The organism is Craurococcus roseus (genome assembly GCF_039523795.1).
GTDB classification, from domain to species: domain Bacteria; phylum Pseudomonadota; class Alphaproteobacteria; order Acetobacterales; family Acetobacteraceae; genus Craurococcus; species Craurococcus roseus.
This window is the reverse complement of record NZ_BAAAFZ010000007.1, coordinates 122,565-177,728: the sequence shown is the minus strand read 5'-3', so window position 1 is coordinate 177,728 and position 55,164 is coordinate 122,565. Positions and strand designations below refer to the sequence as shown.

Genomic DNA, 55,164 nt, shown 5'->3' with positions numbered 1-55,164 from the left:
TTGCGCTTCTTCAAACGCTGCACCTGCAACTGGTCCGTCCGTTCCGCGCTGAGGCGCGCGATGACCGTGTCGAGATCGCGGTGCTCGCTGCGCATCTCGTGCAGCCGCCGGAGCAGGGATTCGCGGTCATCGAGCATCGGAGCGGCATCCGTAGCAGGATCGGGGCTGCGGAGGAACGCCGCGGGCCATATCATGCCCGGCCGCCGGCGCAACAATCCAGCCGGCAACGCACCGAAGCCGGAATGAGGAGGCATCCGTATGGCGCCATCGCCGAGGCTGAAGACCCTGGAAGAACGCCATGCGGCGCTGGAGCGGCAGATCGTCGAAGAAGACACCCGACCGCGCCCGGACGCCGCCGAGTTGTCCCGCCTCAAGCTGGAAAAGCTGCGGTTGAAGGAAGAGATCGAACGCCTGCGCCGCGACGCCTGAACCAATCGGCGCGACGGAACCCGGGCGCGCCGGCCACGCGTCAGGCCGCGGTTTCTTCAGGTGCATCGGCGGCCGGGGGCGGCGCGCCGCCCCCGGCGCGATCCCCGGCTGCGGCGAGCGCGGCGTTCAGATCCGATTGGGTGACCAAACCGAGGATCACCGGGTCGCGCGGCTTGATGTTGGCGCTGTTCCAATGGCTGCGGTCCCGCACCTTGGCGATGGTGTCTTTGGTGGTGCCCAGGAGCTTGGAGATCTGCTGCTCGGTGAGCTGCGGATGGTTTCGGAGCAGCCAAGCAATGCCATCCGGCCTGTCGTTTCGCTTCGAAACCGGCGTGTAGCGGGCGCCCTTGCTGCGCGCTTTGGGGATCGGAAGCGCGCTGTGCGTGATGTTCAGGCGCGCGGAGGAATCCGCTTCGCAGCGCGCGATCTCCTCGCGCGTGAGCTGCCCGTTCAAGACGGGATCGTACCCGATGATGCCTTGCGCCACCTCTCCGTCGGCGATCGCCTGCACCTCCAGCGGGTGCATACCGACGAAATCGGCGACCTGCTCAAACGTGAGCGACGTCTTCTCGATGAGCCACACGGCGGTGGCCTTCGGCATGAGCGGCTGGGCCATAGAGAAACCTTCAAGTCGCCGCGGCGCGCGGATGGGCGCGTCCGGCCGGACAGGACGGGCATATAGAGAGCGCCCTCTGGCGGGTCAAAGGGCGCGGGTTCCCCCCCCCCTCGTGGCGGCGGAACGTCCCCGTGGTGCGCAGTGCGCCACCAAGCGCCGAATCGGCCCTGTCGACTTTGTCCGGCGGTTCATCCGCACATCCTGTGACGGCGGGCAGATCGCCACGCCCTCGACCCGCGTCGGTTCGGATCAGGCGGCGTGCAGCACGCGCTGCCGGAGCAGGTCGAACTTGGCGCGGCCGAACATCTGCCGCTTGATCAGCTTCAGGCGGTTGATCTGCCCTTCGACCGGACCGTTGCTCCAGGGCTCGGCGACGGCGGCGCGCACGGCTTGGCGGTCGGCGCGGAGACCTTCGGCGAAGGAACGCAGCGGCGTGGCCGAAGCGGCGTCGAGCCACGTGTCGAGCGCGTCGGCGTCGCCGCCGCGGATGACCCGGCCGAAGGCGCCGACGAGGTCGGCCGCGGCCCGGATCCCGGGCGCGATCGCCCGGAGGGTGGCGGCGAACAGGCGGCCGGCGTCGTCCAGCGAGGCCGGGTCGCCCGTCAGGAGGCGGGCCGCTCGGCGGCTCGACGGCACGCGCCAGGACGGGCTGGCCGCGCCCGGTTCTTCGGGGCCCCCGTCCGCGCGGCGTCGCTTGGCCCAGCGCCGGACGATGTCGTAGCCGCCCTCGAACCCCCGCTCCTGCAGGGCGCGCCAGAGCGCGGCGCTGCTGCGCTGGCCGGCGCGCCAACGCTCCTCGACGAAGGTGAGATGCCGATCCAGCAGGCTCGGTCCGGGCGCGCGCCGGTAGGGGACGTACTCGCCGGCCCGCAGCCAACGCCGGACCGCGTTCCGGGCCACCCCGGTCCGGCGCGCGATCCGCTTGATGGGCACGCCTTGCGCGTGCAAGCGGATGACGGCATCGAAGCGCGTCCGTCGTCGGGCGTCCGGCGCCTCCGCGCCCGGCCGGGGAGGCTTCGCCGGTGTTGGCCGGGCCGCGGGAGCCTTCCCCTTCGCGGCGCAGAGCCGGGCCGCCTCGCGCAGCTTCGCTTGGTGGCGCTCAATCACCCCGCGCAGCGCGTCCGACGCGTTGACCAGGAGGTGCCACCGGTCCGCCACCTGCAGGGCGCCGGGAGCCCCGGTGCGGGCGGCCTCCGCATAGGACCCGGCCTTGTCGCGGCTGACGACGGCGACGCCCAGGTGTCGCTCCAGCCAAGCCCGCAGGGGCGCGGCGGAGCGGTCCGGCAGGAGGTCGACCACGCGCCGCCGTTCCAGGTCGCACACGATGGTCCCGTAGCGCCGGCCGCGGCGCCACGCCCAGTCGTCGACCCCGACCACGCGCGGCGCGGGACGGGGCGGGGCCGGCAGCTTGCGGACCAAGCGCAGCACCGTGTCGCCGCTCACCGGCATGGCGAGCCCGGACGAGAGCCGCGCCCCCGGCTCGCCGCCGACCGCCAGGCCGATGCCGGCCTGCGCGCGGGCGAGGCGCCCCGTCCGCCGCGCCTTGGGCGCGGCGACGTCCGGCAGGCGCTCGGCGAAGGTGCGCCGTTCGCAGCGGTCGCAACGGAAGCGCCGGACCCGGAGGCGCCAAACGACGCGGCGGTCGTGCCAGGGCAGGTCGGCGAGCATCCGCCAGTAATGGCCGTGGACCTTGCCGGCCACGGCGCCGCAGGCCGGGCAAGAGGCGCCCGGCGCGTCGGCACAAGCCGTGATGACGACGCGGTCGGGCTCGACCGCGACCGCCTCGACCAGCAACCCGGCCGGCGCCGCCGGGATCTGGATGGGGGAGAACCGCATCGGGCGAGTCTCGGCCATCGCGGCGAGCGCCGCCAATACGCCGTCCAGAACCTGCCGCCGTCACAGGATGTGCGGATGAACCTGTCCGGCGACCCCTATCGGCGCCCGGGCCGACCCCGCGGGGCTCAGCCGTCCGACACCTCTCGAAGGGGCGCCCAGTCGCTCGCCCCTGGCCCGCGACCGCCTTGACAAGCTGGAAAGCGTTTAGCGTCCTGATTCCGTAATCCTTCCGGTCTGCTGGGTCCTGACGCAGAAGCGCTGGACGGCGGCGGGGATGTCGTCGGCGGACGCGGTCCAGCGGAAGGGCTTGGGGTCGGCGTCGCGGGCGCCGATGAGGGCGCGGATGTCGCTCTCGAGCGCTTGGGTGGACGCCGCGCCGGATCTGCTTGTCGGCGATCGGGGCGAAGAGGCGCTCGACTTGGTTGATCCGAGGGGCGCCGGCGGGCGTGAAATGGACGCGCCGCCGCGGCCGCTTGGCGGGCCGGTCGCGGAGCGGCTTGGTCTTGTGGGTGGCGCAGTTGCCCATCACGAGGTGGACGTCGGGGCCAGGGGGCACGCTGGCCCCGACCTGGTCCAGGGACTTCCGGAACCCGCTCGAGCGGTGCTCGGGACGGCGACGGCCGATCGCCGCGCCGGTGGCGATGCCGGGCGCGGCGAACAGCGAGGTCGCGCCGTGGCGGGCGTGGTCGCGGGGCCGCCGTTCGGCCCGGCCCGGGCGCATCGGCAGCAACGGCTGGCTGCGGTCGAGCGCCTGGATCTGCGGCTTCTCGCCCACGCGCAGCGCCAGCGCCCGCTCGGGCGGCGCCAGGTGGAGGCCGACGGTGTCGCGGACCTTCTCCGCGAAGAGCGGGCCGTTCGAGAGCTTGGGGGCCTCGGCCCGGTGCGGCTGCAGCCCGAAGGCGCGCCAGACGCGGTGGATGGTGGACGGCGCGTAGCCGACCGCCTCGGCCATCGAGCGCAGCGACCAGTGCGTCGTCCCCGGCGGCGCCGCCTCCAGCGTCAGCCGGATCGTGGCGGCGATCTCGCCGTCGCCGGTCTCGCGGGGCGTCCCCGGCCCCGGCTCGTCCAGCAAACCGCCAAGCCGACGCGCAGCGAAGCGGCGGCGCCACTCGCCGGCCGTGTTGGCGTCCGCCCCGACCTCGGCGCGGGTCGCCTTGTTCTCCAACCCCGCCGCGGCCGCCAGCACGATGCGCGCCCGACGCGCCATGGCTTGGCCGGTCTTGTGCGCCCGGGCCAGCGGCCGCGCTCCGCCGCGCTCAGCTCGATCCCGGCCGCGGCCCTGCCCATGGCGACCATCCCTCGGCCGGGGGGATAATCGCAGAAACTTCCCGGTCAGGACGCTAGCCGCATGTCGTGGTGGGTGGCGGGCATGATGCCGTCGTCGATCTCCTCGTGGATCATCTCCTTTCAAATCGTGCCATAGACCAGCACGAGCCCGTAGAAGCGGTAGACGAGAGGTTCGGCCGGAGGCATGGGCTGGGCGCCGCGATAGGGGATCTCGCAGAGCGTCGCTTCCTCCCCCTCGTCGAGGCCGAACACCTCGGCCAATCCCCGCGCGTGGTGCGACTCCGCCGCCATCCGCCCCACCTCCAACACTTCCTACGGGTGAGCATCCACGCCGCCATGGGATGCCGGGGGAGGGGGGCGAAGCCGCCGATGCGCTCCGGCACGCGCCGCACCTTGCCGGGGCCGTCGCCAAAGTTGCCGGTCGACGCCTGCTCCGCCGCCGTCCGCGGCCGGTTGAGGCAGTGCTGCGCATTGATCGCCGCGGCCACCTCCTTCCGGTTCCCCGCCTCGTCGGCGTGGGCGGGGGCCTCGACGACCGCGAGCAGAGGAGGGCGGCGCAGCTGTTCGGCGCTTCCTGCACCATCCGGCGCGGCACGGCGAAGGCGCAGCAGGGGAGCCAGTCCCGCCCGCTCCCGCGTCAGGACGTGGATGAAGCCCACGCTGTCGAACACGGCGCGCCGGTTGAACGGGCCCGGACCCAAGTGGCCGTCGATGCTGTCCGCGCGCGGGGCCGCCGCCCGCGTGCCAGTTCTTCGCCCGAAGCAACGACGGACCGGCCGCGAGGGCCCGCCCACTGCGCGGGCCTCATGGCCCTGTGGCGGGCAGGTGCACGCCCAACCGCTTCTTCTCCGCGTCGTAGCGTGCCCTATTCTCGGCGTTCGGCGGGTAAAGGCCCGGCAACGCGTCGCCCGCCTCGACGCGGCCGAGTATCCACGCTTCCAGCCGCTCCTGCTCCTCGCCCCCGTTCGCCACCTCGTCCACCAGCGCCGCCGGGATGCACACCGCGCCGTCGCCGTCGGCCACGACCACGTCGTCCGGGAACACCGCAACCCCGCCGCAGCCCACCGGCTCCTGCCAGCCGACGAAGGTGAGGCCGGCGACGGAGGGCGGCGCCGCTCCGCCGCGGCTCCAAACCGGCATCCCGGTGCCTTCCACCCCGGCCACGTCGCGCACCACGCCGTCCGTGACGAGGGCGGCCACGCCGCGCTTCATCAGCCGGGCGCATAGGATGTCGCCGAAGATGCCGGCGTCCGTCACGCCCATGGCGTCCGCCACGGCGACGCAGCCCGCCGGCATGGCCTCGATGGCGGCGCGGGTGGAGCGCGGCGACGACCAACTCTCGGGCGTCGCCAGATCCTCCCGCGCCGGCACGAAGCGCAGGGTGAAGGCGGGGCCGACCAGCCGCTTGCCGCGCGCGGCAGCGGTGAAGGGGAGCGGCCCGCGCATCCAGATGTTCCGCAGGCCCTTCTTGAGCAGCAAGGTGGTGACGGTGGCCGTGGAGATGCCCTCCAGCTTGGCCTTGGTGGCGGGATCGAGCGGCATGCCTGGCGTCATCCTCGTGGTGGGGTGGCGCATAGTGGCCGCTCCGCCGCACGCGGCAACATCCTGCGCACCAGCAACGCCGCGACCTTGCAACCATAGGTTTGCATCGCGCATATTGCGCCGGAAGAATGGAGTCCGTGCCGATGCTGCGCGTCGTCCTCGCATCCTTGGTGGCGCTCGCGGCGCCGGCCGCGGCGCAGCCCGCGGGCGAGGACGCCGCCCAGCGCCCTGCGCCGCGCGCCCCGGCGCGCGAGGCGACGGTGGCCAACGACACAGGCCGCGTGCTGCGCGAACTCTTCGTCCATCCGGCCGGGGCCGAGGACCGCGGGCCCGACCGGCTCGGCAACGGGGTGCTGCCGCCGCGGGCCAGCCTGCGCGTGCCGCTCGACCGGCGCCCGGCGACCTGCGCCTGGCAGGCTGTGGCCGTGTTCGAGGACGGCGAGGAGGAGCGGCGGCGCTTCGACGCCTGCCGCGGCGCCCCGCGCGCCGCCTTCGCCGACACCGGCCCGGCGCGGGAGGTGGAGGTGCAGAACGACACCGACGTCGCCCTCCGCGAGTTGTACCTGTCCCCGCCCGGCTCGCGCGAGCGTGGGCGCGACCGCCTAGGATCGGAAACGGTGGAGGCGGGCGGCAGCCATGTCCTCCGGCTGCGCGGCGCGGGCCAAGCGGCTTGCGTGTTCGACGTGCGCGCCGTGTTCGCCGACGACACGGAGCAGGCGCGGGAGCGCGTGGACCTCTGCCGCGCGCGCCGCATGGCCTTCGGCGACGCGACGGCGCCAGTGCGCGAAGTGCCGGTGGTCAATCGCGGCCGCGCCGGCATCCGCGAACTGTACGCCCGCCCGGCCGGCGGGGGCGGCGGCTGGGGCGCGGACCGGCTCGGCGCGGCGACGATCGCGCCGCGCGACGACTTCCGCCTGCGCGTCCGTTCCCGCGACTGCCGCTTCGACCTCCGGGCCGTGTCGGCGAGCAACCGCGAGGAGGTGAAGGACGGCGTGGACCTCTGCGCCGTGCAGGGCGTCGTGTTCGGGGAGCGCCCGGACGAGGCGCCGCGCCGGGTGGTGTTGCTGAACGACCACCGCCGCACCGTGCGGCAGGCCTTCCTGGCCCCGACCAAAGGGAGCGACTGGGGCGAGGACGTGCTCGGCGCCGCGGTGATAATCCCCGGCGCCCGCTATGAAGCCGCCTTCGAAGGCGGCTGCCACGCCGACCTCCGCGTCGTGTTCGACACGGAAGCGGCGGAAGAGCGCCGGGCCATCGACATCTGTGCCGAAACCCTGATCGCGCTGCGCCCGGGCTGGACGCTGGACGAGCGGCTCGCGCCGCCGCCCGCCCCGCAGCGCGACGAGGAGGACGCCGCCACTCCCGCGCCCAAAGCCCCGGCCGCCGCCCTGCCGAGCGGCGGCGTGCGGCTCCGCAACGCCGCCGCGGCGCCGCTGGTGGCGCTGCACGCCGACCCGATCGGCGCGCCGCGCGGCCCCGACCGCCTCGATCACGCAGAGCTGCCCGCGGGCGAGAGCATGGAGTTCGCCCCGCCGGAGGACCTGCCGCCCGGCCCGGCGCGCTGCCTCGCCGACCTGACGGCGGTGTTCGGCGACGGGCGCGAGTTGCGCCTGCCGGCACGCGACATCTGCGCCGGCGGCGAGGTTGTGCTGGAGTAGCCCGAATGCCGCCGTCCCGCGCCCGATGGCGGGAAGGCGGCCCCGGTGGTGGCGTGGCGGCAAGGACGCTCCGCTGGCCAAGCCGCCGCTCCGGATGCCCCGCGCGGGGTACCGCCGTTGGGCGGAAGCGCAGCCGCGCGGCCGCTTCGAGCCGGTGGCGGGCGAAGTTCTGACCGTGGCGCCCGAACGCGCCGCGCGCAACTTGGCAAGGATGCGAGCTTGGCGGGCGCCCGACGCGGCCGCGCGCGGCCGGGCTGCCGTGCCAAGCGTTTGGCGACGGCATTGCGGTCGAGATCGGGGACGATGGCCACGAGCCGGACGCGGTGGTGAACTGCGGCTGTCCGTTGGCCCCGGACGTCGCGGCGGTGCCGCATCCGGCGGTCGTGGTGGAGGTCCTGTCGCCGTCCACGCGATCGGTGGGCACCGGCGCGAAGCTGGCCGATTGCCTCGGGATGCTGTCGGTGCGGCACCACCTCATCCTGCGCGCGGATCGCCCGCAGGTCATCCATCACCGGCGAAGCGACGACGGCGCGGGCATCGAGAGCCGGGTGCTGGTGGACGGATCGGTCCGGTTCGACCCGCTGGGCTCCGAGTTCGCCATCGCCGACTTCTACCCCGAGGATCGAAGCCGCGGCGCCGTCAGCGGTAGTAGAGCATGACGGTGTGCGTCGCCTCGGCGAACATCAGCCACCGCTCCACCAGCACGCCGAGCAGCGCGAGCAGCGCGCCGAGCGCCAGCAGCGGCGCCGCGGGCGCCCCGGCCAAGGCAAGCAGCGCCAGGGCTGCCGGCGCCGCGAAGCCCGCCGCAAGCGCGACGGCCCTGAGCCGCGCCGCGTGCTTGCGGGCGACGCGGAAGCCCATCTCCCGCAAGAGGTAGTTCTGCTGCGTGTGCGGCGGGTCGAGCGGGCGGACGCGGCCGATGGCGCCGAGCGAGGTGGCGCTCTCCGCCGTCGGCCCGGGCAGGCCGGCGTCCACCGCGCGCCAGTAGGCGAGCTTCAGCGCCAGGGCGGCGACTCCCCCCAGCACGGCCAGCGCCGCCGGCACAAGGACGGCGCCCCGCAAGCCCCACGCCGCCGCCAAGGCGGCCAGCAGTGCGGCGCCGCTCAACGCCGCCATGGCGAAGTAGCCGGGCACGACCAGCGGGTGCCGCCACTGCCGCACCGTCTTGAGCGAGGCGTAGATCATCGCCGTGCAGTACACCGTGGCGACGGCGCCCGCCGCCGACAGCAGCCCGCCGACGACCGCCAACCCCGGCCACCCGAACCACAGCGCCGAGAGGAACAGCAGCGCCGGCGGGTAGGTCAGCACCGCCGCCACGCCCTCGCGCGAGAGCCAGGAGGATCGCCATTGCGACAGCGCCCGCCACGCCCGCTGCGGGTTGCCGAGATGCGCGAGCGACGACAGCAGCCCGGCGGTGATGAGCGCCAGCGCCAGCAGGACGGCTGCCGCGCCGAAGGAAGGCGGCGCCCCGGCGCCCCAGCCGAGCGCCCGCAACAAGCCCAGCCAGAACAGCAGCCCGTAGCCGGCGCCGGAAGCGGTGGTGAAGAAGACGATGGACGGCGCGGGATTCACCGCGACAGGACCCGGTCCATCCACCGCAGCAGCGGGTTGGCGATGTCCATCGGCGTCGGCGCCTCCTCCACCGGCTTGGCTTCGGTGAGCGCGGAGGAGCGCTCCCGCGGCGGCAGGTACTTGTTCACCGGCGCGTAGCCGAGTTCCGGCATCAGGTCCTGCCCGCCGCGCCGGGCCACCAGTTGCGACACCGCGCTGTCCGGGTCGCCCAGGTCGCCGAAGTGCCGCGCCCGCGTCGGGCAGGTGATGACGCAAGCCGGCTGGCGCTGCGCTTCCGGGATGGTCTCGTTGTAGATGCGGTCGATGCAGAGCGTGCACTTCTTCATCACGCCCGAGTCCTCGTCCATCTCCCGCGCGCCGTAGGGGCAGGCCCAGGCGCAGAGTCCGCAGCCGATGCAGGTCTCGGCGTTGACCAGCACGATCCCGTCCTCGGCGCGCTTGTAGGAGGCGCCGGTCGGGCAGACGGTGACGCAGGCCGCGTTCTCGCAATGCAGGCAGGAGCGCGGGAAGTGGACGGTGCGCCCCCCGTTGCCCTCGCCCGCCTCGTAGGAATGGACGCGGTTGAACCATACGCCCTCGGCGCCGGCGGAGTAGGGGTGGAAGTCCGGCAAGGGCGCGCTGTGGCCGGAGGCGTTCCACTCCTTGCAGTTGGTGGCGCAGGCCTGGCAGCCGACGCAGGTGTCGAGGTCGATGACAAGGCCGAGCTTCTTCGCGCCGGGCGGACGGTCGGGGAGGGAGGTCATCGCGGCGCCGCCCCGATGGCGGGCGCGTTGGCGTTGAAGCGCAGCACCTCCGGCCGGCGCTCGCCGAGGTGCGGCGGGGCGCGCAGGGGATCGGGGCGCGGCGAGACCACGCCCGCTTCCTCCGGCGCCGCGCGCTCGATCCGCACGCGCAGGTCGTACCACGCCGCTTGCCCCGTCACCGGGTCGCTGTTGGCGAGCCGGAAGCCCTGCTGCGCCGGCAGCCACTCGGAGATGACGTGGTTGAGCAGGAAGCCCTGGTTCGCCTCCGGGCTGTCCTCCGTCAGCCCCCACGCGCCGGCGCGCTTGCCGATGGCGTTCCAGGTCCAGACCGTGTCCGGGTTCACGCCCTCCATCAGCCGGAGCTGGCATTTCAGGCGCCCGGCGCGGCTCTCCACCCAGACCCAATCGTCTTCGCCGAGGCCCATCTCCCGCGCCCTGGACCGCGCCATGTAGAGCCGGTTGGAGCCGTGGATCTGCCGCAGCCAAGCGTTCATCGAGCCCCAGGAATGGTAGTGCGCCATCGGCCGCTGCGTGATGGCCGAAACCGGGAAGCGCGACAGGTCCTGCGCCCCGTGCTCCAGCGGCGCGTACCAGATCGGCAGCGGGTCGCAGTAGGTGCGCACGCGCTCGCGCAGCCGGTCGGGCGGCCGCACCGCGCCGTGCCCTTCCGCGGCGAGGCGGAACTTCTGCAACGGCTCCGACCAGATCTGGAGCACAATCTGCCCGGCGCTCCCGACCAGTCCCATCGCCTTGGCCTGTTCGAGGTAGTCGCGGTTCGCGTGCTTGAAGAAGCCCTGTTCGGGGGGCAGGTGGTCGAGCCAGAAGCAGCCGTTCTCCACGTAGCGCTTGAGCTGGTCCGGGTTCGGCTCGCCCTTGCCCTTCTTCGTCCCGTCCGCGCCGCGCCAGCCCGCGAGTGGCCCGACGCCGGGCGTCCGCTCGTGGTTCACGATGTAGTCCGGGTAGTCCTTGTAGCGGGGCGAGCCGTCCTCCTTGACGAAGGCCGGCAGGCCGAGCCGCGCGCCGAGGTCGATCAACACGTCCTGGAACGGCCGCACGTCGCGGTCGGGCTCGATCACCGGCTGGCGGATGGCGTCGCCTGCCCCGTGCGCGCTGCCGATCGGCCGGTCGAGGATGGAGATGCAGTCCCACCGTTCGAGGTAGGTGGTGTCCGGCAGGATCAGGTCGGCGTAGGGCACCGTTTCCGAGAAGTAGGCGTCGGAGTAGATGACGTGGGGTATCACGTACTCCCCGTCGGCGCGCTTCTCCGTCAGGATGCGCGTCGTCTCGCCCGGGTTCATGGCGCTGTTCCAGGCCATGTTGGCCATGAACATGAACAGCGTGTCGATGGGGTAGGGGTCGCCCGCGCCGGCGTTGCCGATGACGGTGTGCATCGCCCCGTGCAGCCCGAGCGGCGCCTCCCAGGAGAACGCCTTGTCGATGCGTATGGGCGAGCCGTCGTCGTTGACCAGCAGGTCGTCCGGCCCGTGCGGGAAGGCGAGGATGTTGCCCGAAAGCGGCGTGTTCGGCTTCGAACCCTTGCCGGCCGGCCCGGGCGCCGGCGGGATCGGCCGCGGGAAGGGCGACTTGTAGCGCCAGGAACCGGGCGTATCCACCGCGCCCAGCAGCATCTGCAACAGGTGCAGCGCCCGGCAGGTGTGGAAGCCGTTGGAGTGCGCGGAAATGCCGCGCATCGCGTGGAACGACACCGGCCGCCCCACCATGCGCTCGTGCCGACGGCCGTAGGTGTCCGTCCAGGGCTGCTCGATCACCACCGGCTGCTCGAACGCCACACGGGCGATCTCCGCTGCCAAGCGCCGGATGCGCTCCGCCGGCACGCCGCACCGCTCCGCCACCGCGTCCGGCGCGTACTCGGCGCCGAGGTAGCGCTCCGCCATCAGGTGGAACACCGGTCGCGCGCGCCGCCTGTCGGGCAGCGTGAAGTCGCCGGCCAGGACCGGTGAGAGGTCGGGCAGCGCGGCGTCCACCGCGCCCCGCGCGCGATCCCAGGCGAGCGGCTTGCCGCCTTCGCCGCGCGCGACCAGCCCGTCGTCCGCGCCGCCTGGATTCCGCACGATCAGCCAAGTCGCGTTGGTGTACCGCGCCAGGAACTCGCCATCGACGCGGTCCGTCCGCAGCAACTCATGGACCAGCGCCAGCACGAGCAAGCCGTCGGTGCCCGGCCGGATGCCAACCCACTCGTCGGCGATGGCGGAGTAGCCGGTCCGCACCGGGTTCACCGAGACGAACTTCGCCCCGCGCTCCTTCAGGCGCGACAGGCCGAGCTTGAGCGGGTTGCTGTCGTGGTCCTCCGCCACGCCGAACATCAGGAACAGGCGCGAGCGATCCCAGTCCGGCTCGCCGAATTCCCAGAACGCGCCGCCGATCGAGTAGAGCCCGCCCGCCGCCATGTTCACGGAACAGAAGCCCCCGTGCGCCGCGAAGTTGGGCGTGCCGAACTGCGCCGCCCAGAAGCCGGTGAGCGCCTGGCTCTGGTCCCGCCCGGTGAAGAAGGCGAGGCGCTTCGGGTCCGTTTCCCGCACGCGCTTGAGCCAGCCTGTGGCGGTCTCCAAGGCCTCGTCCCAAGAGATCTCCTCGAACTCGCCCGAGCCGCGCTCCCCCAGGCGCCGGAGCGGCGCCTTGAGCCGCGCCGGCGAGTACTGCGTCATGATGCCGGCCGAGCCCTTGCCGCAGAGCACGCCCTTGTTGACCGGGTGGTCCGGGTTGCCCTCGATGTAGCGGACGCGCCCGTCCTTCAGGTGGACTTTGATGCCGCAGCGGCAGGCGCACATGTAGCAGGTGGTGAATTTCGCTTCGTCGCCGACCGGCGTGGAGTACTGCACCTGCGGGTCGGCGGTCGGCGAAGTCGAGGGGAAGGCGTGCGACGGCGGGGTCGGCGCTTCCGGCATCAGGCGGCTCCGAGGGGCATGGCGCCGAGTAAGGCACGCCCCGCCAACGGAAGCAATTCCCATCCGCCGCAGGCGGTGCCCGATGCCGAAGGGTGGCGGGCCGCTCGTCCGTGGGCTTATGTTGGGCGGGCGGATGCGCCGGATTGGCCGCCGTGTCGGCGACGGTGCGGCGGCAGGGCGGAACCGGCTGGCATGGTGGACCCGGAACTGCTGAGGCGCACGAACGCGCAACACAAGGCGGCGATCCGCACGCTGCGCCGGCTGCGGCTCGCGCTGGCCGCCTCCGTCGCGGTGCCCGCGCTGTTGTTCGCCGGTGCAGCTTGGTACGACCGCGCGCAACTGCTCCGCGGGCTTGAGGACGACGCCCGCGGGGCGGCGGCGGTGCTCCGCGAGCACGCCCTCAAGGCGCTCGAGACGCACGAGTTGCTGGTGCGCCAGCTCGACCGCCGCACCCAAGGGATGGGTTGGGACGAGATCCGCGCCGCCTCGGCCGCGCTGTCGGCGGAGATGCGGGCGATGCACGCCGGCCTGCCGCAGGTCTCGGCCCTCGCCCTCACCGACGCCGAAGGGCGGCAATGGGCGGCGAGCCTGCCGCTCGGGCCGGGCGGCTACGTCTCCGTCGCCCACCGCGAGTTCTGGTCGGCGCAGCGCGAGGCCGACCGCGGCACCTTCATCAGCCGCGCCTATGTCGGCATGACGACCCAGCGGTCCAACTTCGGCATCAGCCGGCGCCGCACCACGTCGGACGGCGCTTTCGACGGCACGGTCCACGTCGCCGTCGCGGCCTCCTACTTCACCGGATTCTGGGCCGAGGCCGCGCGCGGCCAGGCCGGCGTGGCGATTTCCCTCGTCCGCACCGACGGCGAGGTGCTGGCGCGCTTCCCGGAGGCGGCGGGGGCGTTGCCGCGCCTGCCGCCGCAGACCAGCCCGCTCATGCTCCGCCTGGGCCAAGGGCTGCCGGGCGCCACCTACCGGTCCACCTCGTCGATCGACGGCGTCGAACGGGTTTTCGCTTACGCCAGGGCCGGGGACTACCCGGTCGTCGTCGGCTACGGCGTTCCGGTGGCGTCGGCGCTCGCGGCGTGGCGGCAGCACCTCCTGGCGCTCGGCGCGGTCTGCGCCTTGGCCGCCACGGCGCTCGCGCTCGCCGTGCTCTCGGCCATGCGCCAGGCGCGGCGCCTCGCCGCGGAGCAGGAACGCCGCGCCGCGGCCGAGGACACGGCCAGGCAAGGGCAGCGGCTGGAACTGCTGGGCCAGCTCGCCGCTGGCGTGGCGCACGACTTCGCCAACGTGGCCCAAGCCGTGCAGGGCGGCGCTCGGCTCATCGAGCAGAACGCCGGCGATCCGGACCGCGTGCGCTCGCTCGCGCGCATGCTCGACGAAGCGGCCGGACGCGGCGCGGCGCTGACCCGGCGCATGCTCGATTTCGCCCGGCGCGACCGAGGGGCAGACGGCGCTGGCAAGGATGACGCAGAGCCGGCGACCGATCCGGCGGAGGCCGTGTCCAGCGTGTGCCAGCTCCTGTCGCGCACCCTAGGCGCCCCGCACCGGTTGCGCTGCTACATGGAGGCGGGAGGGTTGCCGGCGCTGGTGCGGGGCGATCGCGGCGAGCTGGAAGCGGCGGTGATGAACCTCGCGGTCAACGCCCGCGACGCGATGCCCGGCGGCGGCGAGGTGGCGGTCCGGGCGGCGCCGGAGCGCGTCTCCGGCGGCGCGGGCCGTGCGGGCGGTGCCGGACGCCCTCCGGAAAGGTTGGCGCCGGGGCTGTACGCGCGGGTGTCCGTGAGCGACACGGGCGTCGGCCTGTCGCCGGAGGCGCTGGCGCGCGCCGGCGAGCCCTTCTTCACCACGAAGCCGCGCGGACGGGGCACGGGCCTCGGCTTGGCCATGGCGCGCGGCTTCGCCGAACGCGCGGGCGGGGCGCTGGCCATCGAGACCGCGCTGGGCCGCGGGACGACCGTGACCTTGTGGCTCCCGGCGGCCGTAGCGGCGGCGGGGGGAGCGCCGCAGCCCGGAGGCGAATGGCCGCCGGATGGCAACGTCACGCGGCTGCGCCCGGCGTCCGACCGGAATCCTCCTCCCCCGCCGGCATCGGCGGCGACCTGAAGCCGTCCCGCGGCGGGGGCCGTCCGCCGGCGCACTTGCCCGCCCCGGCGCGCGGCGGCAGAAGACGGCCGAGGGAGAACGCCGGTCCCAACCCGGGAGACTCGGATGACAGCCACCACCCGCCGCGCCCTGTTGGGCACGGGCGCCGCCCTGTCGCTCTCGTCGCCCGCGCTCGCCTTTCCCGACCGCCCGCTCCGCATCATCTCCGGCTTCAACCCCGGCGGCGCGAACGACATCGTCTCGCGCGCGCTGGCGCAGCCTTTGACGGCCGTGCTCGGGCAGCCCGTGGTGGTGGAGAACCGCGCCGGCGCCGGGGGCGGCGTCGGCGCGCTGGCCGCCGCCCGCGCCGCGCCGGACGGCTACACGATGTTCATGGGCATCGTGGACACCCAGGCGATCAACCCGCTCACCTACCGCAACCTGGCCTACGACCCGGAGCGCGACTTCGCGCCGGTCTCGCTCGTCGCCACCATCCCCTTCGCCGTCGTGGCCGGCCCGTCGCGGCCCGAGATCAAGGACTTCGCCGGCCTCGTGGCGGCGGCGAAGCGCGCGCCCGGTGCGCTCTCGTTCGGCTCCTGGGGCGTCGGCAGCACCGCGCACCTGGCCTTCGCCCGGATCGCGCGCGAAGCGGAGGCGGAGCTGCTGCACGTGCCCTTCACCGGCCAAGCGCCCGCCATGCAGGCGGTCGCCGCGAGCCAGGTGGACGTGATGGCGGTGCCCGCCGGCGGCGCGGAAGCCATGGCGCGCGACGGCCGCGCCCGCGTCCTCGCGGTGATCTCGCCCCAGCGGCTGGAGCTGCTGCCCGCCGCGCCCACCTTGCGGGAACTCGGCGTGGACTTGGTCATCGGCCTCTGGCAAGCGCTCTACGTGCCCGCGCGCACGCCGCCCGCGGTGGTGGCGCGGCTGAACGCGGCGGCGCGCGAGGCGATGCGCGCGCCTTCCTTCGCCGCCGCCATGCGCACCCAGGCCGCCAAGCCGGAGCCCTCCACGCCGGAGGCGCTCGCGGAACTCCAGCGGTCCGAGCGCGAGGCCTACGGCGTCGTGGTCCGCGCCCTCAACATCACCGTGGACGGAGCCTGACCGGCCGCATGTACCGCCTCATCAGCGCCACCCCGAGCCCCTACGCCCGCAAGGTCCGCATCGCGTTGGCGGAAAAGGGCATCCCCTTCGAGCTGGCGACGGAGGTGCCGTGGGATTCCTCCACCGCCACGCCCGCCTACAACCCTTTGGAGAAGCTGCCCGTGCTGGTGCTGCCGGACGGGCGCGGCATTTACGAGTCGCGCTTCGTCCTGGAGTGGCTGGAGGCCAAGCACCCGGACCCGCCGCTGCTCGCGCCCGCCGGCACGGACGACGCGCTCGCCGCCCGGCAGGCGGAGGTGATCGCCGACGGCGTTTGCGACGCGCTCGTGCTGCTGTTCTGGGAACGGCGCCGGCCGGAGGAGCACCAAAGCGTCCCCTGGATGGCGCGGCAACGGCGCAAGGTGGACGGCGGCCTGCGCGCCTTGTCCGCCTTGGCCGAGGCGGGCGAGGGCGGCACGCGTGGCGGCTGGCTGGTGGGCGGACGCTTCGGCCTCGCCGACATCGCGGCGGGCACTGTGCTCGGCTACCTCGACGTGCGCTTCCCCGAGCACCCTTGGCGGAGCCTGCACCCCGCACTGGTCAGGCTGGCCGGGCGTTTGGCGGAGCGCCCGTCGTTCCGGACGACGATGCCCTCTCCCCAGCGGATCGCCGACCGGGTGGTGTGAGTCCCAAGAGGTGAGGGGGCCGGACGCGCCGTCATAGCGACGCGGCCAAGCGGCGTCCGCGCGCCCCGCGACGTCTCCGTTCCGGCGCGAGCAGGCGACTTTTGCGAGGCATCGCGCCGCGATGCGCCCTTTTGCGCCGGCGCGTCCCCATCGCACAGGGACGTGACCGACGGCGACCGGCATCCCCGATTGCGTCCTCTCGATTGCGGGAGTTGGTACACATCCTGAAGAATATGTTTCTCGACGACGGTGGATTTGAGGCAGAGTTGTTCGCCGCAAGTTGTGAAGTCGGGAGGGGGCGCCGCTCGCTTCGCCGTGGTCCGTCAGTTCAAAAAACCCGCCCCTCGCCGAGCAACCGTCTCCACCCCTTTGCCTCGCGCGCGTCGGGGCATCCCGCAAGCCCTCCACGAGCGGCCGGTGCCCGGAGCCGCGCCCGGGGCGGTCCGCCGACGCCTTGTGGCGGCGGCCTCGGACACCGGCGGCCGCGGGCGGGGCAGGGCAGCGGGACAGCGAGCATGACCGGCAGCGCCGGCAAGGCGGACGGCCCCAACAACTGGCTGACCAACGGCACAGGCGTCCTCGGCAGGTTGGTGGCCGCCGTCCTGCTCCGGGCCCGCCGCGGCCTCCGCCCGGGGCCGCCGCCGCAGCAGGCCGGCGTGCCCGGGGCGCAGCAGCCTCTGGCCGCCGACCTCTTTTCCGCCTTCGACATGGGCGCCGTCATCCTCCGCACCCCGGAAGGCACCATCCTGCACTGGTCGGCGGGCTGCGAACGCTTGTTCGGCTTCCCGGCCGGCGAGGCGATGGGGCGCACGACGCACGAGCTGCTCGGCACGCGCTTCCCCGACGGCGGCCGCCGCAGCCTGGTGGAAGAACTGCAACGGACCGGCGAGTGGCAGGGCGAACTGCGGCACAAGCGCCGCAACGGCCAACACGTGGTGGTCGCCTCCCACTGGATACTCCGCCGCGACCCGGCCGACGGGCAGGCGGCCGCGGTGCTGGAGCTGCACACGGACGCCACGGCGCTGAAGGCCGCCGAAGCGGCGCTGCGGGCGGGCGAGGCCCGGCTCCGCCTCGCGCAGGAGGTGGCCGGGGTCGGCACCTGGGAATGGGACCCGGAAGAGGACTCCTTCGTGTGGTCCCCCGAGCACTACGCCCTGTTCGGCCTGCCCCCGGCGGCGGGGGAGCCCGATTCGCTGGACGCCTTCCTGGCGCTGGTCCACCCGGAGGACCGCAACGCCGTCCGGGCCGCCATGTCCGAGGCCCTCGCCTCCGGCGAGTACCTCGCCGAATTCCGCATCCTGCGCCCCGGCCGGAACGGGGGGGAGGAAACCGCTTGGCTCATCGGGCGCGGCCGCCGGATGCCGAGCCCCGCCGGCCGGGTCGGCCCGATCCTCGGCGTCAACGTGGACATCACCGCCCGCAAGGAGGCCGAGGAGCGCCAACTGCTGCTGATGCGGGAGGTGGACCACCGCGCCAAGAACGCCCTGGCGGTGGTCCAGGCGGTGCTGCGGCTCACCCGAGCCGAAACAATGCCGGCCTTCGCCAAAGCGGTGGAAGGGCGGGTAGCCGCGCTCGCGCGCGCCCAGACGCTTTTGACGGAATCGCGATGGACGGGGGCCGATTTTCAAGCGATGCTTCGAGGCGAACTGGCTCCGTTCGTCGGTAGCGGGAGCAGTTCCCAGGTGCTGCTCACCGGGCCGCCCGTGTTGCTCGCGCCGCTGACAGCCCAGCCCCTTTCGATGGCACTGCACGAGCTTGCGACCAACGCCGCCAAGTACGGAAGCCTCTCGGTCCCGGACGGAACGCTGGCCCTCTCCTGGCGCGAGAACCCGCCGGCGGTGCGCCTGCACCTCCGCTGGGAAGAAACCGGCGGCCCGCCCGTCGCCGGGCCGCCGCAGCGCCGGGGCTTCGGCTCCCGCGTCATCGAGAGCACGGTGCGCGATCAACTCCGGGGCGAGGTGTCGTTCACCTGGGCACGGACCGGTTTGGTGTGCGAGATCGACATTCCGCTGCACCGGCCGCCGGGCGCGGTGTCCGAAGAGTGAAGGGTCGGTGCGGGGCGCCACGCGCCGCCAGGCCGCCGGGGCGAGGTAAAAGCGAGGCATGGCCACCATCCTGATCCTCGACGACCGCGCCACCAACCGCAACATCTATGCCAGGCTCGCCGCGGCGATCGAGGACGGCGTGTCCGCCGAGGTGTTCGCGGATCCGGCGGACGCGCTGGAATGGCTGGAAAGCAACCGCGTCGACCTGGTCATCACCGATTACAAGATGCCGGGCATGGACGGCGCCGAGTTCACCCGGCGGTTCCGCGCCATGCCGAACAACCGGCACGTGCCGGTGGTGGTGATCACCGCCTACGACGACCGCTCGTTCCGGCTCCGGGCGCTCGACGCCGGCGCGACCGACTTCCTGCAAAGCCCGGTGGACCATTTCGAGATAGTGGTCCGGGCCCGTAACCTCCTCGCGCTCGGGCGCCGGATGGCGGCCGGGGCGTCGCCCGCGGCAGCGTCGGCGGCGGGCGTGCCGGAACCGTCTCCGTCCCAGGGGGCGCCTCCCGCGGCCGAGCCGGCGGCGGGGCCGCACGGCGGAACCGCCATCGACCCCCGGCGCATCCTGGACGCGATGCCGGCCCTGGTGAGCGCGATGGACCGCGAAGGGCGTTGCATCTACGCCAACGCCGCTTTCGCCGCCGGCCCGGGCGCGGAGCGTACCGAGGGCGGCCGCGGGCACGACGCATCGGTTTTCGCCACCGGCCGGGCTGTCGCGCCGTACCGCGAGGACGCGCCCTGGCGCGGCCGGCGGTTGCTCACGAGCAAGGTGCCGCTGCGCGACCAGACCGGCGCGGTGGTGGCGGTGCTGACCACCTCCATCGAACTCCCGGAAGGGGCGGTCGAGACGGCACGCGAGGAGGAGCCGGCGCCGCCGGGCGCCGCCGCTTGACGCGCCCTCCACGGCGCCAGCGCCAGCCTCCAGCCGCGAGCGGTCGACCGGCGGCCCGGCGGCCGCCCCCGTCGGCCTTGGCGGCGCTGCGCGGCGAGGTCGGCAGCGAGCAGGAGATGAGCGTCAACCGGCTCGGCTTCGGCTTCTTCGCCGCGGCGTACCTGTACACGGCCGGCCGGTCCATCGCCGACGCCGTGCTGCCTGGCCTCGTGCTCTGGGGCGTCCTCGGCTTCGCCATATTCACGCACATAAGGTTCCGGCCGGGGCGGAACACGCCGCGCCGCGCCTTCGCGCTGCTGCTCGACATGGGCTTCGTGTCCTGGTCCCTGCACGTCGGCGGCGAGGCGGCCTCGTTCTTCTTCCTGGTCTACCTGTGGATCATCATCGGCAACGGCGTCCGCTTCGGCGTCCGTTGGCTGCTCGCGGCGACGGGTGTGTTCCTCCTCGGCTTCGGCGCCGTGGTGCTGACCACGCCCTACTGGCAGGAGCAGCCGCACCTGACGGCCGGGCTCATCGTCGGCCCCTGCGCACTCGCGCTCTATGCCGCCACGCTCATCCGCAAGCTCTCCGTCGCGCGCCGGCAGGCGGAAGCGGCCAGCGAGGCCAAGAGCCTGTTCCTGGCCAGCGTCAGCCACGAGCTGCGCACGCCGCTCAACGCAATCATCGGCATGGGCGGCCTGCTGCGCGAAACGAACCTGGACCGCGAGCAGGCGGAGATGGCGCGCACCGTGGACGGCGCCGCCAAGTCGCTCCTGTCCATGATCAACGGCATCCTCGACTTCGCCCGCATCGAGGCCGGCGCGGGGGTGCGGCGGGCCGAGCCGCTCGACCTGCACGCCTTGCTGGAGGACGTGCGGCGCATGCTGCTGGCGCAGGCGCGGGAAAAGGGGCTGCGGCTGCTGGTCCACGTCACGCCGCGGACGCCCGCGCGGATCGTGGGCGACTCGGGGCACATGCGCGACGTCCTGCTCAACCTCGTGGGCAACGCGGTGAAGTTCACCGAGGCCGGCGAGGTGGTGATCGCCGCCGACGCGACCGAAGGGCCGGAGCCGGGCCGGCTGGTGCTGCGCTTCGAGGTGTCGGACACCGGCATCGGCGTCGCCCCGGAAGCGGCGGGGCGCATCTTCGAGCGCTTCACCCAAGCGGACGAGAACATCGGTGAGCGCTTCGGCGGCACCGGCCTCGGCCTCGCCATCTGCAAGGGGCTGGTGGGGCTGCTGGGCGGCGAGATCGGGGTGGAAAGCGAACCCGGCCGCGGCAGCACCTTCTGGTTCACCGCCCTGGCCGAACGCCCGACGGCCGGCCGCGAGCCGGACGCCACGGCCGCCCGGTCCTTCCAAGGCTTGGCCGCCACGCTGCTGACCTCCGACCCGGCGGCCGGGACCGCGCTGCTGGCCCCCGCGGCGGCGCGCGGGGCGACGGTGCGGATCGAAGCGGCGGCGCGGAGCGACATGGAGCGGCTGTGGCGGCCCGCGGACGGCGAAGGGGCGCCGGCGCACCTCCTGCTGTGTTCCCCGGCGCCGGACCCACTCGGCGCGGAAGCGCTGGAAGCGGCCCTGCGGGACGGGGTGCCGGCATCGGCGGGCGCTTCCGTGTTCGCGCTCGGCGGCGGCCCGGTGGCCGAGGGGCTGCCGCCCCTGCGCCTCCGGCGGCGGGTCACGTCGCTCCTGCCCGCGGCGCCGACGCCGGCGGAACTGGTCGCGGCGCTGGAACTCGCCGCCACGCGCTTGCCGCAGGACGCCGCGCAGCGGGGTGAGGGGGGCGCCACGCCTCTGCCCCGCTTGGCGGCCGCGGGCCCGCACGGCGGCCGGGGGCTGCGGGTGCTGGTCGCCGACGACAACCACGTGAACCGGCGTGTCGTGGAGAAGATCCTCCAGCGCGCCGGGCACCAGGCCACCCTCGTCGGCAACGGCGAGGAAGCGCTGGACGCCCTCGCCGCCGACCACTTCGACGTGGCGCTGATGGACGTGAACATGCCGGTGCTGAACGGCATCGAAGCGACCAAGCTGCACCGCTTCGCCTCCCTCGGGCAGCGGCACGTCCCGATCATCGGCCTCACCGCCGACGCGTCGCCCGACACCGCGGAACGCTGCCGCGAGGCGGGCATGGACGCCTGCCTGACCAAGCCGGTGGAGCCCGCCCGGCTGGCCGAGGTGGTCGAGGAGCACGGCAGGCCGCGCGGGGGCGACGGCCCGGCCGACCGGGCGGGTCCGGCGCGGGTCGCGGCCATCGCGTCCCACCCCGGCTTCCGCCGCGCGGCGCCGCCGCCGCTGGATCAGCAGGTCCTGGCGAACCTGGAAGCGCTCGGCGGCGCCGACTTCCTGGCCGGGCTCGTCCAGGATTTCTTGCGCGACGGCGAGCAAAGCCTGCGGGCGATGGAAGCGGCCGCGGCCGCGGGCGACGTGTCCGGCTTCCGCGCCGAGGCGCACGCGCTGCGGAGCAGCGCCGCCAACATCGGCGCCAAGGGTGTGTGGGGCGTGTGCCGCGCGGCGGAGGCGCTGCCCGCGGCCGAGGTGCGGGCCGCCGGTCCGGGGCAGGTGGTCGCCGTCAGGTCGGAACTCGGCCGGGTGCGATCGACCTGGGGGATGTTGTCCGAAGCGAAGGACCTGGGCACCACCTGACGCCAGCCTTTCCGCCATCCAGAAGCGCTGAATACTGTTCTGCGCTCGGATCATGCGTATACCAATCCGTGATACATATTAACCAGAGCGTTAGCACGTAGGCGAAATTAACAATGTATGGTTGCTGTTCTCAACTTTGGAAACGCCGCGATGCTGATTTTCCACTGTATAACATTTGCGTGATTGCTATAATGCATCCGTTCGACAGCGCCGGACTGGCCCAACCGGCAACGCTACGGGACGCCCCAGGGCAAGCAGGAGAGGCAAGGAGCATGACGTTCGTTAGGAAGCTGCCCATCGCAGGCACCGCCCCCACGACGGCCAGCTTCGCCGAACCCTCCAACGAAACCGGCTTGGATACCGCGCCCCGCTCCTACGAAACCGTCGACGTCGACGTGGACGCCGCCCGCCGCGTGTTCTGGTGCCGCCTGAACCCGCAAGGCCGGCCCTGCTTCAGCCCGCAGCTCCTCCGCGACGTTTCGGCGATGCACTCCGACATCGAGAACCGCTTCCGGAACGCCGACCCTCGCAACCGGCCCTTCCGCTACTTCGTCTGCGGCTCGGCCATCCCAGGCATCTTCAACCTCGGCGGCGACCTCGGCCTGTTCCGCGCCCTGATCGGCGTCGGCGACCTGGACGCCCTCAAGCGCTACGGCCACGCGGCGGTGGAGGCGATCCACCGCAACCACACCGCCCTCGACCTGCCGATGGTCACGATCGCCCTGGTCCAGGGCGACGCGCTGGGCGGCGGCTTCGAGTGCGCCCTGGCCCACGACGTCATCATCGCCGAGAAGAGCGCCAAGTTCGGCCTGCCCGAGGTGCTGTTCAACCTCTTCCCCGGCATGGGCGCCTACAGCTTCCTGTCCCGCCGCCTCGGCCGCGCCGCCGCCGAGAAGATGATCCTCAGCGGCCGCATCTACACCGCCGATGAGCTGCACGAGATGGGCCTGGTCCACTCGGTGGTGCCGGACGGCGAAGGCGCCCAGGCGGTGAACGACTACGTGGACAACAACGGCCGCTGGCACAACGCCCACCACGCCACCTACAAGGCCGGCCGCCGAGTGGACCCCGTCACCCTCGACGAACTGCGCGACGTGGTGGACGGCTGGGCCGAAGCGGCGCTCAATTTGTCCGAAATGGACCTCCGCCGGATGGCCCGCCTCGCCGGCGCCCAGGACCGCCGCATCGCCGCGCCGGCGCGCAGCCCCGCTGCCGAGGCGGTCGCCGCGGCTGGCTGAGCCGCGCCGCTCCCGCGCGGCCGGCCGAAGGGGCGGAGCGGTTTCCCTCCGGCCGGGTTTCACGGCCCGGCGGTACATGAACCGCCGCCGTCACGACGCCGGCGGCTCGGACCGGTCGGCGTTCGGGAAGAAGAGCTGCTCGCCGTTGATCTTGTAGCCGGCGATCGCCTCCTGCCCGGCGCGGGACACCAGCCACTCCACGAAGCGCCGCGCGTCCGCCGCCTTCACGTGCGGGTGCCGCTCCGGGTTCACCGCCATGACGCCGTACTGGTTGAACAGCCGCTGGTCGCCCTCCATGGCGATGCCGAGGTCCTGGCGGTTGCGGAACGCCAGCCAGGTGCCGCGGTCGGTCAGCACGTAGGCGTTCATCGCCGCCGCCGTGTTGAGCGCCGGCCCCATGCCTTGGCCGACCTCGCGGTACCAGCGCCCCCGCCCAGCCGCCAAATCCACGCCGGCCGCCTCCCACAACCGCAACTCCGCCGCGTGGGTGCCGGAGCGGTCGCCGCGCGACACGAAGGGCGCCCCGGCCGCGGCGATGCGCTTCAGCGCCTCGGCGGCGTCGCGCCCGCCCCGCACCCCGGCCGGGTCGGACGCCGGCCCGGCGATGACGAAATCGTTGTACATCACGTGCCGCCGCGGCCCGCCGAAGCCCTCGCGGACGAAGCGCTCCTCCGCGGCGCGGTCGTGGACGAACACCACGTCCGCGTCCCCGCGCCGCCCCACGTCCAGCGCCTGCCCGGTGCCGAGCGCCACCACCCGCACCGAAACGCCGGTGTCCCGCGTGAACAGCGGCAAGATGTGGCCGAACAAGCCCGACTGCTCGGTGGAGGTGGTGGAAGCGACCGTGATGGACCGTTCTGGCGGTTGGGCGCCCGCGCCCCGCGGCGGGACGGCGGGCGAGGCCAACGCAGCGAAGGCGGCTATCAAGAACCTGCGGAACATCGCATTCCTCCCTTCCGGCTGAGCGCGGCTCACCAGACCAACTCGCCGCGCAGGAACGCCGCGGCCTCCGGCGCCCGCGGACCGGCGAAGAATTCCGCGGCGGGCGCGTGCTCCAGCAGCCGCCCGCGGTGCAGGAACAGGACCTCCCCCGCCATGCGCCGCGCTTGCCCGAGGTCCTGCGTCGTCATCACCACCTTGGTGCCCTGGGCGGCGATGTCGGAAACGATGTCCTCCACCGCGCGGGTCGCGGCCGGGTCCAGGCTGGCGGTGGGCTCGTCGAGGAACAGCGCCTCCGGGTTGAGCACCGACGCGCGCGCCAGGGCCAGCCGCTGCTGCTCCCCGCCGGACAGGCGCCGCGCCGGCCGGTCCGCCATCCCGTCGAGGCCGACCCGCGCCAGCGCCGCCCGCGCCCGCGCCCGCCGTTCCGCCCGCGGCAACCCGGCGAGCTTCAGCGGGTAGCCGGCGTTCGCCAGCACGGAGCGGCGCAGCATCACCGGCCGCTGGAACACCATCGCGTCCCGCGGCATCGGCCGCCCGCCGTTCCGGCCTTCGCCCGCCCACCGCACCGCGCCCCCAGTCGGCGGGAGCAGCCCGTGCAGGACGCGGAGCAGCACGCTCTTGCCAGCGCCGTTCGGGCCGATGATCAGCGCCGGCGGCCCCGCCTCCAGCGCGAAGGACACGCCGTCGAGGATCGGCACCCCGTTCGCGGCGTAGCGGAGGCCCTCCGCGCGGAGCGGCAGGCAGGTGTCGGGCGCGCGCACGGGCCGTTCAGCCGCCGGCCCACCGGGCGGCGGTGTCCCGCGCCAACTGCGCCAAGGCGTTCACCGTCAGCACGATCGCCATCAGCACCACGCCCAAGGCGAGGGCGAGCGGCAGGTCGCCCTTGCTGGTCTCCAAGGCGATGGCCGTGGTCATGACGCGGGTGAAGCCCTCGATGTTGCCGCCCACCACCATCACCGCGCCCACCTCCGCGCTCGCCCGGCCGAAGCCCGCGAGCAGCACGGTGAGCAGGGCGAAGCGCCCGTCCCAGAGCAGCGTCGGCACCGCCCGCCGCGGCCCCGCGCCGAAGGAGCGGAGCTGCTCCGCGTATTCCTCCCACAGCGCCTCCAACGCCTGCCGCGACAAGGCGGCGAGGATCGGCGCGATCAGCACCGCTTGGGCGACGACCATGGCGGTCGGCGTGAACAGCAGGCCGAGCGGCCCGAGCGGCCCGGAGCGCGACAGCAGGAGGTAAATGAACAACCCCGCCACCACCGGCGGCAACCCCATCAAGGCGTTCAACGCCACCACCACGCCGCGCCGCCCCGGGAAGCGCGCCACCGCCAACAGCGCCCCGAGCGGTAGCCCGACCAAGGCCGCGAGCGCCACCGCCGTCAGGCTCACCCGCAGCGACAACCCCACGATGGCCGCCAGCGCCGGATCGCCGGCCGCCACCAAGCCGAGCGCGGTCGAGAAAGCGGCGCCGAGGTCGTGCAATTGAAACTCCTGTTGTCGGACGCGGCGTCGTCGCGCCCGGCGCCGGACACATGGCGGAGGACGGCCGGGGATGCCAGAGGCGGCGCCCCGTCCCGCGGACCTCCACGGCTTTGCCACTTGCGGACGAATTTTCGTTACCGCGTCACGCCGGACCGGCTAAAGAGAGCATTCGGGCGGAGGCCGGGCGCGTCGCGTCGGCCCATAATGAAGCATACGAAACGGGGCCACGAGCCATGCACCATCGCGTTTGGCGTCCCGCGCCGGAGCCGCGGCTGTCGCGGGAGCGGGGGGCGGACGCCGCGCCGCCCCGGCGCCGCGAATGGAACGGGGGGGCGCGCGTCTCCACCCGGTTGCTGCTCATCGCCGCCACCTGCCTCCTGCCCTTGGTGGGCCTCCAGGTCGCGGTCGGTGTGGCGCAGTGGTCGGAGCGCAAGGCGCAACTGGACGGCCTCGCCGCGCACCAAGCCGGGCTGCTGAAGGGCAACGCCGACGGCATCGCGGAAGGCGCGCGCATCCTGCTCGCCGCGGCGGCGATCCCCGAATTCCGGGGCTCGGGCGACGAATGCGCCGGCCGCCTCGCCAAGCTCAGCGGCGGCGCGCCCGGCTTCGCCTTCGTCGCCCTCGTCGACCCCGGGGGGCGGGTCGCGTGCGCATCCGATCCGGCAGTCGCCGCCGCCGGTGGGGAGGGCGACCGCTGGGTGCGCGACGCCCTCGCGGCCCCGGGCTTCACCGCCGGCCGCTTCGCCCGGCCGCCGGGCCACCCTGGCGGCGTGCTGCCCTTCTACCTGCCGCTCGGGGCCGCCGACGCGACCGCGCCCGGGGCCACGCTCGTCGCGGCGATGGACCTCAACTTGCTCGAACAGCACCTGAATGGCCTCAAGCGCGCCGGCTCCCCCCTGCTCGCCAACGGCGTGCTGACCATCGCCGACGCCGACGGCGTGATCCTCGCACGCGACGCGCGGCACGCGGAGTTCGTCGGCAAGGGCTTCCCGCCAGCGGCGATGCCCTTGGTGAGCGCGACGGAGCCCGGCACCCTCCGGCTGAGGAGCATCGACGGCACCGACCGCTTGGTGGGCTACACCCCGCCGACTCCGGCAAACCACCGGCTCGCCGCCGTGGTCGGCTTCCACGAGCCGCAGCTGATGGCCGACGTGGAGCGCGCCCTCCGGCGCGCCGCCGCGCTCCTCGGCGCCGTGGGCCTCGCCGCCTTCGGCCTCACCCTTTGGGTGGCGCGCCGCTCCATCGCCCGGCCGACGCGGGCCCTGCTCGCCGTGGCCAAGCGCTGGCGCGAGGGCGATCTTTCGGCGCGGGCCCCGGACCTCGGCCGGCGTTCGGAGTTCGGCCAGATCGCCGCGGCCTACAACGAGATGGCGGCCGCGCTGCAGCGGCGGGAAAAGGAGGCGCGCGGCTACACGGAAGCGCTGGAAGCGCGCGTGGCGGAGCGGACACGGGAGCTGGTGGAGGCCAACGACCGGCTCCGGGTGGAGATCGCGGAGCGCCGCAACGCGGAAACGGCGCTGCTCCAGGCGCAGAAGGTGCAGGCGATGGGTCAACTCGCCGGCGGCATCGCGCACGACTTCAACAACGTCCTCCAGGCGGTCTCGGGCGGCGCCATCCTCATCCGCCGCCGCGCCGGCGACGCCGCCGCCGTGGAGCGGCTGGCCGGCATGGTCGAGGACGCCGCACGGCGCGGCGAAGCCGTCACCCGCCGCCTTCTCGCCTTTTCGCGGCGCGAGGAATTGCGGGCCGACGCCCTCGACCTCGGCGAGCTGCTCGGGGGCCTCCGCGAAGTGCTCGCCGCGACGCTCGGCGCGAAGATCCGGGTGGAGGTGGACGCGGAAGCCGGCCTCCCCCCTGTCCTGGCCGACCGCGGGCAGCTCGAAACCGTGCTGGTGAACCTCGCCACCAACGCGCGCGACGCCATGCCGGACGGCGGCACGGTCGTGTTCTCGGCGGCCGCGGAGCGGGCCGAAGACGCCGCCGCCGCTGCGCCCGACGGCTTGGGGCCCGGCGGCTACGTGCGCGTCATGGTGGCCGACACCGGCGAGGGCATGGACGCAGCGACGCTCGCCCGGGCGACCGAGCCGTTCTTCACCACCAAGCCGCTGGGCCAAGGCACCGGGCTGGGCTTGGCCATGGCGCGCGGCTTCGCGGAAGGGTCGGGCGGCACGCTGGCGATCGCGAGCGAACCGGGCCGGGGCACCCGGGTCTCGCTTTGGCTGCCGATCGTCGTGGACGGCGATGCCCGCCGGTTGCGCGAGGCCCCGCTGGAACCCCCGGTGGAACGCCGCCCCGCCCCGCCCAGGGCCGCCACCCCCGCGCCCGCGGGGCGCCCGCGCGTGCTGCTGGTGGACGACGAAGCCATGGTGCGCGATGTCCTCGCCGCGCAGCTCAGGGACGAAGGCTTCGACGTGCTGGAAGCCGGCGAGGGCTACGCCGCTTTGGCCCTCCTGGACCGGGGCGAGGCGCTGGACGCGATGGTGTCCGACCTGGCGATGCCCGGGCTGGACGGCGTCGCGCTCACCCGGGAAGCGAAGCGGCGGCGGCCCGGCTTGCCGGTCATCCTCCTCACCGGCTACGCCGCCGACGCCGCGGCCCTGGCGTTGGGGAGCGACGAGGGCGGCGTTTCCGCCCTGGTCCGCAAACCGATCACCGGCGCGGAGCTCGCGGACCGAGTGGCGATGCTGCTGCACGCGCACGACCGCAGGCTCCAAGCGGCGGGTTAGCCCGGCTCCGCTTCGACCGCCGGGGGCGCCGGCGGGGGCCGCAACTCGGGGCCGACGCCGAAGGGCGCCTTCGTCCGGAAGCCGAGCGGCGTGGAAAGCGGCGCAAGGTCCGCGCGCGCCCGGGCCGAGTGCCGCCGGGGGGCGGCGCCAAAGCCGTTAGCCATGCATCCCTAGTCGCAAGGGCGCCGACGCACCGGCACGCCGCTCCCCACGTCCGCCCCCGCTTCCATCAGGCAGCCCGGGACGCCGGTTTCGCACACGGCGAGGCCGGCGATGCGCTGCCCGTCGCACGCTGAAGCAGGACGCCGGCATCCATTCCGCAACCGCCGGCTGCGAACCGACGAACCACGTCGTTCACGCTGGCGTTCATCAGGGCGAGGCCCTGTCCAATCCCCTCAGGAGGCGAACAGATGACGATCGCGGCGGCCGTCGATCCGGACGATGTGGTCCAGACGCTCTACCTTTCCTTCCTCGGCCGGGCGGCCGACCCAGCGGGGCGCGATTTCCTGACGCGGTTCGTGAATCTCGGGGACCCGGCCGCGGTCGACGCGCTGGACGACGTGTTCCTGTCCTCGCAGGAGTTCCAGGACTCCTTCGCGGCCCGCTCCTCGGAAAACTACGTGCGTTCGGTGTACTTCAACCTGTTCGACCGGAACGCCGGCGTCGACGAGGTCGAGCTCTGGACGGACAGGCTCGACGACGGCGGCCTGGACCGGGCCGACCTGCCCGGCGCCATACTGGAAACCGCCAGGGAGTCCGATCTGGAAGCCTACGAAGCGAAGCTCTTCATCGCCGACTACTTCACGGACCAGGCCGCACGGGGCGGGTGGCTGCCCGACACGCTGACCTTCCCCGACCTCCGCAGCAACGACGAGCTCTACGCCGACCTGAACCGGCTCGACGCCCGGTACGACACGCTCTCGCTGGAAGTCTTCGGGCAGTCCCTCGACGGCAACCCGCTCCACGCCGCCACGGTCGGCACCGGGGAAGCGGAGCTGCTGTTCGTCACCCAGCAGCACGGCAACGAGCCGATCGGCACCGAAGCGGCGCTGTACCTGCTCGACTTCCTGTCTGGCGACACCGAGCTGGCCAAGGCGCTCCGGGACGAGGTCACGGTGACGGTGGTGCCGCGGGTCAACCCGGACGGGTTCGCGCGGTGGGAGCGCGAGGTCGGCGGCGAGCGCGGCCTCACCGGCCCGCGCTTGAACAACGAAGGCATCGACCTCAACCGCACCTACGACCCGGCCGCGCCCTTCGGCGCGGACGAGGCGCCGGAGTCGGTCGCGGTCCGCGAACTCGTCGCCAGGCTCGAGCCGGACCTCCTCCTCGACTACCACGGGCAGGGCAACTACCGCGCCGAGGACGGCGACCTCGTCACCATGTCGGTGCTGTGGCCGACCAACGCCGGCGTGGACCCGGCCGTGGCGGACGCGTCCAAGCGCGCGGTGGCCGCGATCGCGGAGTCGCTGGAGGACTCCGACTACGACCTGCTCACCCTCTACCCCGGCGAGACCAACCCCGCGATCGCCCGCAACGGCTTCGCGCTCGGCGGCACGCCGACGGTGCTGGTCGAACAGCGGTTCTTGCAGGAAATGAGCGAGGCGGCCCGGGGGCTGGACCTGGATTACAGCGCGCTCGTCAGCGCCCTGACCCTGGAAGGCTTCATCACCATGAAAGGCTTGGTGGAAGCAGCGGCCGACGGGAGCCTGGAAACCCTGGACCCGGCGATCGCCGAACGGCTACCGGAACGCCCGCCCAGCATCCCCTACGCCGATGTCTACGGCGACGACCGGTACGGCGCCGAGGAACTCCTCATCGCCTGAAGCCCGCGCCCGCCGCGGCGGGCGCGTCCGCTTCGGCCCGGGAGCCGCCACGGAGGCGCGCTCCCCGGCCCGCGCGCCGACGACGACGAACGCCCGCGACCCGGGCACAAAAAGGCCGCGCCCCACCCACCGACGCTCGAACCGCGCCCTTTGACCGGGGGCGAGTGAGGCAGCAAGGAGGTCGGGCGACTCCGCCGGCCGCGCGCCCCTAACCCCTTCCGCCGCGCGATGTCGAAGGCCGCCCGCCACCTCCCAGCCGCCCGGCCTCCATGGCCCGCTCGACGCCGGCGCTCGACCGCCCGCGCGGCGGCCGCCACAGCCCCGCGCGCCGCCGAGCCTCAAAGTCGTAGCGCCGGTCGCCGTCCAGCAGGTGCAGGTGGTCGGCGAGCCGGTTGCGCTCCAGCCAGGAAACCGCCGCGTCCAGTTCCGCCGCGCCCATCTCGCCGCGGCCCTTGCCCAGCACCCGCTTCAGCACCGCATTGAGCCGGTGGTAGTTGCCGCCGGCGCGCGGCAGGCGCAGCGCTTCCTCGTCCTCCACCACCTGCGCCGCCACCAGCTCGCCGATGCGGTGCCGCAGCCGCCGCTCCAGCACGGAGGGCGGGTCGAGCAGGTCGTCCTGTGCCTCCGGCCGCCGCGCCGCAAAATCGGGGCCGGGCGCCAGCGTCTCGAAGCGCAGCGCCAGCGCGTTGGAGTGCAGCGGCACGATGCCGGCCGCGGGCTCGTCCGCGTCGCGCCCGGCCTCGCCGGGGAAGGGCAGGGCGGGCTGGCGGCGCCCTTTGGCGTGGCGGGCGAGGGTGCCCTGCTCGGTTTCCATCCGCTCGCGGAAGCGGCGGAACAGGAGGTCGTCCGGGTGGTAGACCAGCGCCCGCTGCTCCTCCCAGGCGCCGGCGAAGGGGTCCACCCGCGTCGCCCGCGCCACCATCTGCTCCAGCCAGGGGCGCGAGCGGATGTGCGTCAGCGCCGCCACCACCGCCGTTTCCGGCGCGTCCAGCCCCTCGTAGGCCATCGCCACCGTCACCAGCACGGAGGGCTGCGGCTGCAAGCGGAAGGCCGCCAACGCCTCGTGCGCGTCCCCCGCGTCGGACACCGCGAGCCGCGCTTCCGTCTCCCGCCCGCGCGCCGGCATCCGCCCGTGGACGCGCGCGAGGTAGCGCCGGGCGTTCTCCTGGTCCGGCGCCACCACGAGCAGCTTGCCCAGGCCCCGCCCCGGCTCCCCGGGCGCCAAGCCGAGCTTCGTCCGCCGCTCCGTCCGGAGCCGCCGCGTCGCGTCCAGCGCCTCGTCGAGCAGCGCGTCGGCGAATTCGGTGCGCAGCGCGGTGAACAGCGCCTGCCGCGTGGTCTCGTAGTCGCCGGACAGCCGGTGCGGCCCCACGGGCCGGCGCCCCTCGTCCAGCCAGCGCGCCTCGCCGTCGAGCGCGCCGAAGGTGATGGGCAGCACCGCCTTTTCCGCCAGCGCGGCGGCGCGCGAGTAGCCCACCACCGCCCAGCCCGGCGCGTCCAAGTCGACCTCGCGCGTCCGCGTGCGCGGCCCTTCGCGGTAGGGCAGCCACAGGATGCCGCGCCCGTCCGCCCGCTCCAGCGTGCCGGAGAGCAGCAGCCGCACCCGCGCCAGCTCCAGCAGCGGCAGGATCGCCTTGGACCAGGACGCCTCCACGTCGGCGCCGGCCTGGAGGGGCCCGAAGCCGCTCGGGTCCGCGTCGGCCAGCGCCGGCAGGTGGTGGACCTCGTCGATGACGAGCAGATAGCGCCGGCGCTTGAACTCGGCGAGGTGCAGGTCGGGCGCCGCCGCCACCGCTTGGTACGTGGTGACGTAGCCCGAGAGGCCGCGGCACGGATCGGGCGCGTTCTCCGCCGCGCGCACCGACAAGGCGTGCCCGAGCGCCGCGCGCCAGTTCGGGTCGGCGAAGGCCTCCTCCGCCTGCAAACGCAGTGAATCGCGGGGCACGATCCAGCAGACGCGGTCGGCGATGCCCGCCTCGATCAGCCGCGACGCCGCGATCAGCGGCAGCACGCTCTTGCCGCCGCCCGGCGTCACCGCGGCGAGCACGTCGCGCAGGGCGCCCGCCTCGCCCGAGGCGATGGCGGACACGATGCCGGCGATGCGGCGCTGGTGCGAGCGGAGTGGGCGCAGCGGGGGGCGACTCGCGCGAATCGGGGAGGCGCGAGCTTACGCCGTTAGCGACGGCGCGAGAATCCGCTTTCCGCAGGGCGTTGCGACCGTTCCTTCTCGTCCTGCCACAGGACCGGGCGGCCGGAAGCGGATCGCCGGCGGATTCGGCCGGCGCTGCGGGCACCGATCCGCCTTGGGCGTTGTTCAGCGACGACGCCGGGCTTGCCGGGAGGATCTCGTCCCAGCGCCGCGCGCGGTCCGGACGGCTCGGCGGACGCGGGTCGAGCACGGTTGCCGGCCAAGCGATTCACGCCCAGGGGTGTCCCGCGCGGGCCGTTCGCGTGCCGGGCACCCGCCGGGTGGCGCCCCTCGACGGTCGCGGACGGCGCAGCCGCCCTGCGGCCCTCCGGCGTCCCTACACGCGGTTGCGGCGCCGGTACACCGGCGCCGTCGGCGGGCCCGCGAGCAAGCCGTCCAAGCCCTCCTCCAGCGCCCGGCGGTACACCGGCATGGCGCCGTCGAAGGCCTCGACGGTGCGGTCCACCGCGGCGTCGTCGTGCGAGTAGCTGATGACCAGCGACGGGGCGATCACGCCGCGGGCGATCAACTCCTGCATCAGCAGCGCGCGGAAGTGCTGGGAGGGGCGCTTGTCGCGGTCCAGCGTGCCGAAGACCAGGTTGCAGGGCTTGCCGGTGATCGGGACATGCTCGGACAGCCCGTGCGCCGCGATGACGCTCTTGAGGCCTTCGGCGAGGCGCCGGCCCTGCCGGTCGATGGTCTCCACCACCGGCAGTTCGCGGTATGCGCGCATCGTCGCCAGGGCGGCGGCGAGGCCCGGCACCTCGCCGCCGTGGGTGGTGGACAGCAGGAAGACGCGGTCGCGGTCGTGGCGGATGCCGCCCAGTTCCATGTACTCGCGCTTGCCGGCCAGGGCCGAGACCGCGAAGCCGTTCGCCATGGCCTTGCCGAAGGTGCTCAGGTCGGGCTCGACGCCGTAGTGCTCCTGCCCGCCCGCCACCGCGAGGCGGAAGCCGTTGATCATCTCGTCGAGGATCAGCAGCGCCCCGTTGGCGTGGCACAGCCGCCGGACCTCGTGCAGGTAGCCCGGGGAGGGGTCTTCGTACTTGCAGGCTTCGAGCAGCACGCAGGCGATCCGGCCGCGCTCGCCCTCGAACAGGTCCCGCAAGGCGGCAAGGTCGTCGTACGGGAAGGTGCGCGTCAGGCTCGTCGCCACCGGCGGGATGCCGCTGTCCATCTGCGTGGTGCCGATGAACCAGTCGTCGTAGGAGAAGAACGGGTGGTCGCGGCAGATGGCGACGAGGTCGCGGCCGGTCGCGGCGCGCGCCAGCTTCACGGCGGCGGTGACGGCCGTGCTGCCGTCCTTGGTGAACTTCACCATGTCGGCGAAGGGCACGGCGGCGAGCAGCGCTTCCGCGCACTCGACCTCCATCGCGTGCGGGCGCGAGAAGTTGGTGCCGATGTCGAGCGACCGGCGCACCGCCTCCACCACCGGCGGGAAGGCGTGCCCGAGCGCGACCGCGCGCAGCCCCATGCCGTACTCGACGAACTCGTTGCCGTCCTCGTCCCACACCCGGCAGCCCTCGCCGCGCGCGATGAAGCCGGGCGAGCGCTCCGGGAACTGGTCGTCGCCCTTGGCGTAGGTGTGCGCCCCGCCGGGGATGGCCGCGTGCGCCCGTTCCCGCAGCGCCGCAGACCGTTCGAACCGCATCGTCCCGCCCACCGTCCGCCGGTGCAGGATCCCAGGCTCCTCAAACCGCATCGATCCGCTCCGCGACGGCGCGCTTCACCAAGCGCCAACATTACGTAACGTTTGTACAACAACCGCCCGGACCTGTCGAGCATCGCAGGCTCAATTGTCCGCGCGCGGGTTCGCCGAAAAGACCGTCACGGCGGGCCTTGGACGGGAAAGGGCGCCGCCGCGGTCCGGGTTGCCGGCGCCCCGTGCCCGGAGCCGGGCCCGCGTTCCCGTGCGCGCCCTCGTCAGCCCGCCCCGGAAAGCCGCCGCAGCGCCAGCACGGCGCGCGGCACGGCGAGCAAGCCCAGGGAGTACAAGGTTTTCGCCGCGCTCTCCTCGCCCCGCGGATAGTACGGGGACCGGAAGACTTGCAGCGCCGCCCGGCGCCGCCCGCCGAGCGCGTTCTCCCGGAGCGCGGAGCGCGCGCAGTGCCGCAGCGTCCAGGCCCGCGCGCGCTCCTCCTCGGGCGAGAGGCCCTGCATGGCCGCCATCTCGCCGTAAAGCTGCCAGCAGGTGTCGGGCGCGGTCCAGCCGAGGCTGCTCCGCATCAGGCGCCGCCGCGTGGTCAACCGCTCGATGAAGGCGAAGGCTCCGGACCCGCGGTAGGCTTGCGCGAGCCGGATGCCGAGGTCGGTGTCCTCGGCCATCCCGATCTCGGCGCGGCTGCGGAAACCGAACTTCCGCATGACGTCGCTCTCGATGAGGAAACCGTTAGGCGGCACCTGCCGCGACAGCGCGCACACCATCAGGTCGCGGCGGAGCCCCGCTTGGTCGGCCGTGCGCCACGCCTCGGCCTGCGACGCCTCCGTTTCCTCGGGCAGGACCTCGCCCGCCTCGTTCATGATCTCCTCGCGGCCGTAGGCGATCACGACCTCCGGCGCGCCGGAGAAGGCTTCGTCCAGCGCGGCGATCGCGCCGGGGAGAAAGACGTCGTCGTCGTGCATGATGGCGAGGCGCCGCCCGCGCGCTTCCGCGAGCAGCCGGATCACCTTGGCCTGCGGCTCGGTGTCCGGCGGCAGGTGCCGGTAGCGCACGGCGATGCCCTCCGGCGGCGCGAGCGACTCGACCATGTCGCGCGTGTCGCCGTTCGGTGAGCTGTCCGCGACGTCGACCTCGAGCGGCCGGTAGTCCTGCGCGAAGCAGGACTGCAAGGTCTGCGACAGGAGGGTCGGCCGACGATAGGTCGGCAGGCAGATGGTGATGAGGTCCGGCATGAAACTGCGCTCTGGTGTGGTGCCGCTTCGGCGCGCGGCGCCGACCAGCGCCGCAGACTACGCGTGCGCCGCCGCCGCCAGGAACTGACGAGGCGGGGCGCGTTGGGCCGCCGCCATCAACTCCTTGTTGGGGCCAAGCCGTGCGGCGGGGGCGCTCCGACCCCCTCGACCCCGCGCGACACCTGCAACGGACGCTCTGTCGCGCCCCGCCTATCCGCCCGGAGCCGCCGCCCCGGATCGAACGCCGCCGGCGCGGCGTGAACGTGTTCGGGGGGCCGAAGGCTCCGGTTTCGCCCGCTTCCGCCCGGTCACGGCCAGGCCCGAGCGGTTCTAGGCGGCCGGTTGCAGCGGCGCCGCGATCCGGCAGCGCAGGCCCCCCGGCGCGAAATCGAGGTCCACCGTGCCTCCCCGCCCGAGCTGGATCGGCAACCCGCGCTCGATCAGGCGCGAGCCGAACCCGCGCCGTTTCGGCGGCCCCTCCACCGGCGGGCCGCCGTGTTCCGACCAGTGGAGCACGAGCATCCCGCCCGGCGCGGCGGGCGGGGATTCGACGCGCCACACCACCTCCACCCGCCCGGCCGGGACCGACAGCGCGCCGTGCTTGGCCGCGTTCGTGGCCAGCTCGTGCATCGCCATGGCGAGCGCTATGGCGGTTTCCGGCGCGAGGCGAACGGGCGGCCCGGCCGCCGACACGCGCGACGCGGACGCGCCCGCCTTGCCGGCGTGCGGCGCGAGCGCGGTCTGCACCAGCTTGGTGAGCGGCGCGCCTTCCCAATGCTCGCGCGTGAGCAGGTCGTGCGCCGCGGCGAGCGCGACCAGCCGGGTCTGGAAATCGGCGTGGAAGCGCTCGGGCGGGTGGTTCGCGGCGTCGCAGGCCCGCCGCGTCTGGTCGGCCAGCGCGAGGGCGACGGCGAGGCTGTTCTTGACCCGGTGGTTCAACTCGTTGACCAGCAGGCACTGCCGCTCTTCCGCCTTGTGGCGCGGATCGACGTCGGTGCAGGTGCCGACCCAGCGCTCCACCCGGCCGTCCCGCCCGCGCACCGGCGCGACCCGCGTAAGGAACCAGCGGTACTCGCCGCCGGCCCCGCGCAGGCGGAACTCGTCCTCGTGCTCCGGCGCGCCGGCGGCGACGGCGCCCCGCCAGCCCTCCGCCACGCGGCCGCGGTCTTCGGGGTGCAGCCAAGCGCCCCAGCCCCAGCCGAGCGCGGCGCCGGGCTCCGCGCCCGAATAGGCGTACCAGCGCGGGCTGACCCAATCGAAGGCGCCGTCCGCTTTGGCCGTCCACACGAAGCCGGGCAGCGCCTCCGCCAAGGACCGGAACCGCGCCTCGCTGTCGGCCAGCGCGATCTCGGCGCGGCGGCGGTCTGTGATGTCGTGGTTGGTGCCGCGCACGAGCAGCGGGCGGCCGGCGGCGTCGCGCACGATCTCGCCGCGGCTCGAAATCCACCGCACCTCGCCGGTGTCGACGCGCCGGATGCGGAATTCGTGGGCGTAGCGCGGCGCCGCCGGGTCAGCGCGCCGGGCGTTGCGCCGCGCGCGGTGGCGCTCGCGGTCCTCCTCGTCGAGGAGGGACAGGTATTCCTCGTCCGTGACCTCGGGGCTGCGGCCCTCCGGGCCGAGGCCGTAGATGCGGAACATCGCCGCGGACCAGTGCGCGCGGCCGGTCGAAACGTTGCGCTCGAACACGCCGACCTCGGCCGCCTCTTGCGCCAAGCGCAGCCGCGCCTCGCTTTCCGCCAAGGCCGCGACGGCCCGGCGCTCCACCTCGACGTCCCGGGCGGCGGCGCGTTCCGCCTTCGCCAAGGCCCGGCGGAGTCGCGCCACCTCGGCCTCCAACTCCGCTTCGCGGGCGCTGGCCGGCGGTTCGGCGCCGCCCGCCCCGGAGTCGGCGGAACCCGGCCGGACCTTCGGCTCATGGGGCGCCGCGAGGCCCAGTGGCCCCCGGTCGCCGTCCGTGCCGTCGAGCGTGCGTTGCATCAAGCTCCGTCCGAAACCCTTGGCCGGATAAGAAGGTATCGTGGCGGCCGACCGGCGACCGCCCGGAGCGGCGATCGGCATTCCCCGTATACCGTTTGGAGCCGCGAGCCGATGGTTGCCCGGACAACATCCCAGATGCAACCAAAAAGCGAACCCGCCACGGCCTCCACACCCCCGAAACATCGGTGGACGCGACAACGGGGCGCCCGTGTGATACGCTGTGTACGAACCGGAGAGTTCAATCCAAATGCCACTCGACGAGTCGCGGGCCGCCCCCGCCGGAGTCGCCAACCGGCCCCAAACCCGCGATGCCGACCAGACCCGGCGCGACATCCTCGCCGCCGCTACCGCCGAGTTCAGCGAAAAAGGCTACGCCGGCGCCCGCGTGGACGACATCGCCGCCCGCACCCGCACGACCAAGCGGATGATCTACTACTATTTCGGCGGGAAGGAGGGGCTCTACGCCGCGGCGTTGGAGGAAGCCTACGGCGGGATGCGCGACGCCGAAGGCGCGCTCCGCCTGGACGGATTGCCGCCGGCCGACGCCATGCGCCGCTTGGTGGAAACCACCTTCGACCACCACGCCGCGCACCCGGAATTCGTGCGGCTGGTCAGCGGCGAGAACATCGAGGAAGCGCGCACGGTCGCGGCCTCAGCCACCATCAAGCAGCGCAACGCGGCGGTGATCGGCACGGTGGCCGCGCTGCTCCGGCGCGGGGAAGCGGAGGGCGCGTTCCGCGCGGGCGTGGACCCGCTCGATCTCCACATGCTCATCAGCGCCTTCTGCTTCTACCGCGTGTCGAACCGCCATACGCTCCGCGCCATCTTCGGCGAAGACTCGGCAACGCCCGGCCGCGCGGACGCGCACCGGCGCATGGTGGTGGAGGCGGTGCTGCGCTACCTGCGGCCGTAGTCGCCGGGCCGTAGTCGCCGGGCCGGTGCGCGTCCGCGCGGCCGGGCGCCGGCGGGGCCAGCCGCCGCGGGAGAGGACCCCCCAGGCCGCTCGCTGGAAGCGCACCCCCCGCCCAGCCACCGGCCGGACCGCGCGCCCCGATCCCCGCGCTCAGGCGGCGCGCGCCGTCCGGCCGCCTTCCGAGGCCTCGGCGTCCACCGCGTCAGCCACCATCTGCGCCGTCGCGGCGGAGAGCGTCCAGCCGAGGTGGCCGTGGCCGGTGTTGTAGAACACGCCGGCCCGGCGGCCCCGGCCGATGCGCGGCATCAGGCTCGGCGTCATCGGGCGCAGGCCGGCCCAGGGCACCACGCGGGCGGTGGACACGCCGGGGAACATGCCCCCCGTCCACTCCACCAGCGGGCGGATGCGGTCGGCGCGGATGTCGCGGTTCTCGCCGTTGAACTCCGCCGTGCCGGCGACGCGGAAGCGCTCGCGCCCGAGGCGGCTGGTGACGATCTTCGTGGCCTCGTCGAGCAGGCTCACGGTCGGCGCCGCGCTTCGGCTCCCTTCGTCGTCGAGGTGGACGGTGATGGAGTAGCCCTTCACCGGGTAGACGTTAACCCGGTCTCCCAGCATGGCGGCGAAGCGCCGGCTGGCGACGCCGGCGCAGACCACCACTGCGTCCGCCCGGACGGAGCCCGCGCCTTCGCCCCCGCGCGTCCAGCGGATGCCGACCCCGTCCGGCCCGTGCTCGATGGCGGACACCTCCGCGCCGAACTCGAAGCGGGCGCCGCGCCGGACGCAGGCGTCGGCCAGGCCGCGCGTGAACTTGTGGATGTCGCCGGTGGAGTCGGACGGCGTGAAGAAGCCGCCGTGGAAGGCGCCCCTCGGCAGCGCCGGCTCGATGGCGCGCATCTCCTCCGGGGTGACGGCGCGGCGGTCGAGCCCGCCTTCGCGCAGCAGCGCGTTGACCGCCGCCGCCGCTTCGAAGCCATCCCGGTCGCGGTAGACGTGCAGGATGCCGCGCCGCTCCAGGTCGAACTCGATGCCCTCCTTCTCGGCCATGGCGAAGAGGTGCTTCCGCGCCTCGATGGCGAGCGCGGTGGTGGCGACGGTGTTGGCGCGGTAGTCGCGGATGCGCCCAACGAACTCGGCGAGCCAGGAATACTTGTGGAACGAGGGGCGCGGGTTGATCAGCAGCGGCGCGTCGCGCCGGAGCATCCACTTCGCGCCCTTCGCCACGGTGCCCCAGTTGTTCCAGACCTCGGCGTTGCTGGCCGAGAGCTGGCCGCCGTTGGCGAAGGAGGTCTCCATGCCGGCGTAGCGCTGGCGGTCCAGCACGACCACCTCGTGGCCGCGCTCCAGCAGCGCGTAGGCGGTGGTGACGCCGGTGATCCCGGACCCGATGACGGCGACGGTGCTCATGCCCGCAGGCTCCTGACGACAAGGGTTCGCGGCCGGCGGCGCGGCGCGCTGCGCCCGCCGTCCGATCCGCCCCCGTCTGTCCGCTTACCTGAGAGCTTGGCCCGGCCCTCCCGCGGGAGGGCGCGCGCGTCCCCTTCGGTGGACGCCTTTCGGCGCCTCTCTCCAGAGTGTCCTCAGCGCGCGGTCCGGTTGCCTGAGAGTTTCCTGGGGGGTTGCTCCGTCGGCGGTCACCCAGCCGCGTGCTGCGGCCTGCGACGCTCTCCCGCGCGCCTCGTCGGACAACCGCAACATCGCGGAGAACGGGCGGTGGATCAAGCAAAAGAACCGCGACCGACGGTGGCGTGAGGGCCGGAACATGCCGCGGATCGAACCTCCTGTCCCGTGGCGGGCGCCCGCTACCGCGCCGCCACGTAGACCCACGCCTGGACTGTTCCGCCCGGCGTTTCGACGTCCGCGACGACGCGCCGGTAGCCTTCGCCTTCGAAGGCATCCAAGCGGAACCAATGGCCGGGCAGATCGTCCGACTCGAAAACGCGCACCTCGATCGGTCCCCCGCGCGGGTCGAGGACGAGGGCCGGATAGCCGAGCCCGGCGCCCCAACCTTCGGCGGCGAGATCACCCCGGACGATCCCGGTGCCCCAGCGATCGTTCAATCCGGCAAGCTGGTGATGGTTCGGCCGTCCGGGCGCGAGCGTGCCATAGGTGGCAAGCCGGGTCGCAGCGTTCATGTAGCGACGGTAGCGGGCCGGCACCGCGCCGCCATGGAGTCCCGCATCCGGGGCAGGGCTGCTGCGAGTCAGGTCCGCGGCGCGTCCGGGGCCGCCTCCGACACCATGTCTTTGAAATGCCGCAGCATCCGCTCCGCGTCCGGCTCCAGCCCTGTGAACAGGCGGAAGGCGCCCACCGCCTGGAACACCGCCATGCCGCCGCCGTCCAGCGTCGCGCAGCCGAGCGCCCGCGCGGCGCGCAGCAATTCGGTTTCCAACGGGAAGTAGACGATCTCCGCCACCCAGTGCGACGGGCGCAGCAGCGCCGCGGGCAGCGGCAGGCCGGGGTACTTGGCCATGCCGACCGGCGTGCAGTTCACCACGCCGTCCGCCCCCGCCATCGCCCCGCGGAGGTCGGTCCCGGCCGCCGCGCGGCCCTCGCCGAAGCGGGCGCACAGCGCGTCCGCCAGCGCCTCCGCCCGCGCCCCGTCGGTGTCGAACACGGAAAGCCGCGTGGCGCCGAGCGTCAGGATCGCGTGCGCCACGGCTGCGCCGGCGCCGCCCGCGCCGATCTGCGCCACCCGGTCCCGCTTGGCATCCGGCAAACCGCGCCGGAAGCCCTCGGCGAAGCCCGACCAATCGGTGTTGTGGCCGACACGTCTGCCGCCCCGCAGCACCACCGTGTTCACCGCGCCGAGCGCCCGCGCGTCGTCCGAGAGTTCGTGCAGCAGCGGGATCACCGCCTGCTTGCAAGGGTGGGTGACGTTGAGGCCGGCGAAGCCCACCCGTTCGGCGGCGGTGAGCAGTTCCGGCAAGGCTTCCACGCCCAAGCCCAACGCGCTGAGGTCCAGCCGGCGGTAGATGGACCGCAGGCCTTGCTCCGCGCCCTCGCGCTCGTGCAGGGCGGGGGTGAGGGAAGCGCCGATGCCGGTTCCGATGAGGCCCGCGAGCAGGGCGGGGCGGCTGTCCCAGGTGGTCATGCGACGGATCCTCCGTGGCGACGCCGAAAGTCGGCTTTCGGCTCGAATCGTCCCTTGCGGAGCTAATGTACTATCTGGTACGTACACGTCAACGCAAAACGGGGCGGGCCGGAACGGCGCCACGCCCCGGTCGGGAAAACGGAGGAGAAATCCATGCGCCTGAACCGCCGCGGCCTCTGCACGGCCGCCCTCGGCCTTCTCGCCGCCACCGGCTCCCGCCCCGCCGGGGCGCAATCGGCGGACGCCTACCCCGGCAACCGCCCGGTGACGCTGGTTGTCGCCTGGGCGCCCGGCGGCTCGACCGACTTCGTCGCCCGCGTGGTGGCGCAGCAGCTCTCCAAGGAACTGAACGGCAACGTGGTGGTGGACAACCGCCCCGGCGCCTCCGGCACCGTCGGCCACGCCTCCGTCGCCCGCGCCCGGCCGGACGGGCACACGCTCCTGCTCGGCGTGAACTCCACCTACGCCATGGCGCGGCACCTCTTCCCGCAGCGCGGATACGACGACGACAAGGCGTTCGCCTCCGCCGGCCGCCTCGCAGTCTCCCCCATTTTCCTGTGCGTGAACCCGAAGCTCGGCGTGAACGACATCCAGGGCCTCATCGCCAAGGCCAAGGCGCAGCCGGGCAAGCTGAGCTACGGCTCCTCCGGGGCCGGCTCCTCCGCGCACTTGGCGACCGAGCTGTTCCTGCGCTCGGCGGGCATAGACGTGCAGAACGTGACCTACCGCGGCGGCGCCCCGGCGGTGCAGGCGCTCATCACCGGCGAGGTGGAGATGGCCTTCGTGGACGGAGTGACGGCGCTGCCGCTCATGGCCGACAAAAAGATCGTCGCGCTCGGCGTCAGCACGCCGGAGCGCAACCCGCTGGCCCCCGAGGTGCCCACCATCGCCGAGTCCGACTTCCCGGGCTACGAGGCGACCAGCGACTTCGCCCTGCTGGCGCCCGCCGGCACCCCGGCGCCGATCCTCCGCAAGCTGGCCGCCGCCACCGCCGCGACCATGCGGAACCCGGAGGTGCTGGAGCGCTTGCGGCAGAACTCCATCTTCCCCACCGTGGGGACGCCGGAGGAATGGCCCGCCTACTTCGCCGCCGAGAGCGCGAAGTGGGGCGACGTCATCAAAACCCGCGGGATCACCTTGGAGTAGCAGGGGCGGGGCAGGGGAGGCGAACGGATGACTGGACCGATCGGCCGCCGGCGTTTCCTGTCCGCCTCGCTCGGCGCCGCGGGCGCGGCGTCCATCGCCGCCCGCGCCCAGGCCCAGGGCGACTACCCCAGCCGCCCGGTGACGCTGGTGGTGCCCTGGGCGGCGGGCGGCTCCACCGACGCGGTGGCGCGCATCCTGGCGGCGAAGCTTTCGAGCGACGTCGGCCGCCCCTTCGTGGTGGACAACCGCACCGGCGCCAACGGCACCATCGGCTTCGCCTCCGTCGCCCGCGCCCGGCCGGACGGCTACACGCTTCTGGTCGGCACCGTGAGCACCTACGCAATGGCGCCGCACCTCTACCAACTGCCCTACGACAACGGCCGCGCCTTCACCGGCATCGGCCTGGTCGCCGCCATGCCGATCATCCTGGTCGTGCCCAAAGCGTCCCCGGCCCGCACGCTGGCGGAATTCATCGAATTGGCGAAGAAGCCGAACAGCAGGATGGCCTACGCCAACTCCGGTTCCGGCTCCTCCACGCACCTGGCCACCGAGCTGTTCCTCCAGAGCGCCGGCATCGACATGCCAGACGTCGGCTACCGCGGCGGCGCGCCGGCGGTGCAAGGGACGCTGACGGGCGAAGCGCAAATGGTGATGCAGGCCGCGTCCGGCCTCGTTCCCTTTATCCAATCGGGCGACCTGCGCGCGCTCGCCATCAGCTCGCGCGAGCGCAGCCCCGTCGCGCCGGAGGTGCCCACCTTCCGCGAGCAGGGCTTCCCGGACTACGAGGTGCTGGAGCACATCGCCCTCCTGGCGCCCGCCGGCACACCGGAGCCGATCGTCCGCCGCCTCGGCGCCGCGGCGCGCGCCGCGATGGAAGCGCCGGAAACGCTGGAGCGGCTGGCCGCGCTCGGCGTGACGCCCGACGTGCGCCCGCCGGAAGACTGGCCCGCCTACTTCGAGGCCGAGAACGCCAAGTGGCGCGAGGTCATCCGCGCCAGGAACATCCGCGTGCAGTGACGCGCGCGGCGCCGCATCGGGAGGAGGACACCACAATGGCCGGAGAACCCTGCGTCATCGCCGTCGCCATCACCGGCTCGGTGCCGCGCAAGAAGGACAACCCCGCCGTTCCGACCACGCCGGCCGAGCAGGTCGAGAGCACCCACGAGGCCTTCGAGGCCGGCGCCTCGCTCGTCCACATCCACGTCCGCAACCCCGACGAGAGCCCGTCCTCCGACCCCGCCCTGTTCGCCCAGGTGCAGGAGGGGGTGCGCAAGCACTGCCCCGGCATGGTCGTGCAGTTCTCGACCGGCGGGCGCGGCCGCGACCCGGCGGCCCGCGGCAACGCGCTGGAGCTCCGGCCCGACATGGCCTCGCTCTCCACCGGCTCGGTCAACTTCCCGACCATCGTGTACGAGAACCCGGCCGCGCTGGTGACGGACCTGGCCACTAAAATGCGGAACAACGGCGTGCGGCCGGAGATCGAGGTCTTCGACCTCTCCCATATCCACGGCGCCCGCCGGCTGGTGGACGCCGGGCTGATGGACGAGAGGCCGCACGTGCAGTTCGTCATGGGCGTGAAGAACGCCCTGCCCGCGGAGGAGCGCCTGCTCGACGTCCTGCTGGGCGAACTGCGGCGCGTCCTGCCCCGCGCCACCTGGACCGCGGCCGGCATCGGCGCGAACCAGTCGCGGGTGATGGAGTGGGCGCTGGCCCGCGGTGCGGACGGGGTGCGCACCGGTCTGGAGGACAACGTCCGCGCCTCCAAGGACCGGCTGGCGTCGGGCAACGCCGAGCTGGTGCGCATGGCCGCCGAGGCGGTGGCGCGGCACGGCCGGCGCCCGGCGTCGCCCGCCGAGGCGCGCCGGATGCTGGGCCTCGCGCCCGCCGGCAACGCCTGAGGGAGGGGCCGCCATGCTCGACCACGACAGCGAGTTCATCGCCCGCGACACCGCGTCGCACCCGCCGGCGCTGACGCCGATCTACAAGACCAGCGTGCTGCGCTCGCCGCGCCTGCCGCTGATCTCCTTGCAGAACTCCCTCTCCGAAGTGACCGGACCCGTATTCGGCTACAACGAACTCGGCCCGCTCGACAACGACCTCCTGCGCAATTACGCGCGGGAAGGAGGAGAGCCGATCGGCGAGCGCGTGATCCTCCACGGCCGCGTGCTGGACGGCAACGCGCGCCCGGTGCCGAACGTGCTGGTGGAGGTTTGGCAGGCCAACGGTGCCGGCCGTTACCGCCACAGGAACGACCGCTACGAGGCGCCGATAGATCCCAACTTCGGCGGCTGCGGCCGGGCCGTCACCGACGACGAAGGCCGCTGGCACTTCCGCACCGTGAAGCCCGGGCCCTATCCCTACCGCAACCGGCTCAACGACTGGCGGCCGGCGCACATGCACTTCTCCGTCTTCGGCTCCGGCTTCGCCCAACGCCTCATCACGCAGATGTACTTCGAGGGCGACCCGCTGATCCGCCACGACAGCATCATCGCCACCATCCCCGACCCGGACGCGCGGGAGCGGCTGGTGGCGAAGCTCGACCTTGGCGCCTCCGTGCCGCTGCACACGCTGGCCTATCGCTGGGACATCGTGCTGCGCGGCCGCCGCTCCACGCTGTTCGAAAACAAGCTGCAGGGGAACTGAGCCATGAGCGACGACAGCAGCCACCTGCCGGAATCGCCATCCCAGACCGCCGGCCCCTACGTCCACATCGGCCTGATCCCGCGGCAGGCCGGCTTCGACATCTTCGAGAACAACCTCGGCACCGAGCCGATGGCCGGCCCCGGCGCCAAGGGTGAGCGCGTCCGCATCGAAGGCCGCATCTTCGACGGCGCCGGCGGCCTGGTGCGCGACGCGCTGGTCGAGGCGTGGCAGGCCGACGCCAACGGCCGCTACCCGCATCCGGCTGACAAGCAGGAGGGCGCGCCGCCCGACCACGCCTTCCGCAACTGGGGCCGCGCCGGCACCGACTTCGAAACGGGCGTGTGGTTCCTCGACACGGTCAAGCCCGGCGCCGTCGCCGGCCGCCACGGGCACCGCAAGATGGCGCCGCACGTGAACCTTTGGATCGTGGCACGCGGCATCAACCTCGGCCTGTCGACGCGCCTCTACTTCGCCGACGAGGAAGCCGCCAACGCCGCCGACCCGGTGCTCAACATCATCGACCCGCCGGAGCGGCGCCGCACCCTGCTGGCGCGGCGAGAGACGCGGGACGGCCGGCCCGCCTACGTCCTCGACATTCGCCTGCAAGGGCCGGACGAGACCGTGTTCTTCGACGTCTGAAGGGAAGGCGGCCATGCCGCATTGGAAGCGTTCGGTCGCCACCGTCTGCCTTTCCGGCACGCTGCCCGACAAGCTGGAAGCCGCCGCGGCGGCCGGCTTCGATGCGGTGGAGATCTTCGAGAACGACCTCCTCACCTACGAGGGCACCGCCGCCGAGGCCGGTCGCCTCTGCTCCGACCTCGGGCTGGAGGTGGCGCTGTTCCAGCCCTTCCGCGACTTCGAAGCGATGCCGGAGCCGCAGCGCGCCCGCAACCTCGACCGCGCCGAGCGCAAGTTCGACACCATGCACCAGCTCGGCGCCCGCATGGTGCTGGTGTGCAGCAACGTCCAGGCAGCGGCGCTGCCGGAGCCGGAGCGCGCCGCCGACGACCTGCGCGAGATGGCTGAGCGCGCCGCCCGCCGGGGCCTCCTCGTCGGCTACGAGGCGTTGGCCTGGGGCACGCGCGTCAACCGTTGGCGGCAGGCTTGGGAGATCGTCCAGCGCGCCGACCACCCGGCGCTCGGCCTCATCCTCGACAGCTTCCACACCCTTTGCCTCGGCGACGACCTGTCCGGGCTGACGGAAGCGGTGCCCGCCGAGAAGCTGTTCTTCGTCCAACTCGCCGACGCGCCGCGCCTGTCCATGGACCCGCTCTCCTGGAGCCGCCACCACCGCAGCTTCCCCGGCCAAGGCGAGCTCCCGGTCGGCGCGTTCCTGCGCGACGTGCTGGCCGCCGGCTACCGCGGCCCGCTCTCCCTGGAGATCTTCAACGACGAGTTCCGCTCCGCCCCCGCGCGCCGCATCGCCCGCGACGGCCTGCGCGGCCTGATCTGGGCCGAGGAGGCTGCGGGCGTCACCGAACTGCCCGCGTCGCCGGTCCTGTCCGGCGTCGAATTCGTGGAGTTCGCGGTGGATGCGACGGCCGCGGAGGAACTCGGCGCCTTCCTCGGCACGCTCGGCTTCCGCCTCGCCGGCCGCCACCGCTCCAAGGCCGTGACCCTGCACCGCAACGGCGACGTCAACCTGGTGCTGAACGCCGAGCCGGACAGCGCCGCCTCCGAGCGCTTCGAGCAGCACGGCCCCTGCGTCTGCGCCATGGGCTTCCGCGTGGACGACCCCGGGCGCGCGCTGGCCCGGGCGGAGGCGCTGCTCTCCCCCACCTTCCGCGAGCGCACCGGCGAGGGCGAGCGGCGCATCCCCGCCGTGCGCGCGCCCGACGGCACGCTGGTCTACCTGATCGAAGCGACGGAAACCGCCACGCGCCGGATCTGGGAGGACGACTTCCACCTCGAACCGCCCCCAGCGGCCGACGCGCCGGAGCCGGGCCGCTTCGGCGGCGTGGACCACGTCGCCCAGGCGCTGACCGCCGACATGATGGACAGCTTCTCCCTGTTCTACCGCGCCGTCTTCGGCCTGGAGCCGAACCAGGCCTGGGAACTGCCCGACCCCTACGGCCTGGTCCGCTCCCGCGCCTTCACCGGCGGGCACGGCAGCGTGCGACTGCCGCTGAACACATCGGAAAGCGGGCGCACGGGCACCGGCCGCTTCGTGTCCGCCTTCGCCGGCGCGGGCGTTCACCACATCGCCTTCTGCACGGCGGACGCCGCGGCGGCGACGGAGGCCGCAGCCGAACGGGGCGCCCCGCTCCTCGACATACCGGGCAACTACTACGAGGACCTCGGCGCGCGCCTCGGCTTGGACGGCGAAACCCTGGCCGAGCTGCGACGCCACCACCTGCTGTTCGACCGGGGCGACCCGGCGGGCGGCGGCGGCGCCTTCCGCCACGCCTACACGCTCCCCTTCCAGGACCGGTTCTTTTTCGAAGTAGCCGAGCGCACCGGCGGGTACGACGGCTTCGGCGCGGCCAACGCCGGCGCCCGCATGGCGGCCCAGCAGCGGCCGCAGCGGCGCTAGGCGCGCGGGGCCATTGACCTTCCCACAATGGGAAGCCTTATCTGGACGAGCATGATGGACCAGACCGTCCGGACGACCCCGCCCGTCGCCGCCACCCCCGCCGCGCAACGCCTGAGCCTTGCGGTCGAAGGGATGACCTGCGCCTCTTGCGCCGGCCGGGTGGAGCGCGCCTTGGCCGCGCTCCCCCGCGCCAAGGGCGCGAGCGTCAACCTGGCGACGGGGCGCGCGGAGGTGGCCTTCGACGGCCCGGCCGACGGGCGCGCCGCCGTGGCCGCGGTTGAGGCCGCCGGCTACGCCGTGGCGGAGGAGTCCGTGGACCTCGCCGTCGAAGGCATGAGCTGCGCCTCCTGCGCCGGCCGCGTCGAGCGCGCCCTCCTCGCCGTGCCGGGCGTGCTGGAGGCCGGTGTCAACGTCGCCACCGGGCGCGCGCGGGCGCGCCTCGCGGGCGGCGCGGCCAGCCCTGCCGGCCTCGCCCGCGCGGTGGGAGCCGCCGGTTACGCGGCGAAGCCCCTGGCCCCGGAGGGCGACGCAGGGGCAGCGGTGGACGCCGGCGCCGAGCGCCGCAAGGCCGAACGCGCGGAGCTGGCGCGCTCCCTGCGGCTGGCCGTCCTGCTGACCGCGCCGCTGGTCCTCTTGGAAATGGGATCGCACCTCGTCCCCGCGCTCCACCACGTCATCGCCGGCACGATCGGCGAGGGGAATTGGCGCGTCGCGCAGTTCGTCCTCGCCAGCGCCGTGCTGTTCGGGCCGGGGCTGCGCTTCTTCCGCCACGGCGTCCCCGCGCTGCTGCGCGCCGCGCCCGACATGAACTCCCTCGTCGCGCTCGGCACGGCGGCGGCCTGGGGCTACTCGACCGTCGCCACCTTCGCCCCGGGCCTGCTGCCGGAGGGGAGCGCCAACGTCTACTTCGAAGCCGCCGCGGTCATCGTCACCCTGATCCTGTTCGGCCGCACGCTGGAAGCGCGGGCCAGGGACAGCGCCTCCGAAGCCATCCGCCGCTTGGTCGAGTTGCAGCCGCGCACCGCGCGCCTCCGCCGCCCCGACGGCGCGGTGGCGGAGGTGCCGGTCGGCGAACTCGCGCCCGGCGACGTGGTGGAGGTGCGCCCCGGCGAGCGCCTGCCCGCCGACGGCGAGGTCGCCGAGGGCGAGAGCCACGTGGACGAGTCCATGGTCACGGGCGAGCCGATGCCGGTCCGCAAGGCCGCAGGCGCCCCCGTGGTCGGCGGCACGGTGAACGGCGCCGCCGCCCTCCTCGTGCGCGTGACGCGCACCGGCGCCGACACGCTGCTCGCCGGCATCGTCCGCATGGTGGAAGGCGCGCAGGCGTCCAAGCTGCCGATCCAGGCGGTGGTGGACCGGGTGACGCGCTGGTTCGTCCCCGCGGTGCTGGCGCTCGCGCTCCTCACCGTCGTCGCTTGGCTCGCCTTCGGCTCCGACCCGGCGCTCGCGCTGGTCAACGGCGTCGCGGTGCTCATCATCGCCTGCCCCTGCGCGATGGGCTTGGCGACGCCGGTGTCCATCCTGGTCGGCACCGGCCGGGGCGCCGCGTTGGGCGTGCTGTTCCGCCGCGGCGACGCCTTGCAGGCGTTGAGCGAGACGCGGGTGGTCGCGCTCGACAAGACCGGCACCCTCACGCGCGGCCGGCCGGAGCTGACGGACCTGCGCACGGCGCCCGGCTTCGCCCGCGAGGAGGTGCTCGCCGCTGTCGCCGCCGCCGAAGCGCCCTCCGAGCACCCCATCGCCCGCGCCCTGGCGGCCGCGGCGGGATCGGCGCCCGCGAAGGCCGAGGCGTTCGAGGTCCTGGTCGGCAAGGGCGTGCGCGCCACCGTCGGCGGCGTGCGGGTGGAGGTCGGCTCCGGCCGCTTCATGGCCGAACTCGGCCTCGACCCCGCCCCCTTCGCCGAGGAAGCAGCGCGGCTCGCGGACGAGGGCAAGACCGCCCTTTACGCCGCCATCGGCGGGCGCTTGGCGGCGGTGCTCGCCGTGTCGGACCCGATCCGGGACACCACGCCGGCCGCCATCGCCGCCCTGCGGGAGCGCGGCCTCGCCGTCGCGCTGGTGTCCGGCGACGACGCGCGCACCGCGAAGGCCGTCGCCCGCCGCCTCGGCATCGCGGAGGTCGTGGCCGAGGTGTCGCCGGAGGGCAAGCTCGCCGCCATCCGCCGCCTCCGCGGGGAACACGGGCCGCTCGCCTTTGTCGGCGACGGCATCAACGACGCGCCGGCCCTCGCCGCGGCCGACGTGGGCGTCGCGGTCGGCGGCGGCACGGACATCGCGGCGGAGGCGGCGGACGTGGTGCTGGTGTCGGGCGACCTCGCCGCCGTGCCGGACGCCATCGCGCTGTCGGCCGCCACCATGCGCAACATCCGGGAGAACCTGTTCTGGGCCTTCGCCTACAACGCCGCCCTGATCCCCCTGGCGGCCGGCGCGCTCTACCCGGTGAACGGCACGCTGCTCTCGCCGATGCTCGCCGCCGGCGCCATGGCGCTGTCGAGCGTCTTCGTGGTGGGCAACGCGCTGCGGTTGCGGCGCTTCCGGCCGGCGGGGAGGGCGCGGGCGCGGCGATGAACATCGGCGAGGCCGCGCGCCGTTCAGGCGTCTCGGCCAAGATGATCCGCTGGTACGAGGCGCGCGGCCTCCTGCCCCCGGCGGAGCGCTCGGAAGCCGGCTACCGCCACTACACGGAAGCCGATGTCCACGCTTTGCGCTTCGTCCGCCGCGCCCGCGACCTCGGCTTCACCGTGGACGGCATCGCCGACCTGCTGGCGCTGTGGCGCGACCGCTCGCGACGGAGCGCGGAGGTGAAGGCCCTCGCCACCGGCCACATCGCCGAGCTGCGCCGGCGCATCGCGGAGCTGGAAGGCATGGTGGACACGCTCTCGCACCTCGCCGAGAGCTGCCACGGCGACGCGCGGCCGGAGTGCCCGATCCTGGCCGACCTCGCGGGCGCCGCCCCGGCTCGGGCGAGGGCGGAGCCGGCGCGCTTCGGCAAAGCCGTCGCGGGCAAGCCGGCGGCGCGGCGCCGTGCGGCGGCCGCCGCCCCATGACCCCGCGCCTCCCGCGCGCCGCCGAGCCGCACGGCCACGACTTCCTGGGCGCCCACCACGACCGCAACAGCCGCCGCACGGTCGCCGTCATCGCCCTGACGGCGGTGGTCATGGCTGCCGAGATCGCCGCCGGCGCGGCGTTCGGCTCGCTCGCCCTGCTCGCCGACGGCTGGCACATGGGCACGCACGTCGCGGCGCTCTCCATCAGCGTCGCGGCCTACGCCCTCGCGCGTCGTTTCCAGCGCGACCCGCGCTTCACCTTCGGCACCGGCAAGTTCGGCGACCTCGCCGGCTTCGCCAGCGCCATAGCGCTCGGCCTCACCGCCCTGCTGATCGCGTGGGAGGCGTTGGAGCGGCTCCAGGCGCCGGTGCCCATAGCCTTCGGCGAAGCCCTGGCGGTCGCCGTTATCGGCTTGGCGGTGAACCTCGCCAGCGCATGGCTGCTGGGCGGGCACGGGCACGGGCACAACGGCCACCACCACGGCCACGAAGACCACGGCGACCACGCCCACGGCCAGCACTCGCACGCGGAGGAGCGCGCCGCGACGGACAACAACCTGCGCGCCGCCTACCTCCACGTCCTCGCCGACGCGCTCACCTCCGTGCTCGCCATCCTGTCCCTGCTGGCCGGCTGGTTCGTCGGCTGGACGTGGCTCGACCCGGCGATGGCCGCGGTCGGCGCCGCGGTGATCGCCGCTTGGTCGGTCGGGCTGGCGCGGCGCACGGCCTTCGCCCTGCTCGACGCCGACGCCCCGCCGGAGCTGGCGCAGCGGGTGCGCGACACGATCGAGGCGGAAGGCGACCGCATCTCCGACCTGCACCTGTGGCGCGTCGGCCCCGGCTGCTACGCCGCCATCCTCGTGGTCGTCTCGCCCGAACCGCGCCCCTCGGACGCCTACCGCGCCCGGCTCGCCGGGTACCCGATGCTCCGGCACGTCACGGTGGAGGTGGCGCGGGCCGCCTGACGGCGCTCAGGCCGCCTCGAGCAGCGCCGGCAGCAGCGCCGCGTCCGGGTCCTCCGGCGCGAGCGGGTCGCGCGGCAGCACGCGGTGGCGCAGCACCATGCGCGCCAGCGCGGCCCGGCCGGAGTCGCCCGTGCGCGCCGCCTCCCACGCCATGCCCGCCGCGCTCGCCGCGTGGTACAGGCCGCTCGCCGCCGCGCGGGCCAGGGCCGGGTCGTCCTGCGCCCGCCCCGCCAGCGCCGCCGTGCGCCCGAACGCCTCCGCGGCCCCCTCCATCGGCGCCTCCGCCAGCAGCCCGCGGAAGTGGGCGGCGAGCGCGTCCAGCCCGCCTTCCCGCCGCGCCGCCCGCAGCACGTCGAGCGCGACGATGCTGCTCGTGCCCTCCCAGATGCTGCCGAGGTGCGAGTCGCGCAGCAGCCGCGGCTCCGGCCATTCCTCGATGTAGCCGCAGCCGCCCCGCACCTCCATCGCGTCGCCCGCGACCGTCCTCGCGTCCCGGCAGGCGCGGAACTTGACCAGCGGCGTCAGGATGCGGAGCAGCGGGTAGGCGCCCGGCTCGCCCGCGTCCGAGCGGCGCAGCGCCTCGGCGGTCTGGAACACCATCGTCCGCGCCTGCTCCGCGCGCAGCAGCATCTTGGCGAGCTGCCGCCGCATCAGCGGCATCTCGACGAGGCGCTTCCCGAACGCCACGCGCCGCCGCGCCAAGAACAGCGCCTCGGACACCGCCCGCCGCATCATGCCCGCCGAGCGCACGGCGTTGGACAGGCGCGAGTTGTTCACCATGTCCGCCATCTGCTTGAAGCCGGCGCCCGGCTCGCCGACCAGCCACGCGGCCGCGCCCTCCAGCCGCACTTCGCCGCTCGCCATGGAGCGGGTGCCGAGCTTGTCCTTCAGCCGCACGATCCGGAACGCGTTGGCCGAGCCGTCCGGCAGGACGCGCGGCAAGAGGAACAGCGCCACGCCGGCGAGGCCCGGCGGCCCGCCCTCCACCCGCGCCAGCACCAGCGCCAGCTCCGCGTCCGCGTTGGAACAGAACCACTTGTCCCCGGTGAGCGCCCAAGTCCCATCCGCACGCGGCGAAGCGGAAACGGCGGTCGCCGCGATGTCCGACCCCGCGCCCTGTTCCGTCATGAACATCGCGCCCTGGTGCAGCGCGTCGAGGTCCTGGCTGGCGAGCAGCGGCAGGTAGCGCTCCACCAGCGCCGGGTCGCCGAAGCGGCGGAGCGTCCGCGCCAAGCTGTCCGTCATGCTGACCGGGCAGAGCAACCCGAACTCGGCCTGCGCGAACAGGAAGGTGAAGGCGTACTTCGCCGCCGGCGGCAGCGGCGCCGGCCAGCCGAACACCCCCGCCCGATGGCTCATCGCCGCCAAGCCCAACTCGCCGAAGGCGATGCGCTCCATCTCGCGGTAGGCCGGGTGGTACTCGACCGCCTCCGCATCCTCGCCCCGGCGGTTGCGATGGCGCAGCACGGGCGGGTTGCGGTCGGCCGTGCCGGCGAGCCGGTCCAGTTCGCCCCCCGCCAGCGCGCCCAGCCGGTCGAGCCGCGGCAGCAGCACCGCCAGCAGGTCGGCCGGCAGGTAGAGCGGCAGCAGCCGCGCGAAGGCCGGGTCGCTCCGCCACAGGTTCTCGCCCGCCGAATCCGGAACCGCCGCCGCGCCAGACGGGGATGGGGGAGCGCGTCGGTCCTGGGGCGCGATGTGCATGGCGGTGTCCTCCCGTCCTCCGAAGCGTACACCCGTGTGGGCGCGCGCGCGCAAACCCCGCCCTAGACCTCCGCTTCCCCCCGCAGCACCGGCACGCAGCCGCCGCCCACCGTGGCGCGGATGCCGTCGGGTCCGCGCCGCGCCGCCACGCGGAGCAGGCTCGGCCGGCCCATCTCCACGCCCTGCGCGACCTCGTAGCGCGCTTCCTCCTCGCCCGAGAGCGACAACAGCAGCGCCCCGAGCGCCACGTTCGCGCTGCCGGTCGCCGGGTCCTCGACGATGCCGGCGAGGGGCGCGAACATCCGCGCGCGGACGCGCCCGCCGCCCCCCCGCGCGTAGAGGTGCAGCGCGATCCGCCCCTCTTGCTCCGGCCGTTCCGTGGCGGCGCGGCGGAACGCGCCGAGGTCGGGCGCCGCCCGCGTCAACGCTTCCCCTGTCACCTCCGCGATGAAGAACGGGTTGCCGACGGAGGCCCATACCGGACGGTGCGCGGCCGTCACCAAATCGCCGGCCGCGATGCCGGCCAGTCCGGCCACAGTTTCCGCCGGCATCTCCGGGCCGAGCGAGAGCGGCTGCGGCGCGGCGATGGTGGCACCCGTCGGCCCGCCCGCCGCGTCCCGTTCCACGCGCACCTCCACCAAGCCCGCCTTCTCCTCGAACCGCAGCACGCCGTCGCGGTCGCGCCCTTCCCGCGCCAGCACCCAACCCGTGCCCACGTTGGGGTGGCCGGCGAAGGGGATTTCCGCCTTGGGAACGAAAATCCGCACGCGCGCCGTATTGGCCGGATCTTCCGGAGGAAGGACGAAGGTGGTCTCGCTCAGGTTGAACTCCGCCGCCAGCGCCTGCATGTCGGCGCCCGAGAGCCCGCGCGCGTCCGGGAACACGGCGAGCGGGTTGCCGCCGAATCGGCGGTCGGTGAACACGTCCACGGTCACGAAACGGTAGGCCGGCATCGCGGGCGTCTCCCTTTCGGCTCGGTCCGGCATGGTCGCCGCCACCGCGGCGCGCCGCCAACCGCCGAACGGGGCATGCCCGCCATGCGCCCGCCGCGCACCGGCGCCGGGCGCGGTCAGCCCGTCGCCAGCTTCACCCCCAAGCCCGCCACCGCCGCGACGGCCAAGGTCGCCACCACGCCCAAGCGCAAGCGGAACAGGCAAAACGCCGCCAGCGCCGCCAGGAACACCGCCGTCGGGTCGAGGCTTGACGCCACCGGCACGTCCACCGCCAGCGGCCCGGCCCGCACCTCCCGCAGCGCGCCGAACAGCACCCGCAGCCCGAACCAAAGCGCGAGGTTGGCGATGACGCCCACCACCGCCGCGGTCACCCCCGCCAGCGCGCCCTTGAGCCGCGGTTGGTCGTGCAGCCGCTCCACGAAGGGCGCGCCGAGGAAGATCCACGCGAAGCACGGCGCGAATGTCACCCAGAGCGTCAGCAGGGCGCCCGCCGCGCCGCCCCAGAAGCCGGCGCCCGCCGCTTGGTGCCCGGCGAGGAAGCCCACGAATTGCAACACCAGGATCAGCGGCCCCGGCGTGGTCTCGGCCAGCCCCAGCCCTGTCAGCATCTGCTCCGCGGAGAGCCAGCGGTAGCCCTCCACCGCTTCCTGCGCGACGTAGGCGAGCACGGCGTAGGCGCCCCCGAAGGTGAAGACCGCCATCTTGGAAAAGAACCACGCCACGTCGGCGAACACGCCGCCCACCGGCAGCAGCGCCAGCACCGGCAGCAGCCAAAGCGCCAGCGCCGCGAAGCCGGCCCGCCGCGCCGCCCCCGCCAGCCGCGCGATGCGCCCCGGCTCCCGCGCGAGCAGCGCGTCCAGCAGCGCCGGCGGCCCGTCCTTCGCGCTCCCGTGCGCCGGCGGCGGC

Annotated in this window: 43 protein-coding genes, 1 pseudogene and 2 riboswitches; of the genes and pseudogenes, 22 read left to right on the top strand and 22 right to left on the bottom strand. The window is 73.9% G+C overall.

The features are described 5' to 3' along the window. On the bottom strand, nt 1-137 hold a 137-nt coding region (locus tag ABD067_RS02825; protein WP_343893657.1), incomplete at its 3' end, for a YdcH family protein. A 121-nt stretch (nt 138-258) separates the two neighbouring features. On the opposite strand from ABD067_RS02825, the gene ABD067_RS02820 reads away from it, so the two are divergent. After that, nucleotides 259-429 carry a YdcH family protein gene (locus tag ABD067_RS02820; RefSeq protein ID WP_343893629.1) on the top strand — a complete coding sequence of 57 codons (171 nt, stop codon included), beginning with the start codon at nt 259-261 and terminating at the stop codon, nt 427-429. A gap of 40 nt (nt 430-469) precedes the next feature. On the opposite strand, the gene ABD067_RS02815 is transcribed toward ABD067_RS02820, so the two are convergent. The 5 genes and pseudogenes from ABD067_RS02815 to ABD067_RS02795 all read right to left on the bottom strand — a co-directional run bounded on the left by ABD067_RS02815 (nt 470) and on the right by ABD067_RS02795 (nt 5,710). Next, nucleotides 470-1,045: a DUF1013 domain-containing protein gene (locus ABD067_RS02815; RefSeq protein WP_343893628.1), complete on the bottom strand. Its 576-nt coding sequence runs from the start codon at nt 1,043-1,045 to the stop codon at nt 470-472. 249 nt (nt 1,046-1,294) lie between these two features. After that, nucleotides 1,295-2,860, bottom strand: a complete 1,566-nt coding sequence (locus ABD067_RS02810; protein ID WP_408871502.1) for an ISL3 family transposase — start codon at nt 2,858-2,860, stop codon at nt 1,295-1,297. Between the two features lie 225 nt (nt 2,861-3,085). Next, nucleotides 3,086-4,139, bottom strand: a pseudogene (locus tag ABD067_RS02805) (IS630 family transposase); the annotation flags it as partial. Between the two features lie 149 nt (nt 4,140-4,288). Continuing rightward, complete coding sequence (locus tag ABD067_RS02800; RefSeq protein WP_343893626.1) at nt 4,289-4,474, bottom strand: hypothetical protein; 186 nt, start codon at nt 4,472-4,474, stop codon at nt 4,289-4,291. A gap of 498 nt (nt 4,475-4,972) precedes the next feature. Continuing rightward, a complete protein-coding gene (locus ABD067_RS02795; protein WP_343893625.1) occupies nt 4,973-5,710 on the bottom strand; it encodes a ribonuclease activity regulator RraA in 738 nt (245 codons plus the stop codon). A 143-nt stretch (nt 5,711-5,853) separates the two neighbouring features. Between ABD067_RS02795 and ABD067_RS02790 the strand changes: the two genes are divergently transcribed. Beyond that, entirely contained in the window at nt 5,854-7,368 is a 1,515-nt protein-coding gene (locus ABD067_RS02790; protein ID WP_343893624.1) for a hypothetical protein, read from the top strand. 254 nt (nt 7,369-7,622) lie between these two features. Beyond that, nucleotides 7,623-8,027, top strand: coding sequence for a Uma2 family endonuclease (locus ABD067_RS02785; protein WP_343893656.1), 405 nt, complete (start codon nt 7,623-7,625; stop codon nt 8,025-8,027). Here ABD067_RS02785 and ABD067_RS02780 read toward each other — a convergent pair. From ABD067_RS02780 to ABD067_RS02770, 3 genes are read right to left on the bottom strand one after another with little or no spacing between them, the layout of a single operon-like run. Next, on the bottom strand, nt 8,008-8,940 hold the full coding sequence (locus ABD067_RS02780; protein ID WP_343893623.1) for a dimethyl sulfoxide reductase anchor subunit family protein: 933 nt from the start codon (nt 8,938-8,940) through the stop codon (nt 8,008-8,010). The two genes, ABD067_RS02785 and ABD067_RS02780, sit on opposite strands and share 20 nt — an antisense overlap. After that, nucleotides 8,937-9,683 carry a 4Fe-4S dicluster domain-containing protein gene (locus ABD067_RS02775; protein ID WP_343893622.1) on the bottom strand — a complete coding sequence of 249 codons (747 nt, stop codon included), beginning with the start codon at nt 9,681-9,683 and terminating at the stop codon, nt 8,937-8,939. Before ABD067_RS02775 ends, ABD067_RS02780 begins: the two co-directional genes overlap by 4 nt. Then, nucleotides 9,680-12,589: a molybdopterin oxidoreductase family protein gene (locus ABD067_RS02770; RefSeq protein ID WP_343893621.1), complete on the bottom strand. Its 2,910-nt coding sequence runs from the start codon at nt 12,587-12,589 to the stop codon at nt 9,680-9,682. Before ABD067_RS02770 ends, ABD067_RS02775 begins: the two co-directional genes overlap by 4 nt. 192 nt (nt 12,590-12,781) lie before the next feature. Here ABD067_RS02770 and ABD067_RS02765 point away from each other — a divergent pair, with 192 nt between their 5' ends. The 7 genes from ABD067_RS02765 (at nt 12,782) to ABD067_RS02735 (ending at nt 23,242) form a co-directional block, all read left to right on the top strand. Continuing rightward, a complete protein-coding gene (locus ABD067_RS02765; protein ID WP_343893620.1) occupies nt 12,782-14,695 on the top strand; it encodes a sensor histidine kinase in 1,914 nt (637 codons plus the stop codon). 105 nt (nt 14,696-14,800) lie between these two features. Continuing rightward, entirely contained in the window at nt 14,801-15,775 is a 975-nt protein-coding gene (locus ABD067_RS02760; protein WP_343893619.1) for a Bug family tripartite tricarboxylate transporter substrate binding protein, read from the top strand. An 8-nt stretch (nt 15,776-15,783) separates the two neighbouring features. Then, nucleotides 15,784-16,440: a glutathione S-transferase N-terminal domain-containing protein gene (locus ABD067_RS02755; protein ID WP_343893617.1), complete on the top strand. Its 657-nt coding sequence runs from the start codon at nt 15,784-15,786 to the stop codon at nt 16,438-16,440. 515 nt (nt 16,441-16,955) lie between these two features. Further along, on the top strand, nt 16,956-18,485 hold the full coding sequence (locus ABD067_RS02750) for a sensor histidine kinase (RefSeq protein ID WP_343893616.1): 1,530 nt from the start codon (nt 16,956-16,958) through the stop codon (nt 18,483-18,485). A 58-nt stretch (nt 18,486-18,543) separates the two neighbouring features. Continuing rightward, entirely contained in the window at nt 18,544-19,383 is an 840-nt protein-coding gene (locus ABD067_RS02745) for a response regulator (RefSeq protein WP_343893615.1), read from the top strand. A gap of 116 nt (nt 19,384-19,499) precedes the next feature. Continuing rightward, nucleotides 19,500-22,004 (top strand): hybrid sensor histidine kinase/response regulator, encoded by a 2,505-nt coding sequence (locus ABD067_RS02740; protein WP_343893614.1) that lies wholly within the window; start codon nt 19,500-19,502, stop codon nt 22,002-22,004. Between the two features lie 272 nt (nt 22,005-22,276). Next, nucleotides 22,277-23,242: a crotonase/enoyl-CoA hydratase family protein gene (locus tag ABD067_RS02735; protein WP_343893613.1), complete on the top strand. Its 966-nt coding sequence runs from the start codon at nt 22,277-22,279 to the stop codon at nt 23,240-23,242. A 90-nt stretch (nt 23,243-23,332) separates the two neighbouring features. Here ABD067_RS02735 and ABD067_RS02730 read toward each other — a convergent pair whose 3' ends face one another. Genes ABD067_RS02730 through ABD067_RS02720 form a run of 3 tightly spaced genes read right to left on the bottom strand, consistent with a single transcriptional unit; the run spans nt 23,333 to nt 25,660 of the window. Further along, a complete protein-coding gene (locus ABD067_RS02730) occupies nt 23,333-24,184 on the bottom strand; it encodes a substrate-binding domain-containing protein (RefSeq protein ID WP_343893612.1) in 852 nt (283 codons plus the stop codon). Nucleotides 24,185-24,213: 29 nt separating this feature from the next. Next, the gene (locus tag ABD067_RS02725) at nt 24,214-24,945 is read right to left on the bottom strand and encodes an ATP-binding cassette domain-containing protein (protein WP_343893611.1); all 732 of its coding nucleotides are present in this window, start codon (nt 24,943-24,945) and stop codon (nt 24,214-24,216) included. Nucleotides 24,946-24,952: 7 nt separating this feature from the next. Next, a complete protein-coding gene (locus tag ABD067_RS02720; protein ID WP_343893610.1) occupies nt 24,953-25,660 on the bottom strand; it encodes an ABC transporter permease in 708 nt (235 codons plus the stop codon). 233 nt (nt 25,661-25,893) lie between these two features. Between ABD067_RS02720 and ABD067_RS02715 the strand changes: the two genes are divergently transcribed. Both ABD067_RS02715 and ABD067_RS02710 read left to right on the top strand, forming a co-directional pair. Beyond that, the gene (locus ABD067_RS02715; protein WP_343893609.1) at nt 25,894-28,386 is read left to right on the top strand and encodes a response regulator; all 2,493 of its coding nucleotides are present in this window, start codon (nt 25,894-25,896) and stop codon (nt 28,384-28,386) included. A 410-nt stretch (nt 28,387-28,796) separates the two neighbouring features. Continuing rightward, the gene (locus ABD067_RS02710; protein ID WP_343893608.1) at nt 28,797-30,209 is read left to right on the top strand and encodes a M14 family zinc carboxypeptidase; all 1,413 of its coding nucleotides are present in this window, start codon (nt 28,797-28,799) and stop codon (nt 30,207-30,209) included. A 208-nt stretch (nt 30,210-30,417) separates the two neighbouring features. On the opposite strand, the gene ABD067_RS02705 is transcribed toward ABD067_RS02710, so the two are convergent. The 4 genes from ABD067_RS02705 to ABD067_RS02690 all read right to left on the bottom strand — a co-directional run bounded on the left by ABD067_RS02705 (nt 30,418) and on the right by ABD067_RS02690 (nt 37,266). Next, complete coding sequence (locus ABD067_RS02705; protein WP_343893607.1) at nt 30,418-32,298, bottom strand: DEAD/DEAH box helicase; 1,881 nt, start codon at nt 32,296-32,298, stop codon at nt 30,418-30,420. 436 nt (nt 32,299-32,734) lie between these two features. Further along, a complete protein-coding gene (locus ABD067_RS02700) occupies nt 32,735-34,048 on the bottom strand; it encodes a glutamate-1-semialdehyde 2,1-aminomutase (protein ID WP_343893606.1) in 1,314 nt (437 codons plus the stop codon). Between the two features lie 272 nt (nt 34,049-34,320). Continuing rightward, complete coding sequence (locus ABD067_RS02695) at nt 34,321-35,289, bottom strand: glycosyltransferase family 2 protein (protein WP_343893605.1); 969 nt, start codon at nt 35,287-35,289, stop codon at nt 34,321-34,323. Between the two features lie 330 nt (nt 35,290-35,619). Continuing rightward, nucleotides 35,620-37,266, bottom strand: a complete 1,647-nt coding sequence (locus tag ABD067_RS02690; protein WP_343893604.1) for a sensor histidine kinase — start codon at nt 37,264-37,266, stop codon at nt 35,620-35,622. 247 nt (nt 37,267-37,513) lie between these two features. Here ABD067_RS02690 and ABD067_RS02685 point away from each other — a divergent pair, with 247 nt between their 5' ends. Then, nucleotides 37,514-38,179: a TetR/AcrR family transcriptional regulator gene (locus ABD067_RS02685; RefSeq protein WP_343893603.1), complete on the top strand. Its 666-nt coding sequence runs from the start codon at nt 37,514-37,516 to the stop codon at nt 38,177-38,179. 150 nt (nt 38,180-38,329) lie between these two features. On the opposite strand, the gene ABD067_RS02680 is transcribed toward ABD067_RS02685, so the two are convergent. The 3 genes from ABD067_RS02680 to ABD067_RS02670 form a co-directional block, all read right to left on the bottom strand. Beyond that, the gene (locus tag ABD067_RS02680) at nt 38,330-39,583 is read right to left on the bottom strand and encodes a D-amino acid dehydrogenase (protein ID WP_343893602.1); all 1,254 of its coding nucleotides are present in this window, start codon (nt 39,581-39,583) and stop codon (nt 38,330-38,332) included. Between the two features lie 75 nt (nt 39,584-39,658). Further along, nucleotides 39,659-39,750: riboswitch (glycine riboswitch) on the bottom strand. Nucleotides 39,751-39,754: 4 nt separating this feature from the next. Continuing rightward, nucleotides 39,755-39,858, bottom strand: a riboswitch (glycine riboswitch). Nucleotides 39,859-39,978: 120 nt separating this feature from the next. After that, complete coding sequence (locus ABD067_RS02675; protein WP_343893601.1) at nt 39,979-40,335, bottom strand: gamma-glutamylcyclotransferase family protein; 357 nt, start codon at nt 40,333-40,335, stop codon at nt 39,979-39,981. A 44-nt stretch (nt 40,336-40,379) separates the two neighbouring features. Continuing rightward, entirely contained in the window at nt 40,380-41,270 is an 891-nt protein-coding gene (locus tag ABD067_RS02670) for a shikimate dehydrogenase (RefSeq protein WP_343893600.1), read from the bottom strand. Nucleotides 41,271-41,423: 153 nt separating this feature from the next. Between ABD067_RS02670 and ABD067_RS02665 the strand changes: the two genes are divergently transcribed. From ABD067_RS02665 to dmeF, 9 genes are read left to right on the top strand one after another with little or no spacing between them, the layout of a single operon-like run. Continuing rightward, the gene (locus ABD067_RS02665) at nt 41,424-42,416 is read left to right on the top strand and encodes a Bug family tripartite tricarboxylate transporter substrate binding protein (RefSeq protein WP_343893599.1); all 993 of its coding nucleotides are present in this window, start codon (nt 41,424-41,426) and stop codon (nt 42,414-42,416) included. 27 nt (nt 42,417-42,443) lie between these two features. Further along, the gene (locus ABD067_RS02660) at nt 42,444-43,433 is read left to right on the top strand and encodes a Bug family tripartite tricarboxylate transporter substrate binding protein (protein ID WP_343893598.1); all 990 of its coding nucleotides are present in this window, start codon (nt 42,444-42,446) and stop codon (nt 43,431-43,433) included. A 35-nt stretch (nt 43,434-43,468) separates the two neighbouring features. Next, nucleotides 43,469-44,314: a BKACE family enzyme gene (locus ABD067_RS02655; protein WP_343893597.1), complete on the top strand. Its 846-nt coding sequence runs from the start codon at nt 43,469-43,471 to the stop codon at nt 44,312-44,314. A 13-nt stretch (nt 44,315-44,327) separates the two neighbouring features. After that, nucleotides 44,328-45,059 (top strand): protocatechuate 3,4-dioxygenase subunit beta, encoded by a 732-nt coding sequence (gene pcaH / locus ABD067_RS02650; protein ID WP_343893596.1) that lies wholly within the window; start codon nt 44,328-44,330, stop codon nt 45,057-45,059. A 3-nt stretch (nt 45,060-45,062) separates the two neighbouring features. Beyond that, nucleotides 45,063-45,698, top strand: coding sequence for a protocatechuate 3,4-dioxygenase subunit alpha (pcaG, locus tag ABD067_RS02645; protein WP_343893595.1), 636 nt, complete (start codon nt 45,063-45,065; stop codon nt 45,696-45,698). 13 nt (nt 45,699-45,711) lie between these two features. Continuing rightward, a complete protein-coding gene (locus ABD067_RS02640; RefSeq protein WP_343893594.1) occupies nt 45,712-47,592 on the top strand; it encodes a bifunctional sugar phosphate isomerase/epimerase/4-hydroxyphenylpyruvate dioxygenase family protein in 1,881 nt (626 codons plus the stop codon). 54 nt (nt 47,593-47,646) lie between these two features. After that, nucleotides 47,647-50,160, top strand: a complete 2,514-nt coding sequence (locus ABD067_RS02635) for a heavy metal translocating P-type ATPase (protein WP_343893593.1) — start codon at nt 47,647-47,649, stop codon at nt 50,158-50,160. Further along, on the top strand, nt 50,157-50,639 hold the full coding sequence (gene cueR, locus ABD067_RS02630; protein WP_343893592.1) for a Cu(I)-responsive transcriptional regulator: 483 nt from the start codon (nt 50,157-50,159) through the stop codon (nt 50,637-50,639). The genes ABD067_RS02635 and cueR overlap by 4 nt, the downstream gene beginning before the upstream one ends. Continuing rightward, nucleotides 50,636-51,604 (top strand): CDF family Co(II)/Ni(II) efflux transporter DmeF, encoded by a 969-nt coding sequence (dmeF, locus tag ABD067_RS02625; protein WP_343893591.1) that lies wholly within the window; start codon nt 50,636-50,638, stop codon nt 51,602-51,604. The genes cueR and dmeF overlap by 4 nt, the downstream gene beginning before the upstream one ends. A 6-nt stretch (nt 51,605-51,610) precedes the next feature. Here dmeF and ABD067_RS02620 read toward each other — a convergent pair whose 3' ends face one another. The 3 genes from ABD067_RS02620 to ABD067_RS02610 form a co-directional block, all read right to left on the bottom strand. Continuing rightward, on the bottom strand, nt 51,611-53,305 hold the full coding sequence (locus ABD067_RS02620; protein ID WP_343893590.1) for an acyl-CoA dehydrogenase family protein: 1,695 nt from the start codon (nt 53,303-53,305) through the stop codon (nt 51,611-51,613). 62 nt (nt 53,306-53,367) lie between these two features. Then, nucleotides 53,368-54,258, bottom strand: coding sequence for a PhzF family phenazine biosynthesis protein (locus ABD067_RS02615; protein WP_343893589.1), 891 nt, complete (start codon nt 54,256-54,258; stop codon nt 53,368-53,370). A 116-nt stretch (nt 54,259-54,374) separates the two neighbouring features. Then, on the bottom strand, nt 54,375-55,164 hold a 790-nt coding region (locus ABD067_RS02610; protein ID WP_343893588.1), incomplete at its 5' end, for a chromate transporter.

What these genes read in the sequence shown, in the direction of transcription:
- ABD067_RS02820 (WP_343893629.1), top strand. Translation starts at nt 259, where the DNA reads ATGGCGCCATCGCCGAGGCTGAAGACCCTGGAAGAACGCCATGCGGCG.
- ABD067_RS02815 (WP_343893628.1), bottom strand. Translation starts at nt 1,045, where the DNA reads ATGGCCCAGCCGCTCATGCCGAAGGCCACCGCCGTGTGGCTCATCGAG.
- ABD067_RS02795 (WP_343893625.1), bottom strand. Translation starts at nt 5,710, where the DNA reads ATGCCGCTCGATCCCGCCACCAAGGCCAAGCTGGAGGGCATCTCCACG.
- ABD067_RS02790 (WP_343893624.1), top strand. Translation starts at nt 5,854, where the DNA reads ATGCTGCGCGTCGTCCTCGCATCCTTGGTGGCGCTCGCGGCGCCGGCC.
- ABD067_RS02775 (WP_343893622.1), bottom strand. Translation starts at nt 9,683, where the DNA reads ATGACCTCCCTCCCCGACCGTCCGCCCGGCGCGAAGAAGCTCGGCCTT.
- ABD067_RS02770 (WP_343893621.1), bottom strand. Translation starts at nt 12,589, where the DNA reads ATGCCGGAAGCGCCGACCCCGCCGTCGCACGCCTTCCCCTCGACTTCG.
- ABD067_RS02765 (WP_343893620.1), top strand. Translation starts at nt 12,782, where the DNA reads ATGGTGGACCCGGAACTGCTGAGGCGCACGAACGCGCAACACAAGGCG.
- ABD067_RS02760 (WP_343893619.1), top strand. Translation starts at nt 14,801, where the DNA reads ATGACAGCCACCACCCGCCGCGCCCTGTTGGGCACGGGCGCCGCCCTG.
- ABD067_RS02755 (WP_343893617.1), top strand. Translation starts at nt 15,784, where the DNA reads ATGTACCGCCTCATCAGCGCCACCCCGAGCCCCTACGCCCGCAAGGTC.
- ABD067_RS02750 (WP_343893616.1), top strand. Translation starts at nt 16,956, where the DNA reads ATGACCGGCAGCGCCGGCAAGGCGGACGGCCCCAACAACTGGCTGACC.
- ABD067_RS02745 (WP_343893615.1), top strand. Translation starts at nt 18,544, where the DNA reads ATGGCCACCATCCTGATCCTCGACGACCGCGCCACCAACCGCAACATC.
- ABD067_RS02740 (WP_343893614.1), top strand. Translation starts at nt 19,500, where the DNA reads ATGAGCGTCAACCGGCTCGGCTTCGGCTTCTTCGCCGCGGCGTACCTG.
- ABD067_RS02735 (WP_343893613.1), top strand. Translation starts at nt 22,277, where the DNA reads ATGACGTTCGTTAGGAAGCTGCCCATCGCAGGCACCGCCCCCACGACG.
- ABD067_RS02730 (WP_343893612.1), bottom strand. Translation starts at nt 24,184, where the DNA reads ATGTTCCGCAGGTTCTTGATAGCCGCCTTCGCTGCGTTGGCCTCGCCC.
- ABD067_RS02715 (WP_343893609.1), top strand. Translation starts at nt 25,894, where the DNA reads ATGCACCATCGCGTTTGGCGTCCCGCGCCGGAGCCGCGGCTGTCGCGG.
- ABD067_RS02710 (WP_343893608.1), top strand. Translation starts at nt 28,797, where the DNA reads ATGACGATCGCGGCGGCCGTCGATCCGGACGATGTGGTCCAGACGCTC.
- ABD067_RS02700 (WP_343893606.1), bottom strand. Translation starts at nt 34,048, where the DNA reads ATGCGGTTCGAACGGTCTGCGGCGCTGCGGGAACGGGCGCACGCGGCC.
- ABD067_RS02695 (WP_343893605.1), bottom strand. Translation starts at nt 35,289, where the DNA reads ATGCCGGACCTCATCACCATCTGCCTGCCGACCTATCGTCGGCCGACC.
- ABD067_RS02690 (WP_343893604.1), bottom strand. Translation starts at nt 37,266, where the DNA reads ATGCAACGCACGCTCGACGGCACGGACGGCGACCGGGGGCCACTGGGC.
- ABD067_RS02685 (WP_343893603.1), top strand. Translation starts at nt 37,514, where the DNA reads ATGCCACTCGACGAGTCGCGGGCCGCCCCCGCCGGAGTCGCCAACCGG.
- ABD067_RS02680 (WP_343893602.1), bottom strand. Translation starts at nt 39,583, where the DNA reads ATGAGCACCGTCGCCGTCATCGGGTCCGGGATCACCGGCGTCACCACC.
- ABD067_RS02670 (WP_343893600.1), bottom strand. Translation starts at nt 41,270, where the DNA reads ATGACCACCTGGGACAGCCGCCCCGCCCTGCTCGCGGGCCTCATCGGA.
- ABD067_RS02665 (WP_343893599.1), top strand. Translation starts at nt 41,424, where the DNA reads ATGCGCCTGAACCGCCGCGGCCTCTGCACGGCCGCCCTCGGCCTTCTC.
- ABD067_RS02660 (WP_343893598.1), top strand. Translation starts at nt 42,444, where the DNA reads ATGACTGGACCGATCGGCCGCCGGCGTTTCCTGTCCGCCTCGCTCGGC.
- ABD067_RS02655 (WP_343893597.1), top strand. Translation starts at nt 43,469, where the DNA reads ATGGCCGGAGAACCCTGCGTCATCGCCGTCGCCATCACCGGCTCGGTG.
- pcaH (WP_343893596.1), top strand. Translation starts at nt 44,328, where the DNA reads ATGCTCGACCACGACAGCGAGTTCATCGCCCGCGACACCGCGTCGCAC.
- pcaG (WP_343893595.1), top strand. Translation starts at nt 45,063, where the DNA reads ATGAGCGACGACAGCAGCCACCTGCCGGAATCGCCATCCCAGACCGCC.
- ABD067_RS02640 (WP_343893594.1), top strand. Translation starts at nt 45,712, where the DNA reads ATGCCGCATTGGAAGCGTTCGGTCGCCACCGTCTGCCTTTCCGGCACG.
- ABD067_RS02635 (WP_343893593.1), top strand. Translation starts at nt 47,647, where the DNA reads ATGGACCAGACCGTCCGGACGACCCCGCCCGTCGCCGCCACCCCCGCC.
- cueR (WP_343893592.1), top strand. Translation starts at nt 50,157, where the DNA reads ATGAACATCGGCGAGGCCGCGCGCCGTTCAGGCGTCTCGGCCAAGATG.
- dmeF (WP_343893591.1), top strand. Translation starts at nt 50,636, where the DNA reads ATGACCCCGCGCCTCCCGCGCGCCGCCGAGCCGCACGGCCACGACTTC.
- ABD067_RS02620 (WP_343893590.1), bottom strand. Translation starts at nt 53,305, where the DNA reads ATGCACATCGCGCCCCAGGACCGACGCGCTCCCCCATCCCCGTCTGGC.
- ABD067_RS02615 (WP_343893589.1), bottom strand. Translation starts at nt 54,258, where the DNA reads ATGCCGGCCTACCGTTTCGTGACCGTGGACGTGTTCACCGACCGCCGA.